Below are 57,671 nucleotides of genomic sequence, written 5' to 3' on the forward strand. Positions count from 1 at the left end.
AGGCGAGCGGCGTCCATGCACCGGCCAGGTTCTGAAGTTGTCCCAATAGTTCCTGCAAGCCGTCAAGCTGGGCTCGGCGCCGGCTCAGGGCAAACGAAATTACTCACTGCAGCAGGACTTCCCCTGCTTCAATTTCGGGACGATCAAACTCGCCAGGAGGATGCCGACGAGTAGGATTCCGGCCAGGTGTTGCCAGTAGGAAAGATGTGCATGTTCGCCATGAGCGCCTTCCAAATCGATCATATGCTGAGCCACAGTCATGTTGAATAATGCCCCGGCCAGCCAGGAGATCGCGAGCAGGCTGAGAAGGTAAATGATCGTCGGTATGCGCCCGAGCATTTTCCAGACGGTGACGATGGTCGCTGTATTGGTGGCTGGTCCGGTAATGAGAAAGACAAGCGCCGCACCCGGTGACAAGCCTGCTGCCATGAGCGCGTAAGCCATGGGAATTGATCCGGTCGCACAAACGTAGAGCGGTAAACTGATGAGCGTGGCCATGAAGAAGGCCATAAAGCCCGAGCTGAGTGAGCCGGTCAGTAAGTCCTGCGGCAGCAGGGTGGTGATAAGCCCCGCGAGAATCAGCCCAAAAATCAATGCGAGGGCAAGGTCCGCCGGTAGGGTGATAAAGCCGTAGCGGATTGCTTCGCGCCAACCACGCTGGGGCGACTTTTTCCCGCAGCACGAAGCATCGGTGGCCGGCGTGGATGTTGGCTTGTCGTCTTTCTCCGGACTGAAGTTCAGGTCAGAGAAGTTCGGGGAGTCGGCTTTCGGCGTTTCCTTGCAGAAAATCTCGATCAGGTAGCCGGCGGTGATGCCGCAGGCAAAAGCGACAAGTACGCGCACTGCTGTAAAAATGCCGCCCAGCAATGCGTATGTGGCGAAAATGCTATCGACTCCGGTCTGTGGTGTCGAACTGAGAAAGGACGCGGTGGCTCCCCGGCTGGCTCCGCTCTTGCGCAACGAAGCGGCAATCGGAATAACCGAGCAGGAGCAAAGGGGCATCGGCACCCCGACGAGGGAGCCTTTGATCACCGCGCTCAGCCCGGGCTTACCCAGGTGTCGCTGTACAAAATCGGCCCGGATTAAAACATGCAAAAGTCCGGCCACGGCAAAACCGAACAACAGGTAGGGCGCCATCTCGGCAGTCAGCTCCCAGCTGTTGTGAAAAAGGTTTGTGATAAACTGGACCATGCGTAGTGCACAGGTTTGTCTCAGCCGGCGATTCTTGCAAACCCGATTTGTTTCCCCCCTCTTCTCCTTCTGGACGACGGGCTAGGTCCCTTTCGGTTCGGTGTCGGCATTCCGGGGTCTCAGTGCTTCCCAATTATCCTTGCTGCCCGCTATGGACTTTGCATGACGGAAGAGAAGAAATGCCCATGAATCTGTTTTTTCCCTAAAAACACCTTGTCACGGGAGCAAAACCCACCTTTTTAGGCCACATGTCGATCGCGGACTATTATCCGATTCTTGTTCAAATCTCCATTGCCAGTGCTATTGGCGCGGTGATTTTGGTGGCGTCCCATATCTTCGGTCAACGTGGCACGACCTCCGCGATCAAGGATTCTCCCTATGAGTGTGGTATGCTGGCCGAAGGATCCGGCCATGCCCGTTTCGCAATCAAGTTCTACATCACGGCGATGCTTTTCATCCTCTTCGATATTGAAGTGGTTTTCCTCATTCCCTGGGTTCTGGTTTTTCGTGAGTTCCTCGCGGCAAACCTTCCTATCCTTTTGCCGGTTTTCTTTTTTCTCGGCGTGCTCGTGCTCGGCCTGGTCTACGAACTGAAAAAGGGTGCGATCGAATGGGAGAAGTAGACTGAGTGTTGTTGGTTGAAAGCTGATAGTTGTTAGTTATGGGAAGAGCTTGCCTTTCCCCGGAGTATTGCTTTGTTAACACTGGTGGTGCGATACGTTGTATTCACTTTAATCCTACGTCATCGCGACTAACAACCAACAACAAGCAACGTTCAACCAACCAAAATGCGCATTGATCGATACATCGCTGTTTCCCGTGTGGTGGATTTGGAGTCCACGGACTTCGAGAGCGCGATTGCGGAATTGCTGGAAGTGTGCGATTTCTCGAAGGAGAAAGGTCTGAGCAAAAAGCGGCTGCTGAACGACTTGCTGGACCGCGAGAAGCAGATGACGACCTACTTGGGGAACGGCGTTTGCCTGCCGCACACCCGTGTGTCGATGAAGCGTCCATATATGATTGCAGTCGGGCGCTGCCCCGGCGGTCTCGACTATGACGGGCAGGCCGAGTACAAGAATATCCGGTACGTCTTCCTGCTGCTGGCGGCGAAAAACGCCCGGAGCTACCTTTACAGTCTCGCTTCGCTGGCGCGGATTTTTCAGGACAAGTCGCACATGGAGCGTCTCAACGCCGCTCACAAGCTCTCGGACTTCCGCAAGGAAGTGAAACTTGTCTTCGGGGGCGAGGGGGACAAGCCCCGGCGCCGGCACAACCGATTTAATAATCTTATCCTCCGTGAGGCCGCCAAGATCGCCAAGGGCGCCAACTGTTCGACGGTGCTGGTCTTCGGCGACACCTTTGGGGGGGGCGTGGAGTTCGGCTCCAAGTTCAAGGGTTTCAAGACCGTCCTTATCGCTCACGGAACCTCGGATGCCGCCACCGAGCGCGAGGAGATCGACGCGGTGCTCCCGATTCGCTCATTCAGCAACGAACGCTTTTCCCAGTTGCGAAGCGCGGTACTCATCGGGCTGACCCGCGGTGTCTTCAAAAGCAACGATCGTCTTTGTTGCGTGGGTGGTCTGCGCCAAAGCAACCAGTTCGACAGCATTACGGTGGTCGATATCGAGCGCGAGTTCCAGACAGTGTTCGCCACGAAAAACGATATGCTTCCCGCCAGCGTGAAGCCCGAGGTGATTGAGCGGGTCCTCGGGATCGCGACCGAGCTCGCCGTGGAAGGGCGGGAGGGGCACCCCGTGGGCTGTCTCTTTACGCTCGGGAATTCGGACAAGATTTCGGAATATTCCAAGCCACTCATCCTGAATCCTTTCTACGGCTACAAGGACGAGGACCGAAATATCCTGAACCCCTTCATGGACGAGACCGTGAAAGAGCTCTCTTCCATTGACGGCGCGTTTATTATTCGTGGAGACGGAGTTTTGGTTTCCGCCGGATCCCTGCTTTACCCGCCCAATTACAACCACGAGTTGCCAGGAGGGCTTGGAAGCCGGCACGCCGCGGCCGCAGCCATCACACAGGCGGTCGATTGTCTCAGCATCGTGGTCTCCGGAAGCACTGGCCAGGTCACACTTTTCCGCAAGGGCAAGATGCTGCCTCTGATTGAGAAGGCGTTGGTGCGAAACGCCTAGGCTGATAGGGTGAAGGGATTTCGTTGTTTCGGCGGACATTCGATGTAGTTGCACGCCGGTTGTCCAATCCCCGGATTCTCTCTTCGAGCTTTTAAGAGTAGGGCGATGAAGGGAACGGAGACGGAGATAGTATACGGAAGCCCGCTTCTTTCTCGATGATCTCCGCAGCTTATTATTTTTGGCTTATATTTTCCAGAGCGTGACGGCCAGTTAAGGTCTAAAAATCAGGGCAGACAAGCGGCGCCCAGGCCGATTTTGGAGTCTGTTGCCAAGCTTTTACCCGGCTTTGCCTTTTTTGGGCGATGGCGGATCTGCCGATTGCTGGAGCAGGTCCCGACAAGATTCCCTTCACGCGTGAGGCGATCCGTTGGTTGCAGGGCAGGGGTCTGGAGTGCATTGTGCGGCTCCCGCGTGAGGAGCAGCTTCGTGGAAAACTGCGACCACTTGAGGCGGCCTATCTGGATGAGGAGGAGAATCTGGACCTGTCGCCCGGGGGGGGCTATAACCTCCCGCTTTGGGAGAATACGCTGGAAAGGTTCAACCGCTGTTTGAACAGCCTTTTCAAAGTGACGCCTCCCGGTGCGATCTTTGTCGACGAGATTACGCCTTACGACGCTTTGCAGCACTACCTCGTACAAAAAACATGCGCAGGATTTAAAGGTGAATTACCTGTCCTCATTTAGGACAGATGAAAAGATCCATTTTACTTGTTTCTTTGAGCAGAAATGAAATTACGTTTCCTACGCTTTTTGGAATGCTCACCCTGCATTGAAGAAAGGCTCGATTATTTTGTTACACCCCATCGCTTCAACAGAGATAAGTTTTACACGGGCGGACCGAGTGTCTCGCCGAACCATTGTCGCTTTGAGCAGACTTATTGGCTGCTCCAACCTATGCGCGCTCGCCTTAAAGTGCTGCATTGGTGACCGCGTCCTTGGGCGACCCTCGATTCCCCATTAATAAATCTACTCTATTCAACACCCTAGTTATATCGTATGAAAGATACCCCAGCGTCTGAACGCTTTGGTGCCTTGGCTCAAACCCATGGTCTGGCATCATTCCTCTCCACCTTGTTAATCGCCCTCGCGCTGTGCGCTCCCAATTTGGCGAGTGCCGATGCACGTAACGGCAACCCGGACCTGACGAACGGCGGGGATCAATACTCAGATCCCAGCAGGCCCGGGGACTATAGACATAATGATGAATGGTCGTGGAATCTCGGTCCGACGGGAATGTCCGGTTGGATGTATCGCGATGACTGGTTTAAAAAATACGAGGGTTGGAACACGGAGTTTGCCCGTCAGATTGAGGTGACGTCAGTGGATGCGGGCTCTCCCGCCGAAGGGATTCTTCAGGTGGGCGATGTGATTCTCGGTGCGGACGGCACGGGAGCCGAGCCGGCCGACTTCACCTACGATGCGCGCAAGGCTTTCGCTGCGGCGATCTCGGAGGCGGAGGCCAGGGATCCGGCAATACTCAAAATGAAGCGCTGGCGGGGTACTGGAGAGACCAGCACGATCCAAGCGGTCGCCGATGTTTCGGGTAGTTTGGACGGCAAGTATTTTACGCTTCATGACGGCTTGGGTACCGTAGCGGTCTGGTTTGACGTCGATAACAGCGGAACCGCTATACCGAGCGGTGCTTCGGCCGCCGACCGTGCCATTGAGATTTCGAGTGTGGTGACCGGCGATGCCGCGACTTCGGTCGCGGCAGCCATCGGGGCCGCCCTGGATTTCGACGCGGGATTTACGGCCAGCGTATCAACGGATACCGTAACGGTGGCCAGCGATACCGGTGGCGACCGTACCGATATATCAGACGGGGATACGGGATTTACTTTTGCCGTGGCCCAGCAGGGCAGTAGCTCCGTCGATACGGTCTCCATTACTCTGGAGACTCTCGGTGCTTACAGTGCGACCGCGCCCTACAACTGCCCGAAGTCGGCGGCGGTTCTTGAAAAAGGTTTGGACGCGATTATGGCGGTAGGCGCAACCGATTCGACCAAGTTTTCTCTAGTCACACTGCTTGCGGGCAATGACCCGACGAACCCGGACAATGCGGCTCGCATGACGCGGGTCCAACAGGAAATCCAGGAGCTGATCCTCACTCCGGAAGAAGTTGAATACTTCATGTCCAACGATTTTTTGATTGATAATATTGGAGGTAAAATCGCTTGGTCGCATGGCTTTAAGCTAATTGCCCTCGCTGAATATTATCTGCAGACCGGTGATTCGGCCGCTTATGATTCGATGCGTGCTTACGCGGTAGCCGCTGCGAATGGGCAAAGTATGTTTGGCACCAGCGGGCACAAGTTTACCCTGCCGGCCGAGGATGGTTCGTTGAACGGTCCTTACGGGATCGGCTATGGTGTCGTCAACAGTGCCAACATGCAGTGCTTCTATGGCCTGCTGTTGGCGCGGGAGGCGGGTGTTACCGATCAAAGGGTGCTGGATGCCATCGAACGGGCCAGCAACTTCTACGGAGCCTATGTCAACCGGGGCAGTATTCCTTATGGGGAGCATAATCCCGGTTACGGCCACGGGGAGAACGGTAAGAACGCGATCGCCGCGCTTTGCTACAAATTACAGGGGGGGCATAATGACTTTGCCAATTACTACTCGATGATGGCGGGTGCCTCGGCAACCAACATCGATTCAGGCCACTCAGGACCCTATCTAAACTATTTGTGGGCTGCTCTGGGAGCGAATGCCGGCGGGGAAGAATCCATGGCAGCCTTTTTCGAAGAACAGCGCTGGTTCTATGACTTGGCACGCAACCACGATGGAACGTTCACCTACAACAGTTACCAAAATGGCGGTCAGTTCGGTTATGGTGGCGATGATTGGAGTGCGCTAAAATTGCAGATGTACACGGCCTGTTTGCTTCCTTATGCCGCGCCCCTGCGCCAGACTTATGTGACCGGGAAAAATACCACGGACGATCCCAGCACATGGCTCACCGCGCAAGAGCTTGCTGATGTGGATAACGCAATCAGCTATGATGCGACGACCCGCACGACCAACGAGCTGCTCGATGACCTGGGTTCCGTGCACCCCTTTACCCGGGGCGATGCGGCAGCCGAGCTGGGGCTCCGTACTTCCGAGCATGCGGCGATCTTGCCCGGCCTGGAAAGCATTGCAGCTGATACGAATGCGTCCCTCCATGACAGAATGGGCGCGTGTGAGGCATTGGGCGCGATTGAGAACCAGGGCTCGCTTTCATTGTTGATCGGCTTGCTTGCTGATTCGGAGGACTTAGTAAAATATGCGGCTGCCAAAGCGATTCAGAAGTTCCCCCCGGAAGCTAAATTACCGGAAGTGGATAGCCTGATGGCGGCTTGTGTTGCGGAGGCCAAACCCCTTATGCCCGTGGATACGGAAGATCCGATCCACCTGACGCATGGGGCGATTGCAGGCATCCTATTTGGCGGTTACGAAGGAGGCATCCTCAGAAACCATGATTTGGTCGGGATTAACCGTGACCTTTTGTATCCGGCAATTCGTTCGGCTGTGAGCAACCCCCAAGGCCGGACTCGCAATTGGACAACGGATATTTATGCCAGTTTGACCAGGGAAGACGTGGAGGCATTGTCCGACGTAATTGTGTCCGGGGCCTGGGACGAAGCTCCTGCGGATCGCATGTTCTCAGGGGCGGTTCAGGTGGATAGCGTCGAAGTTCTCCACAAGTTCGGATATTCCGAGGGTGTTCCCTTGGCGAAGGAAACAATCCGAAAAGAGACACGGGATCACAAATTTATTTATGCGGCGCTTGAACTCTATGGGGCCTCATCCTTGTCGGTCATCCCCGACCCGAAGATCGTTGAGTTTTGTCAATTGAAGGTTGCGAGTGATGATTACGCCACGCAGGCGCAATCCGTGCTGGATGCGATCGCCGCAGACACCAATCCCGATGTGGTCGTTCCCTTGAAAGGCATTCATCTGATGGTGGCCGATGACGCCTCGCTTACCCTGCCTCAGGATCGTACGACCCTGCGTGCCTATGCCTACAACCATGTTGGAGCCGAACTCTCTTATGCCTGGCGCAAGGTACACGGAGCCGGTGAGGTTACCTTTCTCCGAAATGGCACGAACGCAGCCGCGTCGACCGAGGTGGTCTTTGATGGCGTCCCGGGAGAGTACCTCTTCGAGGTGACGATTTCGGATGTCTGGGGATTGACCGAGGTATCGGACACCGTTGCGGTGACTTTGAATGACACGGGCGGCTCCCTGCCCGCCAATGACCCGCCGACGGCCAACAACCAGTCGCTTGCGGTCGACGCCGGAACGCCGACGCAGATCTTGCTTACGGGGGTAGATCCTGAAGGTAATGCCTTGATTTACACGATAACGAGTGGCCCGAGCCAGGGCCGGTTGACCGGCACCGCACCCAACCTTGTCTACACGGCTGACGGTAATTATAGCGGTACTGACAGCATCACCTTTGAAGTGATGGATAGCGAGGGGCAAGTAACCACCGGCACCATCGATATCACGGTCAACACTGCGGCCGGGGTCGGTCTCGCGATTTACGAACCCTTTGATTATGCTGTAGGCACTCTGGATGGGGCGTCTGGCCTCACGGAAGTCGGCTTGGACGGAGCATGGTCGATGAGTCACCCCTACCATTTCATGGAGTCTCCGACGCTGACCTATAGCACGTTGCCCAGCACGGGCCTCAGAACCTACAGCGAGGGTGGTGACAATTTTGGGAAATCAAAAGCGAATGCGTCGCGTCCAATCGGAGCGGAGGCACTGGCCAATCGAGGTCTCATGGATGACGGGGCAACTCTTTGGTTCAGTGCCGTGATGGGCAATATCGACAGTAGCTACCAACAGAGAGTCAATCTGGCTCTTGCAAACGGCAGCTTGGATAAGGACGCGGATTACATTGTGGATGATGGAGTCGATCCGGGCACCGGAATCGGCGTGACCCTGTATGCGAATGAGATTCAGGCCGCGCAGTTTTTCGATGTTAACAATAGTACCGTCTTAAAGGGAAGTTGGGATGGTTCCATCGCCGGCGAGTTCAACAGTAACGAGCAGCGATTGGTGGTCGGTAAGATTACCTGGGGTGCCAGTTCCGACACGGTCGAAATCTATCTTCCCGTATCCGGCATGGTGCTTCCATCCGAGCCGAGCTCCACACTGATCGCAAATGTGGATCAATCCAAATTGGATACGCTGACATTCATGACTTCCTCCACCGGTAACGGCACGACCTATATCGATGAAATTCGCTTCGGCGGGACGCTGCATAGCGTGCTTCAGGGAACGGTCGACATGACGGCGGATACGACCGCACCGACGCCGAATCCGATGACCTTCGACATCGCACCGACGCCGGTCGACAGCCAATCCATCACCATGGTGGCCACACCGGCCTTCGACTTGGCCGAGGTCGAATACTACTTCACCTGCACGGCCGGTGGCGGCACTGACAGCGGTTGGCAGGACAGCAATGTCTACACCGACACCGGTCTCACTCCGGGGACGGAATACAGCTACACGGTCAAGGCCCGCGATAGGTCTCCGGCCCTGAACGAGACGGCTGCGTCCGCAGTGGCCTCTGCGACGATTTCTTTGCAGGGAACGCTTCCCAATGTGGTCGGCGTCGAGCAGTCGGCGGCTGAAAGCCTGATCACAGATTCGGATATGACGGTGGGCACGATCACGACGGCAACTGCCTACAGCCAGACCGTTCCCGCTGGACATGTCCTAACTCAAAGTCCGACCGGTCCGGCTTCGGCGGCCTACGGCACGCCGGTGGATCTGGAGATCTCCATCGGCCAGGATCCGACATTACCCACACTTGCTTCGGTCGATATCGTGGACGACCAGGGCGGGGGACCGGTTCCCTCGACCTCCACCATCATCTATACGCTGACCTTCAGCGAAGACATGGACCTGACTACGATCGAGGCGGCCGATTTCGTAAATCTGGCGGCACTGCCCATCAGTATCGGTGCGATCAGTCAACCTTCACCGGGTGTCGTGACCGTCGAAGTCAGCACCACCAGCACGGTTGACGGGTACCTGGTTTTCTCAGTGGCCAAGGGTGCCGTTATCAAGGATGCGCAGGGGCAGGATCTCAACACGAGTTCGGCCATCTCGGACGATACGAGCATCAATTATTACTACGCCGGTAACTCCGCCCCGGTTGCTAATGATCAGGCGGTCACAACGGACGAAGACGCCCCGGTGGCGGTGACGTTGAGCGTGAGTGACATTGATGGCGACCCGCTCACCTACACGGTTGTGACTGCTCCGGCTAATGGTGTCTTGAGTGGCACGGCTCCCAGTTTGACCTACACGCCGAACACGGACTACAATGGTAGCGACAGCTTCACCTTCAAGGCCAACGACGGCACGGAGGACTCGAATACCGCGACGGTCAGTATTACGGTTAACGCGTTAAACGACGCACCGGTCTTTACGACCGATCCAATTGTGGCTGCGGACGCAATTATGGATCAGACCTATTCGAATACGATTGCTGGCAGTGCGACGGATGCCGAAGGCGATGCGCTGACCTACGCGAAGGAGAGTGGTCCATCCTGGCTCAGTGTCGCGGCCGACGGCGCGCTTTCGGGTACGCCGACCAGTGCCGATGAAGGGCCAAACAGCTTCACGGTCAGCGTGAGTGACGGCATTGCGCCTCTGGTTACGGTGACCTTGAATATTGAAGTGACGGTACCGTACGTGGAAACAACTGTGGTTTACGAATCCTTCGATTACGCAGCTACCGGTGGAACACCTGAGGAAGCGGCCACTTTGGAGGGCAACTCCGGAGGCCTCGGCTTTGGCGGTTCCTGGGTGGTCGACGATGACGGCGGCGTGGCCGGTGTCGATGATCAGTCTTTCGAGGTCCTTGATCCGGGTCTAAGCCTGGGCACTTTGCCTGTGGCAGGTAATAGTGCAGGACGTATCGCTACAAGCTACCGTGGGATTGCTTATCGAGTGCTTTCGGCCGCCTCCCAAAGCGCGCTCTTGGCCGACAACAGCACAACATGGTTCAGCGTCTTGTATCAGGACGCCGGTACCGGCGACGATTTTGCCTTCGTGCTGGGCAACCAGCCGCACAAGGCAACCGGGAGTAATCCAGTATTGGAGCTTGCCGGAGATGCCTTCGGTTTTGCCGCGATCAATAGCGCGATCCATGCGGTTCGGCATGACAACAGTACCAGCCAAACTCTGTCGTCTACTTCGCTGGCCGCGAACGGCGGAACCTATCTTCTGGTGGGCAAGATAAACTGGAAGTCAGTCGGAACGGCCGACGAATTTTATCTGTTCAATGTAACGGATCCGGACGCAGCGGAGCCCGCCGAGGGCACGGCATTTGCCAGCCAGCTAGGCGACTTCGACCAGTCGACCTTCAGCCTGATCACGATGTGGGATCGTCCGAATACGTCCGGTGTCATCGACGAGATTCGTTTCGGCGAGTCCTATGCGAGTGTGGTTGGACAAGGCGGAAGCGGTGGCAACACCGTTCCGATGGCCGACGACCAATCGGTGACAACCGACGAGGGCACCACCGTGGCGGTTACCCTGACGGCTACCGATGCGGACAGTGATCCGCTGACCTACAGTGTCGTCACGGCACCCACCAACGGAACGTTGACCGGCACAGCTCCCGACCTGACTTATACACCGGATGCCGGCCACAACGGTAGCGACAGCTTCACCTTCAAGGCCAACGACGGCACCGTCGACTCGAACACCGCGACCGTCTCGATTACGGTGACCGCAGTGAACGTTGCACCGGTCGCGGATGATCAATCGGTGACAACCGATGTCGATACCGCCGTTGGCGTCACTCTGACCGCCAGTGATACCGACGGTGATGCGTTGACCTATAGTGTCGTCACGGCACCGACCAACGGCACCTTGAGTGGTACGGCACCGCATTTGAACTACACTCCAAATGCGGGTTATAGCGGTTCGGACAGCTTTACCTTCAAGGCCAACGACGGTACCGTCGACTCGAACACCGCGACCGTCTCGATTACGGTTAATCCATCGGCGAACAACGCGCCTGTAGCGGATAGCCAGTCGGTCACCACCGACGAGGATGTCGCCCTTGGCATCACCCTGACGGCCAGCGATGTGGACGGCGATCCGTTGACCTACAGCGTGGTGGCTGCCCCGACAAATGGTGTCTTGAGTGGCACGGCGCCGAGTTTGACCTATACGCCGAACACAGGCTACAACGGCACGGACAGCTTCACCTTCAAGGCCAACGACGGCACGGTGGACTCGAATACCGCGACGGTCAGTATAACTGTCAACTCGGTCAACGATGCGCCGGTGTTCACGGCTGATCCGATCGCCGGTGCCGACGCCACCAAAGACGTCGCTTATAGCGGGACACTCGATGGCAGCGCGACCGACGACGACGGTGATCCGCTGACCTACGCGAAGGTGAGTGGTCCGGCCTGGCTGAGTGTGGCCAGTGATGGCACTCTCTCGGGAACACCCACAAGTTCGGACGTGGGCACGAATGCCTTCATCGTTAGTGTGACGGATAACGTCGTCGCCTCGCCTATCGAAGCAACATTGAACATTACAGTAAACGATTCCCAAGCGACCATTTTCGGTTTTGAGGCAGAAAGTGGATTACTTGGAAGCTATTTTGATCCGGCAGTAACCGTTGCTCCCGACTCAGGCCCCTTGGGAGACAGTTACATCACAACCAACACGGATAACTCGAGCACCACCACCCAGCCCATTGTAGAGGCCGCTACGGTAAGCTACACGGTGAATCTGCCGGCAGGTGATTATGACCTCTATGCACGGATCCAAAAACCAAGCAGCGGTGGTGACGACAGCATGTACACAGCGGTTGCTTTTGGTGATGCGGATCCTGCCGTGGATGCCGATTGGTTGTTGACCAATGGCCATACTGCATTCGCGCCAGGCATGACAGCGGGAGATTGGGGATGGACGATCGTATTGGATACACTCACAAGCCCCGGGGGAACGGTGACCTGGGAAATCGGAGCCCGCGAAGATGGTTTCAATATCGACTCCTTCGCTTTCGTTGCTGCCGGGCAGGACGTTGGACTTACTGCTTCGGGGCAGTCCACCATTTTGGATGATGCCGTCACGGGCGGAAGCCCACCCGTTGTCAATAACGCGCCGACATGGGCGGTGGATCCGGTCAATGAAGTGGATGCTACCGAGGATGCCGCCTATTCCGCAACGCTGGCAGACGATGCCTCCGATGGTGATAGCGACCCGCTGACCTTCGCCAAGGTGAGTGGTCCGGCCTGGCTGAGTGTGGCCGCCAATGGCGACCTCTCGGGCACGCCGACCAACGCGGATGTGGGAGCAAACAGCTTCACAGTGAGTGTGACCGACAACATCATCGCGACTCCGGTAGAGGCGACCCTGAATATCACGGTGCTCAATACCAATGACGCACCTGTGGCAAATGACGACTCGGCGACAACGGATGAAGACAGCTCGGTCGGGATTACGCTGACTGCGTCCGATGCCGATGTGGGTGACACGCTGACTTACACTGTGGTGTCCGGCCCGGCGAATGGTTCTCTGAGCGGTACAGCTCCGAACCTGACCTACACACCGAATGGTGATTACAACGGTTCGGACAGCTTTACCTTCAAGGCCAACGATGGTACGGTCGACTCGAACACCGCAACGGTATCCATCACTGTCAATGCGACCAACGATGCACCGGTAGCCAATGATGATTCGGCGGTCACCAACGAAGATGCCAGTGTCGCGATCACACTGACGGGCTCCGATATCGATACCGGTGATACGCTGACTTACGCAGTCGTGGCGGGGCCGACCAACGGTACGCTCAGCGGCACAGCTCCGAATCTGACCTACACTCCGAATGGAGACTACAACGGTTCCGATAGCTTCACCTTCAAGGCGAACGACGGTACGGTGGACTCAAATATCGCGACGTTGAGCATAACGGTGAACGCCGTGAACGATGCCCCGATTGCGAATAACGACTCGGCGGTGACCAATGAAGATACGGGTGTTGCGATTACATTGACTGGTTCGGATATCGACAGCGGTTCACTAAGCTATGCCGTCGTAACAGGCCCAAGCAATGGTACTTTGAGCGGCACAGCTCCGAACCTGACCTACACGCCGAATGGTGATTACAACGGCTCGGACAGCTTCACCTTCAAGGCCAACGACGGTGCGCTCGATTCGAATACGGCAACTGTCAGTATCACAGTGAATGCTGTGAACGATGCTCCGGTTGTTAATGATAACTCCGCGACAACGGACGAGGATTCGGCCGTGGCGGTTACGCTGACCGCATCCGATGTGGATACAGGTGACACGCTGACTTACGCCGTTGTAACTGGTCCGACCAACGGCACCTTGAGCGGCACGGCTCCGAACCTGACCTATACACCTAATGGTGATTACAACGGTTCGGACAGCTTCACCTTCCAGGCCAACGATGGTACGGCAGATTCGAACACGGCAACCATCAGCGTTACCGTGAACGCGGTGAATGATGCACCGGTTGCCAATGACGATTCAGCCACGACCAATGAGGATGTCGCCGTGGCGATCACCTTGACCGCCTCCGATGTGGATACCGGTGATACGCTGACTTATGCAGTGGTTGCTGGTCCGACGAATGGTACCTTGAGTGGCACAGCTCCAAATCTGACCTTTACGCCGAACACGAATTACAATGGTTCCGACAGTTTTACCTTCCAGGCGAACGACGGAACGGTGGACTCGAACATCGCGACGGTCAGCATCACGGTGAACGGTGTGAACAACGCACCGGTGGCCAACGATGATGCGGTTGCAACCAATGAGGATACCAGTGTTGCGGTCACGCTGACCGCAACGGACGTCGATACGGGTGATACCTTGACCTACGCGGTGGTTGCCGCGCCGACCAACGGTATCCTGACCGGTACGGCTCCGAATCTGACCTACATCCCGAACAGTGATTATGACGGTTCGGATAGCTTCACCTTCAAGGCAAACGATGGCACGGTGGACTCAAACACCGCGGCGGTCTCGCTTACGGTGAACGCGGTGAACGACGCTCCGGTTGCGGATGACCAGCAGGTAGCAACTACGGAGGACACTGCAGTGGCCGTCACTTTGACGGCGAGCGATGTGGAAGGCGACGTCCTGACTTACACCGTTGTGACGGCCCCGACCAACGGCACGCTCAGTGGGACGGCTCCGGACCTGACCTACACACCGACCGCAGGTTACACCGGCAGTGACAGCTTCACCTTCAAGGCCAACGACGGCACGGTGGACTCAAACACGGCAACCGTAAGTATCACGGTGAATGCTACAGGTGTCGCGATCATCCATGAGTCATTCGGCTACGATCCGGCTGTCGGAAACGATCTGTCCGGTGAAGGCCCGGCGACCGGCACCTCCGGAACGTGGGGCGGCGATAGCCGTTTCGATCTCGTTACCGGAAGCCTCTCCTACGGCAACCTCGCAACTTCCGGAAATTCGACGCAATACATCGGATCCGGCGGTGGCGGCGGTAATATCGGCACTGCCATCAGCGGCGATCTTGCAAACGCGGGTCTTCTGAACGACTCGGCCGAGCTCTGGTTCAGTGTAGTCGTCAACTTCGTTGACAACGGCAATGATGAAGCTGCTCTAACGCTTGGCACGGATCAGCCATTCACCACCGATATCAATAATAGTGGTTCAGGCATCGGGTTTTACGCCGACAGTGGCGGTTATGTGCGTGCCGCAATCTACAGTGGCGGCACCCAACCGGGAACCCATGATGCGACGGCTAACTTCAATGGAACGACCCAACTCATCATTGGCAAAGTGACCTGGGGTGCCGATGCCACTACGGCGGATACCGTGACCCTCTACAATCCAGGCACGGATCTCGACCTCACCGGCCATGCTTTCTCCACTGTGTCGGCTGTTATCGACCAATCCGCACTGGACACAATCGGTATATGGATCAGAAACAATGATCTAGCCGGAGATACATTTGACGAAATCCGCTTCGGTGCCACCTATGCCGATGTGGTGCCAACCGGTTCCGGCACGGGTAACACGGCTCCGGTCGCTGACGACCAGTTGGTCACGACGGACGAGGATACCGCAGTGGCCGTCACCCTGACGGGCAGCGATGCCGACGGCGATGCGCTGACCTACTCAGTGGTCACTGCGCCGTCCAACGGTGCGCTCAGCGGTACGGCCCCGGATCTGACCTACACGCCAAACGCAGGCTATAACGGCTCGGACAGCTTCACCTTTGTGGCCAACGACGGCACGGTGGACTCGAATACCGCGACAGTCAGTATCACAGTCAATGCGGTCAATGACGCGCCGGTCGCGGACGACCAGTCGGTCAGCACCAACGAGGATAGCTCGGTGGCCGTCACCCTGACTGCCAGTGATGGGGAAGGTGACCTGCTGACCTACACGGTCGTGACAGTACCAACCAACGGCACCCTGAGCGGCACGGCTCCGGACCTGACCTATACACCGGACGCGAACTACAGTGGCAGCGATAGCTTCACCTTCAAGGCCAACGACGGTTCCGTGGACTCGAACACGGCAACGGTGAGCCTCATGGTCAACGCGGTCAACGACGCACCGGTCGCGGACGACCAGTCGCTCGCGACGGATGAGGACACGGATCTAGCCGTGACCTTGACGGCTAGTGATACGGATGGTGACACGCTCACCTACACGGTGGTTACGGCGCCGAGCAACGGTGTCCTCAGCGGTACGGCTCCGAATCTAACCTACTCGCCAAACAGCAACTACAACGGCAGCGATAGCTTCACCTTCAAGGCGAACGATGGCGCGGTGGATTCCAATACTGCGACGGTCAGCATCACGGTCGTTGCGGTCAATGACGCACCGAGCTTTAGCAGCGACCCCCTCAGCAGGTCGGATGCGACCCAAGGCGAGGCTTACAGCGACACGATTGGCGGCAGTGCCGGCGACGTGGAAGGAGATAGCCTAGCCTACGCGAAGGTGAGCGGTCCTGCTTGGCTGACTGTCGCCGCAGATGGCTTGCTCTCGGGAACACCGAGCAGCACCGATGTGGGTCCGAACAGCTTTACGGTCAGCGTGAGTGATGGAGTTGCTCCAGCAGTCACGGCGACCCTCAATATTGATGTGCTTAGCTTAGTCATTGAGGACTATGCCTATGCGGAGGTGCTTGTTGCCAGTAACAGTGTGAGCGGTGGGATCACAGACACCTTTACTTCGGATAATATCTACGAGTCGATTACTGAAACGGAGATTAACGGCAAACCAACCGACCGCTACAGTTATCTGGAGCACAAGTGGGAGTTCGACGTCGCAGGGGGTAACTCGGTCAGCTTCCACGTTGAGGCGCACCACAGTGCAAACGGTGAGGGCGACAACTTTGTCTTCGCTTACTCGACCACGGGCGAGAACGGTGTCTACAGCGATATGCTGACTGTGATCAAGACCTCGGATGATAATACCGAACAGACCTTCACACTCCCGGTAGGTACAAGCGGTGTTGTCCACGTTCGCGTGCGCGATGCCGATCAAAGTGCAGGCAACCGGACCTTCGATACCCTTAATATCGATCAGATGTATATCCTATCGCAGCCTTGAGTTAATCAAAGCAGCATTGCCGAACCAGTCTGCCCAATTAAATCCGTTGGGCAGACTGTAGATGAAATCATCTCTGGCCTTGTCCTCACTAGACGAGGCTCTGTGGCGGTGCCCTCCGAAGTCAATCTGTCCCAGATGACCATGATCGCCCCGCCTGGGTCGGCGACTCCATTTCCGACGAAATACGCCACCTAAGTGATGAGGCGGAGATTGTTCTTACCATCATCAGCCCATTACCCGAGTCGGAGGAGTGATCCAGTTGTTCTCTGTCGAATTTCCCTGCGCATCGCTTCCATGTCACGTAGCCGAATGGTTTCCGTTCAGAACGACTGGTCATTTATGGGCACAATGGGACAAAAGCTAAAGAGCTTCGGCTAAATTGGTTGTTAGTTTGCGCCTTCAGCGCCTCTTTGCGGCAATAATATTTAAGCAGGGAGATCAGAGGGGAGGGAAGCGTTTATCTCTAGGTCTTCCATTCTCCAGCGCAGCAAGAGGTTGTATTCTTTAAGTTCAAGCATTCCAAGCTCCGGCATGGACAAGTGGAGCCTGATCCTTAATTTAACTGTATGGATAAGAAAATCGGATTTGTCGGAGTCGGCCGAATGGGCGCCAATATGGCGAGACGGCTCAAGGATCGCGGGCATGCGTTGACGGCGCTGCTGGACAGTCGCGAGGCGGCTACCCGCGAATTATCGGAAGAGATCGGCGTGGAGGTCGCGCCGGATTTGTCGGCGGTCACGGCTGCGGCGGACGTCATCTTCACTGTGGTGACGGACGACGAAGCGATGCGTGCCATTTTCACCGAGGACACTTTGCTGAAGGATGCGGAAGGGAAAGTCTTTATCAACTGTGCCACGGTCAGTCCGGAAGTGCACGAGGAAATCGGAATGGCCTGCCGCAAGGTGGGCGCCCACGCTCTGGAGGCTTGCATGGCCTCGAGCATCCCCCAGGCACGGGACGGCTCGCTCTATCTCATGGTCGGGGGTGAAGAGGATATTTTCAAAAAGGTCGAACCGTTGCTGCAGGATCTATCCGCCTCTTTGCGCTACATCGGAGCCACCGGCAAGGCCGCCCAAGTCAAAGCACTGGTCAACATGGTGATGAACATCAACACGGCCGCGCTGGCGGAAGGGCTTGGCCTCGGTCAGGCGCTGGGCCTTGATTTGGAGATGCTTTGTGAGGTTTTTTCTCAGACTGGAGCGAATTCCCGCGTGCTGGAGACCGATGCCGACGACATGCGCGAGCGAGACCACGAGTGCTATTTCTCTTCCGCCCATGCGGCCAAGGACAGCGGCATCGCCAATGATCTGGCCGATTCGGTCGGTGTGAATGTACCCTTGTCGGAAGCAACGGAATCACAATACCGCCGGCTTATTCAACTCGGTCGCGGAGAACTGGATAAATCCGCAGTCGCCGAACTTACATTCCCCGGGAGGCTTTAATCATGTTGAAAGAGCAGACTTTTACCAACCGCCACGGTGAACGCCTCGATGTCAGTTTTCATCCCGGTGACCGGACCGGCTTCCTCGTCATCCTCGGCCATGGCGTGACCGGGGACAAAGATCGTCCTATTGTGGTGGCGGTGGCGGAAGGCTTGGCTGCCAGAGGTTGGCCCTGCCTGCGCGTCTCTTTTGCCGGTAACGGCGGTTCCGGGGGCGACTTTCGCGCCTCTACGATTTCCAAAGAAACCGAGGACCTCCAGGATTTGATCGGGCAGCTCCCCGAAAATATTCGGCTCGCTTACTGTGGTCACAGCATGGGCGGTGCCGTCGGCGTGCTGGCTGCGTCAAAGGACCCGCGAATCGAAGTGGTGGTGAATCTCGCTGGCATGATCCGCACGGCCGACTTCTGTGAACGTGAGTTTGGCGAGGTCACACCCGGAGAGGGGACGATGTGGGATGAACCCGATTGCCCGCTCTCGCAGGAATACGTCGATGACCTCAATTCTATCGGCGACTTGCTCGAAGAGGTCTCGGTGCTGGCCAAGCCGCTCTTGCTTATTCACGGTACTGCCGACGACGTCGTGTTGCCCGAAGACAGCAAAGACGCCTACAAACTCGCGGCAAAACCGAAACAGCTCGTTCTCATCGACGGTGCCGAACATTGCTTCGACGAGGCCTCTTATCCGAAGGTAGTCGACGCTACCGCGAAATGGCTGGAGCAGCACTTGTCAGATTGATTGCTTTTTAAGCGATATCAGCCCGTCGCAATGATGAACGGGGGGCAGGCGATTGACAGACTATGAATGAAGCAGATGTGATCTGGCAGCTACTATGGTGGGTTCTGTGGCTACTTTCGCTTATCCACGTCTATTGGGAGGCGAGCAGACTGAATGAGCCGGCATTTCGCATAAGTCTCATGGTGGCGGTATGCTTCTGGCCCTTGGGTTATCTCTTGTGGGTCATTTATTGGCCCGGCAACCTTCGAAGAAAACTTCAGGGCAAAGGGCGCTTGAAGGCCGTTCCTCCGAAAGCGTCTGTTGTCGTAGACATCCAGCGTTGAGCCGGATGGTTGCCTATGCAGACCGGGGGCCTGTATCCGGGGCTCTAAAACCTGGGGCGAAGCCTAAGCGCCGACTTCTTTGTTTCCGTCGTGAACAGGACGATTCCAAGTTGTGTGGATGGAATGTTCAGCGTTCGACGTAAGCGGGAGGTGTGGCCTTTTCGGTTTCGTAGTGACCCGCCTGCCAGTCGCGTACTTTTCCTGCGAGAAAGTCGATAAAATCTGGTGATTCGTTGAGGCAGGGGATTTGCTCAAAGTCTTCGCCCCCAGCCTCGAGGAAGCTGTCGCGACCCTGCATGGCAATTTCCTCAAGGGTTTCCAGGCAGTCGGCGGTAAAGGCCGGGCACATGACTTTGACCCGCTTGTTGCCCTGTTCCGCCAGCTCTTCGAGAGTCTTGTCGGTGTAGGGCTGTAGCCAGGGCTCGCGGCCGAGCCGGCTCTGGAAAGTAAGCATGTATTTCTCTTTGGGGAGACCTGCGGCGGCCACGAATTTCTCGACGGTCATGGCACACTGATGGCGGTAGCAGGTGGCATGGGCAGGGTGGCAGGTGTTGCAGCAGTCAGGGGTGGTCAAACAGTGGTCGTGGGAAGGGTCGCCTTTCACCAGGTGGCGTTGAGGAATGCCGTGAAAGGAAAAGACGAGTTTATCAAAGTTACCCTCCTTGATCGAGGGGGCGGCTTTTTTAACCAGCGCATCTATGTAGCCGGGATCCTGGTAGAATGGAGGGAGGAGGGTTGTCTTGAGGTCCGGTTTTTGCTCCCGCACCGCTGCCATGAGGTGAACGACGGCCGTCTCGTAGCTGGACATGGCGTAGTGTGGATACATGGGAACGATGAAGAGATCGTCCACGCCCTGATCGAGAAGATTGCGAAGTGCTCCGGCGGTGGACGGGTTGCCGTAGCGCATGCCGAGTTCGACCGGTATGTCCAATTTTTCGGCGAATGCCGCTTGCTGAGCCTGAGAAATGAGAATGAGGGGTGAGCCGTCTTCCCGCCAGATTTCGGAGTAAGCCTCGGCCGATTCACGGGGCCGGGTGGGGAGTATGAGGCAGTTTACGAGGAACCAACGGATCGGAAAAGGCGCATCGAGAACGCGACCGTCCATGAGAAATTCCCGCAGATAGCGACGAACGTCAGCGACATCTGTGGAATCGGGTGAGCCGAGGTTGAGAAGGATTACGCCTTGTTTGGACATGTTCGTAGAGAAGGTGGGCGATGGTGATTTTGTCAAATACTTGGCGGACTATATTTTCCGAGGTCTTGGCTTAAATGCTGCGCAGAGCGGTAAGTCCGAACAAGATAAGCCAGATAAACGCCAGTGAGATGATACGTGTAATCAACGCAAGTTTCACGGCAACGGTCCATCTACCAGTATTGGTTAAGTAACGGATGAGTGAGGCCAGGATGACGAGTCCGGTCAGAGCGCGGATCGGGTTGAGCGGCGAAGCGGCGATAACAGCGTCGAGAACGGCACCAATGATTGCGACAGCCATGCCAAGTGAGATGATTTGAGTCGCGACGACAGGAACGCCGCTGAGCTGAAAGGCGATGACCAATACGGCGCAGGTGGCAAGAAGCTCGATCAAAAAAGCGATGACGATTTCCTGAGCACGGGAGCTGGCGGAAGCCGTTTCCAGCGATTGCGATAAATCCTCCTCTGCGCTGAGCGCCGCCTGAAGGCTATTCAGGGAATTGTTTATCTCATACTCCTCTCCCAAACCCTTCACACTGGCGCCAATCGTCCTGCCCTCGCGTTTCTGGACGATGTCCGCGGCCTTGATCAAGGGGCTCTCCGTCTGAACGCTCTCCATTTTCTGGTCAGAGGAAAGAGAGAGTGACGGTTCATTCCCAAGAGCCTGGTCGGCTTGAGTGAAGGAAAAGACGAGAAGAAATAGGATCAGGATGCGGGGTAACATTCTCTAGCGGTAATTTTGTGAGGCATTATTGTATGATGAGTCCGGTCGACAATTACAATATCCCATCGGGTAGGGTAAGGTCTGTTTCTCTGCGCAGCCAATGGACTAAGTCCAGAATGGAAGCTTCGCATGACTTCCGGTCCTCCGGCGAGAGTGATTCGGGACTGGGTTCGCTCAGAAGGGCGCGAACAGGCTCGCGGAGCGGTGCGGGGACCTCCGGCCACCAGGACTCGCGTACCGGATAGCCTTCGTCTTTCAGCAGTAAAAAGAGGCTTTTGAGATAGACGACAGATGGCTCCAAGTGCTGCGCAAAAGCATCCATACTCCGCTCGGCCAGTTGATAGAGCGCGGGCAGGTCCGCCATATGGCCTCCGTTCAGGATGAGCAGATTGCTCAGGTCCGAAGCGTGGCGCAGGGCGCGGTAATTCTGGCCTATTTCGCTGCGGCGCTGTAGGATTTGGTAATCACTGACAAACTGGGCGGTCCCGTGCTTGGATGTTTCGAGTTGGACCTCGGCGGTATCGAAGAGGTCGGGCGCGGCTTTGGTTGAGCGGTTCTTGGTTGCGACGCGCTTCAGGCAGAGTTGGCAGCCCAGCTCCGGTCCGAGAAGATGGAGTTTGAGAAAGGATTCTCCGGAGGCTTCCTTTCGCAGGACTAGGACTCTATGTGTTTGTGACATTAGTTCCCGCTCCGGCCCCGGGCTTCTTCCGGGTTCTCGATTTTTACAGGTTCCCCCTCGCCGGGCGGCACCACCGCGCCCCCGGAAATAATCAACTTCATGCCGTCGGTGATACTCATCTTCAATCGGGTGACATCCGTATCCGGAAGCATGAGCAGGAAGCCGCTGGTCGGATTTGGGGTCGTGGGCACGAAGACATTGACGATATTGGCCCCCGTAACCTCCTGCGGCTCGCCCTTGGCTTTACTGGTCAGGAAGCCGAGCACGTAGCTGTGGGCGCGGGGGTATTCGATGAGCACGACTTCCTGGAAAACGGCTTTGTTTTGCTGGCTGATGGTATCGACGATCTGCTTTACCGTACGGTATACGGAATTAATAAAAGGAACCTGTCCGAGGAGTTTTTCCATCCAGCGCAACAAAATCCGGCCGATGACGAAACGAGAGCAGTAGCCCAGCAGGGTGATAAGAAGGAAAACCACCAGGATCGAGATGATCTCAAGCGCGAGGGCCACTGCGGGCATATCCCTGAACTGTCGGTCCAGAAACCAGAAAAAGAAGTTGCTCGCAGGCGTGCCCAGCTTTTGCAGGAGAAAGTTGATCACGATAATCGTGACGCCGAGAGGCAGAATGACGACGAGGCCGGTGATGAAGGCGTTGCGAATGGAGCGGAACATAATGCGGTGGTAACGGGTTGCCGTGTAAGATTCCCATGGATGGGCGCCCCGCAACTTTAAAGAAGAGATTCCCATTGCCAATCTTCAGCATGGTCGCTGTATCAGCCGGCATGCAAAACCTCCATCATGATTACGAGGGCCTTATTTTTGACATGGACGGTACTTTGGCCGACACCATGCCGACGCATTTCATTGCCTGGACGAGGTCAATGGACGCGCACGGCATCAAATTTACCGAGGAGCGGTTTTATGCGCTTGGTGGCGTGCCAGCGGTGAATGTCATTACTATGCTGGCGAAAGAGCAGGGGGTGTCCGTCGATGCGGTCAGGCTGGCGGAGCAAAAGGAGGCCTTGTTTCTGGAACTGCTTGAGGAGGTAAAACCGGTGCTGCCGGTGAAATCGATTGCGGAGTTTCACCGTGAGCACATCCCGATGGCGGTGGCGACCGGCAGCGAGAAATGGGTGGCGGAGAAAATTCTCCGGGCGCTGGGAATTTACGAATGGTTTGGTGCCATCGTGGGTGCCGACTGTATTGAAAACCCGAAACCTGCGCCCGATGTCTACCTGCGTGCCGCCGAGCTGATCGGTGTGGATCCCCGGCGTTGCCATGCTTTCGAAGATACCGTACTGGGCATGGAGGCCGCACAACGGGCGGGGATGGAAGTCATCGATATCAACACACTACTGGATTAGCCCGGGGTGCAAGCATCCAAACCGATGCTTTACATGCCTGATCTGAGCCCTAGCTTCTTAAGGTTTTAACCAGAGGTCTGCACCGATCCGGCAGCAGACCCTAAAGAAACTAATTTTTTATGAAACAACGCTCCATCCATCGGGAGGTCTCCATTAAAGGTAAATCCCTGCACACCGGCGAGGAAGTGCATCTGACGCTCAAACCCGCAGCTGAAAACACCGGCATCGTGTTCAAGCGCGTGGATCTATTCGGCAAGCCCGAGCTCAAGCCGCTTGCCGATCACGTGGACGACCTTGTCCGCAGCACAACTATTGCCGATGGCCATGCCAAGGTGCACACGGTTGAGCACGTGCTCAGCGCGCTCAACGGCTGCGGTGTGGACAATGTCATTATCGAGATGGATGCGAGTGAACCGCCGATTCTCGATGGATCGGCCAAACACTTTGTCAATCTGGTGCAGGAAGCTGAACCGGTGGAACAGGAAGCCGAGCGCCAGTATTACACCTTGGAAGAGCCGATTTCCGTGACGCGCGGCGGCAGCTCGCTCATCGCATTGCCGCACGACGGCTTCCGGATTACCTGCACCTCCGCGGATGATCGCGGAATCCACACCCAGCATCTCAGTCTGGATGTCGACCCGGAGACTTACGTGGCCCAAATCGCTCCGGCCCGTACGTTTACGATCTACGAAGACATTGAGGAACTCCTCAAACTGGGTAAGATCAAAGGCGGCAGTCTTGACAGCGCGATTGTGATTAAAGGGGACAAAATTGTTTCCAAGGAACCGCTGCGCTACACGGACGAATTCGTCCGGCATAAGATGCTCGATATTATCGGCGACATCGTTCTGGCCGGTATGCCGATCAAGGCCCACATCGTAGCGGTTCGACCGGGGCATGCGCTCAATGCTGAATTGAGCAAGGAACTGCGGAAGAAGATTCTGGAAAAAGCCAAGGGAAAGAAGAAAAAAGCAGCGGCACCGGCAGCAACTGTCGAGACGGGAGAGGGAACCATGGATATCCGCCGGGTGCTCGACCTCCTGCCGCACCGCTATCCCTTCGTTATGATTGACCGGGTTTTGGAAGTGCCGAACGACGACGAATTGGTGGCCTTGAAGAACGTCACGATCAACGAGCCTTATTTTCAGGGCCACTACCCGGGCCGTCCGGTGATGCCGGGTGTGCTGCAGATTGAAGCGATGGCCCAGGCCGCCGGGATTCTGTTGCTGCGTCGTCTCGACGTGGGGGATAGTACGATCGCGTTTTTCATGAGTGTGGATAAAGTTAAATTCCGCCAGGCAGTCGAGCCGGGAGATGCGCTTTATGTGCATGCGAAAATTACCAAGGTTCGCGGCAACAAATTGGCGACGGCCACCGCCGAATGTAAAGTTGGGGACAAGGTTGTTTCGAATGCCGAGCTTATGTTTATGCTGGTCGAGGCGAGCGATTAAAAGCTTCCTATGGGTATGGCGAGTCAGATACATCCTACCGCGATTATTGAAAAGGGGGCCGAACTTGACGAAGGGGTCATTGTTGGTCCGTACGCCTACATCGGCCCACACGTTACGATCGCTAAAGGCACTGAAGTGATGCACCACGCGACCGTCGATGGCGGAACCACGATGGGGGAAGATAACGAGGTGCACCCTTACGCCTATGTCGGCGGGAAGACTCACGACCTCAAATATAAGGGAGGCGTGCAGGGGCTGAAAATCGGCTCAGGGAACGTCTTTCGGGAATTCACCACCATCCACTGTGCCACCACTGAGGGTCAACTGACCAGGTTGGGGGATAAAAACCTGATTCTGGCTTACAGCCATATCGCCCATGAGTGCCAGGTGGGTAATCACCTAGTCATGAGCAGTCATGCTGCGCTTGGCGGGCACGTCGAGGTTATGGATCATGTCAATATCGGCTGGGGGGCCGGGGTGCATCAGTTTTGCCGTATCGGCGATTTTGCCATGGTGGGGGCGGCATCCAAAGTCGTTCAGGACGTGCCGCCCTACATGATCTCGGATGGCAGCCCGGCTGAAGTGCGAACACCAAACAAAGTGGGTCTCGAGCGGGCCGGCTTCTCCAAAGAGGACATTGCTCTGGTTCGCCGGATCTTCAAAGTTTTCTACAAGGAAGGATTCAATCGCCGGCAGGCTGCCGAGAAGCTTGAGGAGGCCGGGGTGGCCGAGACGGAAATTGTGACACGCTTTTTGGGCTTTTTGAAAACAAGCGAGCGGGGCTTGTCATAGGAGGCGCTTCCTGTAGTTTGCAGTCGCTTTTTGAAAATTGATTTCAAACGATGAAAGAGCAGTTGTTCCTGAAGAGTATTCTATTTGGTCTGACTTGGGCGCTCACAGCCTGCGCAGCGGAGCAGAGTGATTCGCCGGAGACGGATCCGCCGACTTCTGAACCCCGTGTCGCCTCCTTCGATCTCTCGATCGACTCCGAGCCGATCAACCGTGAGGACCCCAGGTATCTTACGAGCTACGCACCCATTCTGAAGCCCGCCAAGGAAGCGGTGGTGGCGGTGCACTCGGCCAGCGTGATGCGCTTCATTCGCCAGCGAGGGATGGATCCGCGTGAAGAATTACTCCGGCGCTTCTTCGGGCTGCCTCCCGGGGCGGGCGGCCAACCGGAGGAGTTTGAACGTCGCTACTCGGAAGGAGTCGGCTCCGGTGTGTTGATCTCCGCCGATGGCTATATCTTGACCAACAATCATGTGGTCACCGCCCGCACAGGTGATCCGGCGGACGAGATTCTGGTGGAGCTGAATGACGGACGGGAATTTCAGGCCGACTTGGTGGGGCGTGATCCCAGCAGTGATTTGGCCGTACTGAAGATTGCGGCCGAGGATTTGCCATTTCTGAAAATGGCGGACAGCGACCTGCTCGAAGTGGGCGATGTTGTCTTTGCGATCGGCAACCCGATGGGAGTGGGATTGACCATCACGCAGGGTATTGTCTCGGCGACAGGCCGGAGTAACCTTTCCATTCTCGGCGAGTCCGGCTACGAGAGCTTTATCCAGACGGACGCGCCCATTAATCCGGGCAACTCCGGTGGTGCGCTGGTTGACGCTTATGGCCGCTTAATCGGCATCAATACGGCGATTCTCTCTCGCAGTGGTGGCAGCATTGGCCTCGGCTTTGCCATCCCCTCGACCTTTGCCCACGACATTACGCTTGATCTCGTTCGTGAAGGTAAGGTGCGCCGCGGACTGTTAGGGGTGAGTATTGAAGATTTGAATCCGGAATATGCGGAAGCCTTCTCAGTGCCGGAGGAGAAGGGTGCATTCATTCAATCGGTGGCCGAGGGCTTGCCGGCAGAAAAAGCGGGTATCCGCGGGGGTGATGTCATTGTGGCTGTTGACGGGGAGTCCGTGGACGGGGCTACAGACCTGCGCCTCAAGGTCGGGAAATTCGCGCCGGGTGAGGAAGTGGCATTGAGTGTCAGGCGGGAAGGGGAGCTGCTGCGCGTCAATGTCGAACTCGCGGATCCGGATAATCCTTTCGGTGCGGGAGCTATGGCCGGTGAATTGCTAACAGGCGTCAATGTTGCTTTGATCGACGCCGGAGTTCGTATGAAGTACGGAATTGAAGACGAGTTGTCCGGTTTGGTGGTGACCTCGGTGACCGAATCTTCGCCATACGCATCCGGTCTTCTGAAGGGGATGCTGATACTGGAGATCAATGGAGTGGTTCCCCGTTCTTTGGATCATGCGCAGTCCCTGATCGCTTCGCGGGAAGTGAGCAGCTTTTTCGTTTATTCCGGCGGGCGTTCCGGCTATTTATCCATCCGTCCAGATTAGAATTCTGATGACTTGACGTAATCGCCCCCGCTAGCGCATTTTAAAGGCTGTCTAAATGCAAGAGCATCGCGCACTCATACTCCGCAGTAATCGATTCCTCGGATCCGCCATGGTGGAACGCGGACTAGTTTCTGTGGACGACCTGGAAGCGGCCAACGAAAAATTCATGGAAGCCATTCAGGCTTCCGAGTTAAAGCGGGCTTCGATACTGAGTACTCTGCTCTACGAAACCAAGGCACTTGAAGAACAAGCGCTTCTCGAACACCTGGTCGAAGAAGAAAGTCTGGGGCTGATCGACCTGGGGCACATCGATTTGCGCTCGCTGCGTCCATACAATGTCGACCTCTCCCTTTGCTGGGCCACTTCAACGATTCCTTTCGACAAGGTGGAAAACACCTACATGTTGGCCACATGTTACTGGCTCAGCGCACCTGTTGTAAAACATTGGGAAGAACTGCTCGATGGCCGGGTGATCTGGTATGGCACCGCGACGAGTTCCATGACCCGCGCACTGGAACAAATCGAAGAAATACATGAAGCGGAAGATGAAGCTGCTGCCGAAGACGAATAAGCGCCAACGACCTCAAAACAAAATTTAGTATATGTCCTACAGTGTTCTCATCCTAGACGACGATGCCGATTTTAATAGTCTCCTGACTGATATTTTCGAGCAGGCCGACTACATCGTTACCTCCATGACCGATCCTCTCGAGGCGGTGGAGGTATTCAAGGAGACGGACTACGATTTGGTGGTGACCGACCATAAGATGCCCGAAATGACGGGTGCCGAGTTCATGAAAAAGATCAAGGAGCTTCGGCCGGAGGTTCCTGTAATTATGGTGTCCGGCTATCTTGAGAATGATACGATTCGCGAGTTGATCAGCGAGGGTGTGGGAGGTGTTTTTCTGAAACCCCTGAATATTTTCTCCCTGCTTGAGCGGACCGGGGAACTCATTGCCGAAGCCAAGAAAGTGGAGAATGCGCCACAGCAGGAAGACAGCTCTGAAGGCGAGGGTGAAGTCGATGCCAAGCTTGGGTTTTCCTTCCGCTCATTTCCTTGTAAGACGGGGGCTTCCACCACCTTCGCAGAACGTCTCTACTCGCTGCGAAACTTCAGGTCAACGCTGACGCTGATCGGCGAGGAAGGGATGCATTATCGGTCAATTTGTGAAGATATTCGCAGGTTTTACGAGAGCGACAAAGAGCAGTTTGTTTACCTCAGTCCGGGGTCATTCGACAGTACTCAGGCGCTTTCACTCATTCAGGAAGCGAAGAAGCAGGGGGCCGAACGTGTCACATGCGTCATTCTTGAGATCGAAAACATGAGTGATGACCAAAAGAAGCTGGCGGCTACTTTACCAAAGGGCGACGGGGATTTTGGTGACTTGGACCTCCCATTGCGTGCGATCTATTGTGTGAGCGGTGACCTCGACTCGCTTTTCGATGAAGGTCTGATCGATGAGAATCTTTACATCCTCATGGGGACAGCCGAGGTGCGTGTGCCGCCACTTCGTGAGTGCAAAGTGGACATCGGAGTGATGGCGCAGCAGTTGGTTGTTGAGATGGCCCGCGAGAAAGGCCTTGCCGCCGTGCCCCGGTTTGAGAAGTCCGCGCGTGACCTTTTCCGTGAGCAGCCCTGGAAAGGTAACTACGAGGAGCTTCGTGGAACGGTCCGCAAGATCATGGATGCGGACCCCGGCGATGTGCTGAGCTTGAACGATGTCAAAGCGGCCATGCTGGTCAGCGAGGGGGCCTCTCCCCGGGCACGATTCGAATCTTATCTTTCGAGCCAACAAACAGAACTTGTGCGCGCAGCGGCGATTCTCTTCGGGGCGGAGCGTGCCAAGGTCGCCAGTTTTTTCGCATCCGATGTCAATGAGGTTGCTGCCAAGATGCAATAAGCTCTTCCAAACTATTAAAACCAGACGAAAATAAAGCTATGGCAGGACGGATATTAGTTCTAGACGACGAAGAAAACTACGCAGAGATGCTGCAGGATCTTCTTCGCGACAACAACTACCGTGTCGATATGGCGACCCGGCCGGAGAGGGCAATCGATCAGTTGGAAGAGATCCCCTACGATCTGGTGATTTCCGACTACAAGATGCCGGTAATGGATGGTGCGGATTTCCTTAAAAAATCACGTGAGCTTTACCCCAACCTCCCTTTTATATTGGTCTCCGGGTTGATGAACACCCCCGAGTTGGTCAAGGTGGCCAACATGAGTGTGACGCTCGTTATGGAAAAGCCTCTGGATACGGAAGCATTTCTGCAGCAGGTGGCACGATTCTCCGAGCCGATGACGGAGGAGGAAAAAAACAGGCAGGCCCAGGAGTCGGAAGAAGCCAGTGCCGAAGTCGGCGAGACCAGCTCGAGTTATCCTGAAGAGCCACGCTTTTTCAGTGCGGTCAGTGCTGCTGCGAAACGCTTCATGCAACACGCTTGGACGGTTGCCAATGCTTCCAAAGAGTTGTTCATCCTGGAGCCGGTGGGTGGTGACGCGGAGTTGGCCGCCAAAGATATTTCCGCATGGCGGGGGAACAGTGACCTGCCGGTCGCAAGTTTTGATTTTCCCGGCTCGAAAGAAGAGGCTATGGTAAGACTCCGAGAAGTCTTTTCGGGTCACGATCAGAGTAACACGGTCTGTATTCGCCTGACATCAAGCGATCAAATTGCGCGGGCGCGCGAGCTGACGGAAGCCGCTGCCGGTGAACTTGATGATGGTAACAACATGTTGCTGGTCTACCACCTGGAGGCGGACAATCCTTCCTCGCATTTGGGAGATACCGGCGACCATGGTGTTGTCCTTCCCTCCCTCAATGAAAGGACACCGGACACGGCATCCTACGCCCGTCGATTCGCGAAAATTGCCAGCGAGCGTTCCGGTATGAAGAACTGCGCTGAGTTTACGCCTGAGGCCGTTTATCTCCTGCTTTCGCATGATTGGCCCCGGGGCTACAAGGAGGTTCAGGAGGTTGTGATGCAGTCGGTTAAATCCAGCGAAAGCGACGAGGCCATTTCTGTCGAACTTCTGCAAAATGCCATGGGACTTGAGGACGTGCAGATCGCCAGTCCGGACACGCGCCTGAACGTGCTGATGAAAAAAGCCCAAAGGCACTATTTTGAAAGAGAGATGCTCGCAGACGGATTGACTGCAGCAGATCTGGCCCGAAAGTTGGAATTTGAAAATTCGATACAAACCCGCGACGATCTCAAGAATATGTCTCTCGTGAAGAGTGAGCTCGCTAAGCTCTAGAATCCTCTAATCCATGGCTCTAGCCCGTATACAGACTGCAATACTTCAGAACCTCCTAAAAGCAGGGCATCTGAGTGATGGTCAGTATCGCAATATTGCCGATACCGAGGAGGAGATGTCGGGGGATGCTATCGAGAAGCTACTCACCGAGGAATACAAAATAAGCCAGCATCAATTGCTCTTCGCCAAGAGCGAAGCTTTCGATTTGACGCCGGTCAACATCCGCCGCTGCAAGGTAAACGAGACGACCTTTTCCAAGCTTGAGAAGGATTTTTGCCAGGAAAACAAAGTCCTGCCTTTGGGTTTTGCCGGTGACTATATCATTGTAGCGCTGAGCAATCCTTTTGACCTGCGCGTCACAGCCAAGGTGCAGGATATGTCCGGAATGAAAGTCTCAATACTTCTCGGACTGGAGTCGGAAATTATCAGCGCGCTGGATGACAAAAACGAGCAGCACCAGGCCGTCGGGTTTGGTGACGTGGTCGAGGCGCTCGGTGCGGACTTTGAGAGCGAAGAGGATATCAGCGAGGATGACTTTTCGGATGAAGAGTCCGCCCCGATCATCAAGTTGGCAAACCGTATTATCGAGGAGGCTTATTTCTCCGGCGGTAGTGATATCCACGTCGAGCCTTTTGAAAAAGAGACCCGTGTTCGGGTGCGGGTTGACGGTGTCTTGCAAAACAAGCTGACGATTCCGCCTTCGGCTTCCGGCGCTTTGCTCGCCCGCCTGAAGGTGATGGCGCAGCTCGATATCGCGGAGAAACGTATGCCTCAGGATGGTCGTATTATCTTCAAGCAGTTCAATAAAAAGGGCATCGATGTGGACTTGCGTGTTTCTACCGCGCCGCTCAATCACGGTGAAGGTGTGGTCATGCGTATTCTGGACAAGCAGAAGAGTACACTGCCCCTGCCGGCGCTTGGTTTTTCCGAAAGAAATCTCGGTATCTATCGTGAGCTGATTCAAAGACCCTACGGAATGATTCTGCATTGCGGCCCGACCGGTTCGGGTAAGTCGATGACGCTTTATTCCGCGCTCAACGAAATCAACACTGCTGATATCTGTATCCGTACGGCCGAGGATCCGATTGAGTATACGCTGAACGGTCTGTTGCAGATGCAAATGCAGCGTAAGATCGGTCTTACTTTTGCCACGGCACTACGCGCCTTTCTTCGGCAAGACCCTGACGTGATTCTGGTCGGCGAGATCCGGGATAAGGAAACTGCCGGTATTGCGGTGGAGGCTGCGCTCACCGGCCACTTGCTATTCAGCACGCTACACACGAACGACGCACCGACTACCATTTCGCGACTGACCGAGATGGGGATCGAGCCGTTCATGATTTCCGCTTCGTTAATCTGTGTTTGCGCGCAGCGGCTCATGCGCCGGGTCTGCAAATCCTGTAAGAAAAACTACATGCAGGAGGGCAACGAGGCTGAAATCATCCGCCGTGCGATCGAGTGGTCCGGTAAAGTACCAGCGCATTCCGAGGACGGCTGCCCCACATGTGGCGGTAACGGTTATAAAGGTCGGGTGGGTATTCACGAGCTGATGGCGACCAGCGAGGAATTGATCAAGGCGATTAACGCAGACGAGGAAGCTGCGGTCATCAAACGCATCGCCATGCGCAACGGGATGATGACACTACACCAGGACAGCATGCTCAAGGTAAAGGAGGGCTTGTCCACGATGGAAGAGGCCCTGGCGACGGTGCCGCCTGACATGGAAGAGTATGCTCACGAACTTGCTATTGCCGCTGAAACCGCCGAATCCGAAATGTCGGACAAAGAAGATAAAGAGTAGCTTGATTCAAGGAGTGCCTGACTCATGTGGTGGCATTCCAAACAGCATTGAATGACGAAGTGATCTACTGGGTGCGTCAACAAGGCTTTATGCTGCTTCTCTGCGCTGCGGTGCTTATGGCTTTTGTCTGGCCGCAGCCGGGGCATGCGAATGCCGTCGGTTATGCGGACTTGGCGGCTGATCTCTCTGTGGCTCTTATTTTTTTTGTGCAGGGACTATCTCTGGCCACAAAAAAGATGCTGGCAGGTAGTCGACCGGTCCGCCTGCATGTTTTTGTTCTCGGTTGGAATTTTATCCTGTTTCCAGCCCTGGCGTCATTGCTCAACGCACCGATGTCTTTTCTATTGGGACAGGAGTTGTGCATGGGCTTTTGGATGTTGGCTATCCTGCCCACAACGATCGCCTCGGCGACTGCACTGACAGCGGCATCGGGCGGTGCGGTGCCGCAGGCGATTTTTGTCAGCATCCTGTCCAATCTGCTCGCGGTCCTACTGGTGCCATTGCTTGCTGTGGCCTACTTGTCCCATGCCAGTGGAGCCGATGTCTCCCTTTTTCCCGTGTTGATCAAGTTGTGCTGGCTTGTGTTGTTGCCACTTGCTCTGGGGCAGTGTTTGCGCCGTAGCTGCCGCGCATGGTCGATCGCTGTCAGCCAAAGGGCACGATGGTTACCACAGGTTGCGATCCTCTATATTGTCTATCTTTCATTTGCCCAAACGGTTTCGTCCGGAGTGTTGACCACACTCTCAATCGGACGGCTCCTAACTGTGCTCTGTGGGGTCCTGCTGCTTTTACTTTTGGTCAGTGGGGCGGTCTGGCGAAGTTCCGGATTGATAAATCTGGGGCCGGGCGAGCGTGTTGCGGCATTTTACGCAGCTAGCCAGAAGTCCATCGCGACGGGTTTGCCACTACTTACCGCTGTTTTCGCGGCAGCATCCCTGCCTTGGGACACCGGTTTAATCCTGGTGCCCCTGATTGTGTATCATCCACTCCAGCTTTTATTGGGCGGAATATTGGTTCCACGCTTCAATGAACGTGCATGAGGCCCATTATGCCTGCCGGCGAACCCATCGTTCAATCGTGAAGTCTTCGTTCTTTTGCAGGACTTCATCGAAATCGAAACGGTCTTCAAACTCAGGAAAGAAAGTGTCGCCTTCGCATTGGCGATGAACCCGCGTGAGGTAGACTTCGTCGCAGTCGTCGAGGGTCTGCCGGTAAATTTCCGCGCCACCAGCAATCCACACTGTTTTATCGGTCTCCAGGTCCTGTAGTGCGGAAATATCGGTGATATTGGTCACTCCCGGTATGTCGAGTTCCCGGCGGCTGAGCACGTAGGTTTCGCGACCGGGGAGTGGTTTGCCGATACTCTCATAAGTCTTACGCCCCATTATCATTATTCCGCCCATGGTCGCTTGCTTAAACCATTTAAAATCTTCCGGCAGGTTCCAGGGCATGTCGCCGTCACTGCCGATCACGCGGTTTTCCGACATGGCGGCGATTGCTTTAAAATGTTTCATACGGGATACAGGATGCGGGACTTGTTCAGTCGGATGTCTGGGTTAAAAGGCTTAGACGGCGATCGGTGCTTTGATCGCGGGGTGTGGATCGTAATTGACAAGCTCGAAGTCCTCGTAGCGAAAACCGTCGATACTGTTTACGGCCGGGTTGATTTTCATCTGGGGTAGCGGGCGGGGCTCCCGGGAGAGTTGCTCTTTCGCCTGATCGACGTGGTTGGAGTAGAGGTGAAGGTCACCGAAAGTGTGGACGAATTCCTTGGGCTTCAGATCGCAGACCTGGGCGACCATCATGGTAAGTAAGGCGTAGGAGGCGATGTTGAACGGCACGCCGAGAAAGATGTCGGCACTGCGTTGGTAGAGCTGACAACTTAACTCCCCGTCGGCGACGTAAAACTGAAAGAGGGCGTGGCAGGGCGGCAGAGCCATGTCTTTGACTTCGCCGGGATTCCATGCGCAGACAATGTGGCGACGGCTGTCAGGATTGTTCTTGATGGTATCGATGACCTCGGCGAGTTGATCGACGCGTTCCCCGTCCGGGGCGATCCAGTCACGCCATTGGGCCCCGTACACGCGCCCGAGGTTGCCGTCCTCGTCGGCCCATTCGTCCCAGATGGTGACCTTGTTCTCTTTCAGGTAGTTGATGTTGGTATTGCCCTGGATGAACCAAAGGAGTTCGTGAATGATGGAACGCAGGTGAAGCTTTTTCGTGGTCAGCAAGGGGAAGTCCGGGCTGAGTGAAAAGCGGGCTTGAGCCCCGAAGATGGAGTAGGTGCCGGTTCCTGTCCGGTCATCCCTGTAAGTTCCGGTTTCAAGAACGGAACGGAGTAGGTCGTGGTAGGTCTTCATGCGCTTTCTTTAGGCTTCGTGGAAGTGGCCGGTTGTCAACGCTAGGTCGTTGACTGCAAATCAAAATGACTTTTGAACTTTTGTGATTCCTGCGGGACAAAGGGGCTTTTGTATCAACTCGCTTGCATAGATGTTGCCCTGCGTTACCGATAAGCTATCTTAATTTTATGGTCAGCCGTATAAACCAATCCTTATTAGCCCTCGTTCTGGCAATGCCTGCAGGCGGGTTGTCGTCGCAGTCGGAGCCGGCGAATGTTGGGACTGGGGAGGTAAAAAGCGAGGTGCTGACGCTGGATAAGGTCATCGGCCGGGCATTGGAGCACAACTTGGGCCTGGCGACCGAAAGATACCGGGTAGCGAATGCGGAGGATGATGTTGTCATTGAAGAGGCGGCTTTTGATGTGGAGCTATTTGGCTCGACCGGCCTCTCGGAAAGCCTTTCGCCGGCCAGAACCAGCGCCTTGGATAATGCGAATACCCCGGAGAGTGAATCCCGCAGGGCGGCGGTCGGGGCGGATAAACTTTTAAGCACGGGCGCGACAGTGTCAGTGGATTCAGGCATCCGCCGCCGCTCTTCAAATAACAATGCGGCCCGCAATCCCGATTATTCGGCCGACATCGGGATCTCCATTCGTCAGCCTCTGCTGCAGGGTGCATGGCGCCGGGTCAACCTCGCGCCTTTAGCGCGGGCTAAGATCGGGGCTGAAATTTCTTTGTTTGAACTTCGGTCGGAGGTCCTCGACCTGCTCCAGAATACTGAATCAGCTTATTGGGACTTGGCCTACGCTAAAGCGGACCGGCGTTTGATCGCTTCCAGCATAGAATTGGCGGAAAACCTTCTGGAGGAGAACAAGGAGCGGGAACGACTCGGACTGGCTACGCCGCTGGAGGTTCTCCAGGCCGAGACGGAGTTGAATGATCGCGAGGAAGATTTGATTCAGGCGGAGCGGGTCATCGCGGAGGCTGAAGACCGTCTGCGCCGCTTGATGGGGGACACCTCTTTTACAGCACCAGTGGAGGGTAATTTGCAGGTGAATCCATTGCCTCAAGATTTGCCGGGACTTCGGCCCATGCCGGCCGTGGTTCGTGATACGGTTGAGAGCGATGTCGAAGCCGACGCACAGGAGCTGGGTGTCGAGGTCCAGCGGATCAATCGCATCCTCGCCAGGGACGACATCAAGCCGGACTTGTCGTTGGTCGCCGGCGTGACCTATTTGGGGCGGGATTCCGACGGGGAAACGTCCTACCGGGGAGCCTACCAACGGAATGGCCGGGACTGGAATGTTGGCCTGGAACTACGGATCCCCTGGGGCACACGAGCTGCCGAGGCCCGGCTGCGGCAAACGGAACGAAATCTGGAGCGTGAAAAGCTCCTGCTCTACGATCTTAAACAACAGAAAGCGTTGGCCGCCCGTAGCGTTTGGCGGGCTGTGCAGGCGGGGCTTCGTCGCATTGAAGTGACTCGTAAGGCGCTCGAACTCAATCGAGAAGCCTTTAAACAACAGCGCGCCCGCTACAGCTCCGGCGTCGTGGCCTACCGGAATGTTCTGGAAGCGCAGCGCGACTTTGATGCCGCCCGGCGCAATCAATTGTCTGCTCTTATCGAGACCTTGCAGGCACAGGTGGAATTGAGCCGTATCGACAGCACCATTCTACAGCGCAACGGATTCACCTGGGAACAAGTGGACCGCTTGTCCACACCGCCGGACCTTAAAACGCATCCACTCAGCGATGCCACAGAAACGGATACATGAAACGCTTACTCATTATACTACTGGTACTGGCACTCTTCGGAGGTGGCGGGTACTTCGTTTATCAGAAGATTAAAGAGGTCCAACCGGAAAGTGGACCCCCTATCCGCACGGATACGGCTGAACGCCGTGATCTTGAATCCGTTGTTACCGCGACCGGGGAAGTGATGCCCCTGCTCAGTAGTATCGTGAAGTCTGAAATCAGTGGTCGTATTAAGCGTATCTCGGTAGAGGAGGGCGACGAAGTGGTGCGTGGGCAAACGCTGCTGGAGCTTGATCCCACCAGCCTGCAAACGCAGGTGAATGAAGCTGAGCGTAGTCTGGAGGCGGAGCAGCTCCGACTGGACAAGTCGAAGCGGAACTATGAACGGCTCAAGGAGCTCTACGAAAAGAAGTTCGTCGGCGAGCAGGATTTTCTGGATGCGGAAACGGACTACGATCTGGCAAAGCTCAATCTGGAAATCGCACAGTCCCGACTTGAAGACGCTCAGGAAGATTTGTCCAAAACCGTGATCGTTGCCCCGCATGACGGGGTTCTGACTTTGCTCGATGTGGTGGAGGGCGAAGTGATCTCCGGGGCGACCTCGGTTTCAAACGGCACGGAATTGATGACGATCGCCCAGCTTCGTGAACTTTACATGGAAGCGAATATCAACGAAGTGGATGTCGAGCGACTGAGCGTGGGGCAAACCGCCCGCCTGACTTTCGACGCGATTCCGGACTATGAAATTGAAGGGCAGATCGGAGATATTGCCCTGTCCGCCCGTCGGGATGGAGATGTGAGGGTCTTTCCTATCGAGGTGTTGTTTTCCGCGAAAGACAACCGGGTACGTCCCGGGATCAGTGCGACAGTCGACATTCCCATCAAGTCGGTCGAGGGTGCGGTCTCGGTCTTGCTTTCCGCAGTGTTCTTCACCGAAGACGACAGCAACACGCTTGTTTATGTTAAGGAAAACGAGTCTTGGCGGCCCCGCGATGTCAGCGTCGGGATTAACAATCTGCAGCATGCCGAAATTAAGTCCGGCTTGGAAATCGGAGACGAAGTCGCCCTGAGTCGTCCCAGCGAGTACCGTGATGGAGATGAGTGATCCGGAGCCCATCTTTGAGCTGACGAATATTCGCCGCACCTACAGGGTGGGTGACGAGCCCGTGCATGCCCTCGATGGAGTCGACCTGACGATCCGCGCCAGCGAGTTTATTGCCGTGATCGGCACATCCGGTTCGGGAAAGTCAACCCTCATGCACGTGCTGGGCTTTATGGATAAACCGACCTCCGGAAGCATGTATTTTGAGCACCAGGATGTTTCCAGCATTGATGGTGGTGAGCGTGCCCGTTTGCGCTCAAGCCGGATCGGCTTTGTTTTTCAGTCATTCAATCTTTTGCCTCGTCTATCGGTGTTGGCCAATGTCCAGCTTCCGCTTACGTATAATCGTGAGCGGTTTGACGATCCCAAAGAGCTCGCCTTGAGTGCGCTGCAGCGTGTGGGAATGGACCACCGTGCCGATCATACGCCCAACCAGTTGTCCGGAGGGGAGCGACAGCGAGTTGCAATTGCCAGAGCTTTGATTAATCAGCCACGTCTAATTCTTGCCGACGAGCCGACGGGCAATCTGGACACGAAGAACCGCGGACGCATCATGGAGCTGTTTGCCTCCTTGCTCGACGAGGGCATCACGCTGGCACTGGTCACACACGATGATGAAGTGGCACGTTATGCCAAAAGGAGGATTCGTATGCAGGATGGACGTATCGTGGAGGATACAAGCCGATGAATCCGGTTGCCGACATTGCATCAGGTGCCCGCAACGGGTTTCTTGAAATTTGGGCCAACAAGGTACGCTCCATGCTTTCCATGAGCGGTATTGTCCTGGGGGTTGCGGCGCTGGTGGCGATGGTCGGGATCGTTCAGGGGATGCTCGATAATATGCGGTCGTCTTTTGAACGCAGCGGCGGGATACTGAAAATCGAGGTGCACCCGAGGACCCCGCCCGAATCACAAAAACACATCGCCGGAATTTCGCCCGGCATGACCTGGCGGGATTACTCCGCGATACAACGCGCCACGCCGCTGGCTGAGTTTATTACCCCCGTTGTCGATATGCGCTGGGAACGGTTCGTCGGCAAAGGTCGACGCGCGGGTGCTTTGTTGCAGGGAGTGACTCCCGACTATGTTTCGATTCAGAATCGTGAACTGGCCTACGGGCGTTTCATTTCCGAGACCGACATCAAGTTGAAAAGTCCTGTGATTGTGCTGGGGGACCATGTGGTGGCAGATCTTTTTCGTGATTACGACAATGCGATCGGGCAACAGCTCAAGGTCGATGGCGACGTTTACACCGTCGTCGGTCAGCTTGCGCCGGTTGAGAGTAGCGGGCTATCCGGCAACGGGGGTTGGAATTGGGAGTCCCGGCTCAATTTCATCCCGGCCACCACGGCTATGTCGCGCTACCGGGGAAGTAACGAAGTCGATCGCATGGAAATTCTCGCATCCAACGTGCGGGAGCTGCCCGACCTGATGGAGCAGGTGGAAAATACCCTGACACAAACCCACCGGGGCATTCGCGATTTTGAAATCCGCACTCAAGAGGAGCAGCTAATGGAACTGAAGAAGCTGGAGAACTCCTTTCTCTACTCTTTAGGGGGTATTGCGGGGATCTCTCTCTTGGTGGGCGGAATCGGTATTATGAATGTCATGTTGGCTTCGGTTAGCGAGCGGATCCGTGAGATCGGTGTGCGAAAGGCGATCGGTGCGAGGAGTCACGACATTTTTATTCAGTTTCTCGCCGAAGCGGTCGTCATCAGTTTGCTCGGTGGTTTGCTTGGGTTGGTTGCCAGTGTCGGCCTGCTATCAGTGGCCCGGGATATCATTCCGCAGGGGGAAGGTATTCAAACCGTTCCCGTGATAGCGATGCTCTACGGCTTTCTCTTCAGTTCGGGAATCGGGCTTTTGTCGGGGATCTACCCCGCACTACGTGCCTCTCGGCTCGATCCGATCGATGCGCTGAGGTATGAATAAAGCCGCCCGAAAGTGAAAATGCGGCAGGCTTAGCTGCGTATCCGCAGTTCCCGGATGTTGCCGCAGTGTTCCAGCTTTTGTATCCTGTTCAGTATGGCCCGCTTTTGAAATTGAAGTTCGGAACGCAGCGTTTGGTTCGTCACGGAGATGATCAGGGTCTGGCCATCCTTGATTCTTACCGGATTGCAACGGCCGGCCAGGCTGGAGCCGAAAACGTTTTCCCAATTCTCGACCAGGCTTCTTTCGGGGCTGGGCGTTTCGAGCTTATACTGTTCTTTAAGAACAACGAGGAGGTTCTCAATCGAAGTCGGTGGTTTGCGGGAGGAGGGTGTGACCGTTCTCGGTAAGCCTCTGAAATCGGCGATTATATCCTCTGTGCTCTTCGTGAACTTCATTTTGAGCAAAAGTATTCAGTTTATGAGCAAGCTCGGCTAGAAAAATCATCGATCGGAACTGTCGCTGACTAATTTTGCGCAGGGCAATAAATTGGCACGGCTTCTGTTGTATGTTCCATATACTTTCTCCCACATGGGAGTTGGGGTAATAAGACAAAGCAGAAAACACAGTGGCGCGGGGCTTAGGGGTAGGCTTCGCGCCACACTGTTTAAGAGTTTCCTTATTAGGCGAACTAATTCTAACTATAAGTTTTAGAAGAAAGTGAAAAAAAATGAAATCAGCGCTTGCAGAAAGTATTTTTTGATTCATCTCTACACACATCAACAATTTCTCCCGCAAGGGAGTTTGGGGTAACAAATAAAGTAGACAATGGTTGGCGCGTTCCTTAGGGGTAGGGAACGCGCCATTTTTGTATCAGCCATCTTAAGTGCCAATTCTCACAGTGGATATTATGTTACATGGCGCAGGATAAGTTTCTCAGCCTGACTTACCGTTTTTCTTTTCCGGACGGCTCGGAAAAGAAGTTTGTCATTAAACTCAATCGTGAGAGCGGAAAATTGGTCCAGCGCGAGCGCGACAGTTATCCGGAGTGGACAAGGCTAAGCTACAAGCAATGTCAGCATTGCCCGTTAAAGATAGAAGATCAGCCGCGTTGCCCGGTAGCGGTCAGTCTGATTGATGTTGTCGAATTTTTTCAGGACTCGATTTCAACCAAACAAGCTGTTGTCACGGTCGAGAGTGGTCAGCGCATTACCAAGCGCACGCGCACCAATCTGTCCTCATCCATCAGTTCGATTATAGGCATTTACATGGCGACGAGCGGTTGCCCGATTATGGATAAACTTCGCCCGATGGCCCGTTTTCACCTGCCTTTTGCGGATACTGAGGAGACGGTGTACCGGGCGTTGTCGATGTATGCCTTGGCGCAGTATTTTCGACATCAAAAGGGCCTGGAGGCGGACTGGGATTTTCAGGCTCTGAAGCAGATCTATTCGGAAGTGAATCAGTTGAACATCGATTTCGCCAGGCGGCTTCGCAATGACAGCATCAGCGAAGCAACAACGAACGCGATCACCAGCCTCGACTGCTTTGCTCAGGAAATCGATTTTTCGATTTCCGAAGAGATGCTGGAAGAGATTGAGACTTTATTCGAGGGTTACGCCTGATGGGATATCGATTGGTATTATTTCTCTGTGCGTGTGGGTTGTCGCTGTCGGTCCATGGGGTGGACTACGCCACAGAGCTGAATCTACGCTACGCGCCCTATGCGGATTGGGAGCAGCATTTAACGCTCGAGCAAATAAAAGCGGCCGAGCCGGAGATCTGGTGGCGAAGTCCAGAGGCAATTCGTGCCAGCCGAAGCGATTCCGGGGAGGCGTTGAGTGGTGTGCATCTCGCCATCGACCCGGGGCATATCGGAGGTGAATGGGCGGCGACTGAGGGACGAGATTTTGTGATCGGTCCGGAGGACTTTCGCGTCCGTGAAGGAGAGCTGGTTTTAGAGGTGGCTCGCCTGGTACAGGCTGAACTGGTTGAGATGGGGGCCGAGGTGACATTGCTTCGCAACAGTGCAACACCGCTCAACCCCAAACTACCCGAAGCCTACTTAACTGCGGCGACCGAGCGCATCGAGCGACCCAATGAGGTAAGCTGGGCTTCACTGTTGGATTATGCTTATGCCCTCAAGCAGGCGATGAATCGGATGTATGCCGTTGCCGGTGAATTGGAGGAGCGCGCCCGCTTGGTGAACGAGGAGATTAAGCCGGATGCTTTGTTGTCGCTTCACATCAACGCAGCGCCGTGGCCGCTCGATCGGGACGGAGCCGTCAAATATTCGCTGGTTGATTCCAACCATACTCATGTTCTGATTTTCGGCTGCCTCAGTGATGCCGAGCTTTCTTCTCCCCGTCAGAAGGAGCAGCTGGCTGTGAAAATAGCCAATGGTTCTGCAACAATTGAACGTGAGTTGGGGCAGGCCCTTGGTCTCTCGTTGGGAAAGGCGACTGCCTTGCCGGCTTCAAAATACAACGGGAAGAACGCGGTACAACTGGCTGGCCACACGCCATACCTCTGGACGAGAAATTTGATGCTGCTCCGGTATGTGGAGTGCCCGGTCGTCTTACTCGAGCCCTACATCGCCAACAGTAAAGAGAGCTATCCGAGGATCCAGGAAGCCTTGGAGCGCAGGCATTCGGGAAGGCCGCTGGCTGAGGGCGATATACTTGTGGAATATGCACAGGGCGTAGTGGCAGGTGTGCTTGACGTCTACGGCCCGGGTGCCGGTCATTAGTTGTTACCCAGATGTTCGTCGTCCAGTCCGCCCTTGAGCATGCGGTCGAGTTTGAGTTGCTCGATTTGTGAGCCAAGATAGCGCTCGAACTGATCAAACCGTTCGAGAATCCCGCGTGTTTCAAGAAGTTGCTGTTTTAGCTTGCTGGATGAACAGAGCGTGTAGATCGCAAGATCCAAAACGTTTTCCGGTTCCTTTACATTGCTGAGGAATTGAAGGACTTCCTTGGGGATCGGTGCTCCCAGTCGCATTTGCGTCTGTACGAGACTGATCAAAGTCGGCTGGATGGCCGAAAGTGACTGCACGGAACCGTCGGATTTGCTCAGAATCTGACTGATGCGTGCGCGGCGGTAGGGCTCTTCCGCGACAATTTCTTCAAAATGGACCCGGGCCAAGCCCTGCAAAATGAGATTTGAGGTGCCATCGGGGTTTTGTTTGCAAGCGCGCACAACACCGACACCGGCAATGGAGTGGGGTGTTTCCAGTACTTCCGCTTCTTCCTGCCGGGTGTCCACGGCAGCAACCGCAAAAATACGCGCTGCACTTAATACATCCGCGAGCATTTGCCGGTAGCGAGGTTCGAAGATGTACAGAGGCATCATGGCCTGTGGAAACAGGACGGTTTCGTTTAAAGTCATCACCGGAACTTCGGCCGGTATTTCAATTTCACTGCTCATCGCTATGTCCATTGATCCGGATGCAACATGCGGGGTTCCGGATCATCTGTTTCAGCATAATATACTGCCATGCGAAAATAGCGAATTCGATCCTCGGGAATTGAGGGGTTTTTTGAGCGGGCTTCCTCGAAAAGCACTTCCGGAGCGCGCCCTTGAAGTTCAAAAGTATCGCGAATGCCGATATCGATCAGGTTACGCGCCGAAGCCACATCCATGCGCGGAATCCGCATCAGGGCAGAGTTCAAGGCCTCGTAGTCGACTTTCTTTTTCTTCTTTTCTGCAAACACGGCTTCTATTCATCGATTTCCATTGGGCTTTGAAACAAAGAAATGCCCCATCCCTCAAAATAGGTGTGACAGCGACGCCACCGTGATGTCCCTAGGTGTGACACGCTGTGTGACGTTGTGTCGCTTTTTCCTGTTGTAGAAGATGCGATTCAAGTCTCGTAAATATTTTTAAGTAATTACAGTACAGGCGTTTATGCTAAATTTTTCCGTTACGGCATCCGCTTTGCTACATACATGGCATGGGTAAAATAATTGGAATCGACCTCGGTACAACAAACTCCTGCATGGCCGTCATGGAAGGCGGGGAGCCTGTTGTGATCCCTAATTCGGAAGGTGCACGCACCACGCCGTCAATCGTTGCATTCTCCAAGAATGGAGAACGCCTGGTTGGCCAAGCGGCGAAGCGTCAGGCAGTCACCAACCCGAATAACACCATCTTTTCAGCCAAACGCTTTATCGGCCGCAAGTACGATGAAGTGCAGGAAGAAGCCAAGAGCCTTCCTTACAAGGTTGTCGAAGGTAAAAACGGCGACGCTTACATCGAGTGTGATGTGGAAGGCAAGACCGAGAAGTTCGCTCCCGAGCAAATTTCCGCCATGGTTTTACAGAAGCTTAAGGCCGACGCCGAATCCTATCTCGGTGAGAAGGTGACTGAAGCGGTCATTACCGTGCCGGCTTACTTTAACGATGCCCAGCGGCAGGCGACGAAGGATGCCGGTCAGATTGCCGGTCTCGAAGTGAAACGTATTATCAACGAGCCGACCGCAGCGGCATTGGCTTACGGCCTGGATAAAGGCCAGGACGAGACGATTGCTGTTTATGACCTCGGTGGGGGGACCTTCGATATCTCGATTCTTGAAATCGGTGACGGTGTCTTCGAAGTCAAGGCGACCAACGGTGACACCCACCTCGGTGGCGACAACTGGGACAGCGCACTGATCGATTTCCTGATCGAAGAATTTAAGAAGGAACAGGGGATTGACCTTCGTTCTGACAAGATGGCTCTCCAGCGTCTCAAGGAAGAGGCAGAGAAAGCCAAGATTGCACTGTCCTCCACTCAGAGCACTGACATCAACCTGCCGTTCATCACCGCGGATTCTTCCGGCCCGAAGCACCTGAACGTCTCGCTCAGCCGCTCAAAGCTGGAGCAGATTTGTGATGGCCTCTACCAGCGCACAGTGGATCCGTTCAAGGCTTGCCTGAAGGACTCCGGTCACAGCGCATCCGACATCGGCGAGCTGGTCCTTGTTGGTGGTATGACCCGCGCACCCAAGGTCGTGGAAATCGCCAAAGACCTGACCGGGAAAGACCCACACAAGGGCGTCAATCCGGACGAGGTGGTTGCGATTGGTGCTGCGATCCAAGGCGGTGTGCTTCAAGGCGACGTACGCGACGTGCTGCTCCTTGACGTGACCCCGCTGACACTGGCAATCGAAACTGCCGGTGGCGTGGCCACACCCATGATCGAGCGGAACACCACGATCCCGACCAAAAAGAGTCAGACTTTTTCAACCTACGCGGACAATCAAACCGCAGTCGACATTCAGGTTCTGCAGGGTGAGCGCCCCATGGCCAAGGATAACAAGGTACTGGGGAACTTCCGTCTCGACGGTATACCGACCGCCCCGCGTGGTACACCGCAAATCGAAGTGACCTTCGATATTGATGCCAACGGTATCCTTAACGTCAGTGCGAAGGATCAGGGCACAGGTAAAGAACAACACATTACCATTACCGGTTCTTCCGGTCTCGACAAGGACGAGGTTGAAAATCTCAAGCGCGAGGCTGAAGCGCACGCTGCCGAAGACGAAGCTCTCAAGGCACGTGTCGAAGCCCGCAACGAACTCGATAACATCGTTTATCAGGCCGAGAAGCAAATCGAGGAGCTGGGTGAAAAAATCCCGGCAGACAAGAAGACCGAACTCGAGACAGCGATCGCTGACGGTAAGAAGGTGCTTGAAGATCAGGAAGCAGACGCCGAGGCCCTCAAGGCTCCGAAGGAGAAGATCCTCGAGGTTATGCAGTCCTTTGCTCAGGACCTCTACAGTCAGTCCGGTGGTGCCGAAGGTGCAGGCCCTGATGCGGGGGCCGCTGCCGGAAGTGATGCCGGAGCGACTGAAGAGAAGAAAGCCGACGGTGATACCGTCGATGCCGACTTCGAAGTCGTTGACGACGATAAGAAATAATCTCTATGGCCGCAGTCCGGAGCATCTGTTTCCTGGCTGCGGTTTTTCACAAAACAACATCTCCAACTAAACCATACATCAAACTATGAAAATAAAACCACTCGGTGCACGCGTTGTCGTAAAGCGCATTGAAGAAGACGAACAAGTCCGTGGCGGGATCATTATTCCCGACTCCGCCAAGGAAAAGTCCCAGGAGGCAGAAGTGATCGCCCTGGGCACGGGCAAGGAGGACGACAAGCCGTTCTTCGTAAAGAAGGGCGACAAAGTCCTGATGCCTCAATTCGGTGGCACCCAAGTCAAAATCGACGGTGCTGAATACACCATCATCGAGGAAGAGAGCCTCCTCGGTATCGTTGGTTAATCAATCTGTAACACAAAAATATAACGAAATATGGCTAAGCAAATTCTATTCGACGAATCAGCCCGCAAAAAGCTCCTGCACGGTGTAGAAACACTTTCCAACGCCGTCAAGGTGACGCTTGGACCCAAGGGCCGCAACGTGCTGCTCGACAAAAAGTTCGGTGCGCCGACAGTAACCAAGGACGGCGTGACCGTTGCCAAGGAAATCGAGCTTTCCGATCCCTACGAAAACATGGGCGCACAAATGGTGCGTGAAGTCGCCTCCAAGACGGCTGACTCCGCAGGTGATGGCACAACAACTGCCACCGTGATTGCTGAAGCAGTGTATCGTGAAGGTATTAAGAACGTTGCCGCTGGCGCCAATCCGATCTACCTCAAGCGAGGTATTGACAAGGCTGTCGCAGCAGCGACCGAGTCTTTTGCGAAACAAAGCAAAAAAGTGAAGGACCGTGAGGAAATTCGCCAAGTAGCGACTGTATCCGCAAACTGGGACCAGGAAATCGGCGAAATCATCGCCGATGCAATGGACCGTGTCGGCAAGGATGGCACGATCACAGTTGAAGAAGCCAAAGGTATCGAAACTTCCCTCGATGTAGTCGAAGGCATGCAGTTCGACAAAGGCTATCTCAGCCCGTACTTCTGCACCGACGCGGAAACTCAGGAAGTTAACTTGGAAGACGCTTACATTCTCATCCACGAGAAGAAGATTTCCAATCTGAACGAAATCCTTCCGCTGCTTCAAACAGTTGCCAAGAGCAACAAGCCGTTCCTCATCATTGCTGAAGACATCGAAGGCGAGGCACTGGCTGCTCTCGTCGTCAATAAGCTGCGTGGCACACTCAATGTTGCTGCGGTTAAGGCTCCCGGATTCGGTGACCGTCGCAAGGCAATGCTTGAAGACATCGCAGTTCTTACCGGTGGTCGCTGCATCACTGAAGATCTCGGCATCAAGCTTGAGAATGTCCAGCTCAGCGACCTCGGCCGCGCCAAACGTGTCAATATCACGAAGGAGGACACCATCATTGTCGAAGGTGCCGGCAAGAGCTCTGACATTCAGGGTCGCGTCAAGCAGATCCGTCGCCAGATCGAAGAAACCTCATCCGACTACGATCGTGAGAAGCTCCAGGAGCGTCTTGCCAAGATCGCCGGTGGTGTTGCCGTCATCAACGTCGGCGCGCAAACCGAGCCGGAAATGAAGGAGAAGAAGGACCGCGTCGACGATGCATTGCACGCAACTCGTGCTGCTGTCGAAGAAGGTATTCTTCCCGGTGGTGGCGTGGCGCTGCTACGTGCCGCCAAGTCCATCGAAAAGGCTGCTGAAGGTCTTGAGGGTGATGAAAGACTCGGCGCACAAATCGTACGCCGTGCCATTGAATCGCCTCTCCGCCAGCTTTGCGAAAACGCAGGTGTCGAAGGGTCGCTGGTCGTCGCCGAGGTCCTCAAGGCCAAGGGCGGCAAGGGTTACAACGTAGCCACAGGCGAATATGTCGACCTGATCGCCGAAGGTGTGGTCGACCCTGCTAAGGTAACCCGCACCGCGCTGCAAAACGCTGGTTCCGTTGCCGGCCTTCTCCTCACCACCGAAGCCATCATCACGGATGAACCGGAAGAGGACAAGGGCCACAGCCATGGCGCTGACATGGGCGGCATGGGTGGTATGGGCGGCATGGGCGGCATGATGTAGCCTCCCGGTTGACCAACCGTACACTTATTCTAAACAAAGCCCCCGGTTCGCCGGGGGCTTTTTTTACGTTTGAGGTAGGGAGGCATGCCCTCATGCCTCCGCGATGCTTGCGCGCGGGCTGGGAATACGAACCAATCTCGCGACAGTCTAACACGTATAAAGATCACACATGTGACCTTTGTCTTAGCGAGCTTGATCGAATGGATGAGTCGTGAGGCCCCTTGCCGATCGCGGATGTCTGGGGGCAGACCTCCCTACCTTAAACCACCCAGACTAAATCCCCGCTGTCGACGATGTTGAAAAGCTCAATGACTTCGTCGTTGAGCATTTCCACGCAACCACCGCTGAAGGGTTGGCCGATACGGTCTTCGTGGTTGGTGCCGTGAATATAGATATAGCGATCATAACTGTCGCGGCCCGGTCCGGCGTTGTGGCCCGGTTCCAGTCCGCGAAGTCGAAGAATACGGCTGGTGATGAGGTTGCGGTCTCCTTCTTGACCGGTGTAATTGCTGAAGTGTTTGCCTGTGGGCACGCGCCCTTTAAAAACCATACCCTCCGGTTGTCCGTTGCCGATTTTATCGGCGACTTTGTGTAAACCGGTGGGTGTGCCGTTGGAATCTTCAATGCAGGAAGGAGGCTTCCGCGAGGTGGACACGGTGTACATTTTAGCGATATCGTTACCTTGTATCAGGGCCATACGCTGGTCTTTGATCGAAACGATAAGGCGGCAATCCGTGGGGATTGTTGACAATACCGCGCAGCGCTCATTTAGTTTTTCGATTCCCTCTAGAAAATCATATGGCATATAAAATTGGTATCCTCGGAGCGACTGGCGCTGTCGGTCAAGAACTCATTCGGCTTCTGCATGAGCGTAATTTCCCCATCTCGGAGCTACGCCTGCTGGCCTCGGCCCGCTCGGCTGGCAAGACCCAGACCTATCAGGACAAGTCCTGGACCATCCAGGAAGCGACGCCGGACAGTTTTGACGGTCTGGACGCATGTATTTTCAGTGCCGGTGCTTCCCAGTCCAAGGCGTTTGCCGAAGAGGCGGCGAAGCGCGGTTGTATTGTAATTGATAACAGCTCTGCCTTTCGCATGGACGAGGGGGTGCCGCTGGTTGTGCCGGAGATCAATCCCGATGCCGCGTTTGAGCACAAGGGGATCATTGCGAATCCGAACTGCTCGACCATAATTACCCTGATGGGACTTTACCCGCTGCATCAGGCTTTCGGCCTGAAGTCGGTGATTGCTTCGACCTATCAAGCCGTGTCCGGAAGCGGTACAGGAGGTATCGTCGAACTGGAGCAGCAAACACGTGCCTGGGCCGAAGGTGGGGAGATGAAGAAAGAGGTCTATCCCCACCAGATCGCTTTTAATTTACTCCCACACGTCGATGTCTTTTTCGACGATGGTTACACCAAGGAGGAGATGAAGATGCTGAACGAGGGTCGCAAGATCATGAGCCTTCCGGAACTGAAGGTGACCTGCACTTGCGTGCGCGTACCGGTATTCCGTGCCCATTGTATTTCAGTCAGTGCCGAGTTCGAGCGTCCGGTTTCGATTGAAGCAGCCCGCGAGGCAGTGGCCGGGTTTGAAGGCTCCGAACTCGTGGATGACCCGGCCAACGCGAAGTATCCCATGCCACTGGACTATTCTGAAGTAGTTAATTGTGGGGTCGGGCGTATTCGTAAAGATCAGGTCTTCGAAAACGGTCTGGCCCTGTGGGTCACCGGTGACCAAGTCTGGAAAGGTGCCGCGCTCAATGCGATCCAAATTGCAGAGCTCTTGCATGACAAGGGCAAGCTGAAGGGGTAATCCGGCAAGTGTATCGGCTGGAGGAACGCTGATTGCAACACAGTCTTTCGTAAGCTTCGTCGATTGCGCTCGCTCCCATAAGCATGCAGTAATTTGCTTTACCAGACCATCTAGGGGGTAAAACATATTTGTCATGGACCTGAACGAGTTGAGGATGCTGCTGGACTTTGGTATGGTCGTGATCCTATGGCTGGTGCAACTGGTGATCTATCCGAGTTTTCTGACCTGTGACCTGACCAAATTGGTGGAATGGCATCGTGCCTACACCCGTCGGGTGGCATGGGTGATCATCCCCGTCATGTTCACACAGTTGCCCTTGGTCGGCTGGTTGACGCGCGAGGAACCCACCAGGTTGAATCTGGCGGCATTTGTTTGTATCCTGATTGCCTGGCTGCTGACCTTCACGGTGTCGGTGCCTTTGCACCGCAAAATTGACAGCGGAGATACCAGTAGCGAAACCATGCAACGGCTGATCAAGACAAACTGGCCCCGCACGGTCCTCTGGACCGCAGCCTTTGTACTCGGGATGGGATAAGGCCGGGATAAGCGCCACCAAATTCTCAGCTGCAGGAGTTGGTTGAAGCGTCTTATTTCTTATGCTGCATTTGCCCGACTGCCGCGATCAATATCTCGACAACTTGCTCATCACTGCAGTGGTCGGTATTGATGGTGAGGTCGTAAAGTAGGGGGTCGTCGATTTTACAATTGAAGTGCTGCTTCATGTATCGGCTGCGAGCGGCATCTTCTTTCTTAATATAATCCGCAGCCTCTTTGCGCGAGACGTGCTTTAGCGCAACGATTTGTTGGATCCGCTTTTCCAGGCTGCCAACGAGGCGTACCTGCAGAACATTGGAAAAGCCCTGTGTGATCTTATTGCCTCCGCGTCCCACAATGATACAATTCCCCATTCGGCTGAGACGGACAATAGTGCCCACCGTTTTATCAAAGAGAGTCCACATGGAGGGGTGCCGTCCAAGGATCTCATTGATAGAACTTTCGACTTCGCTGACGGCATCGTCCGGCATAAACTTTTCAAGATCCGAGGGGAGTTGATTGTCTTCCAGAACTTTTAGGACGAGATTATCGTCAAATAGTGTCCAGGGGACTTTTGCTTTCGGATTCAGTGAGCGTAATGTTTCCTGCAGCTTGAGTCCGATTGATCGTCCACGTGCTCCCGTTTGGCGTGATATTGTGACGGCCGGGGCGCGCACGCTTTTGGCCGTCGGTTTGTGGTGCATGTTCGCAGCAACGTAGCTGCGGCACTCTGTAAAACTGGGGTGGATAGCCATAACGAAGAAGCCTTTCTATGGGGTGGATGATGGGGGCTGTGAAACGTCCTTCCTAACTGAGGAACGGTTTGAGAATAACTCCCGGAGGCGCAGTTGGCAAGTTGGATATTTCCAGCAAAATGCTGTCTTTTCTGCTGTAACCTGAGCATATGCCGCAAGGCTTCTGTGCTTGGAGATCAAGGACGCAAGCGGATCACCTGGCGCCACAGGCTGGCTTCATTGGAATGCCCAAATTTTTCCAGGAGTTTACGAATGTCCTGATGTGTCGGTTCCGGAAGCGGATCATGCGGATCGCCCTTCAGGTCTGGCCTGGCCTGACACACGAGAGCCCAAGTGGCCCATGCGCGGGCCCGGCGGAGTTCCTTCCGTGGCCCCCGCAGGCGGGTGGCCTGATGCTGGAAGCTCACGCGCGGGTTGCCGGGGAAGTCATCACTCCGATGGTTTTCGAAGATCCACAGCAGCGCCGCGTAGGGTAGGGGCCACTCGCTTAGTATTGGATCCTCTTCGGAAATGTCAGCGTAGAGTGCCCGGGTGATGGCCAACACTGCGCGGCCGGCGTGGCCTTGCTGCCAAAGGAAGTGTCCGTATTTCAGTGCGTTATAGTAGAACGCCGGCGTATGCTTCGCTTGCCCGGTCAGGCAAGTATGGTTCATGGATGAACGCACTTGCGGCAGGTGTGGGCAGTGCAATGGCTCATGCGGGGACATGATGACAAACTGCCGGTGAAGCGCTCCCGCTCCAAGCACTTTTGAAGGTTGAAACATACGGCCTCTCGATCTCCATTGTTCCGATGAATGACTCGCCCGGTATTCTTTTTCTTTGCACGGCCAACTACTACCGCAGCCGATTTGCTGAATTGTATTTCAACCATCTGGCGGATTTGGAAGGTCTGGCCGTTCGTGCGGATTCGGCCGGTTTGGAAATGGCGAAGTGGCGCAGCTATAATCCCGGAGACCTATCCGTGCATACGGTGACGGCTCTGGCTGAGCTTGGTGTTGCCCTTGATGAGCCATACCGGGCACCGCGTCAGTTCGATCCTGATCGTTCCAGGGGTCAGCGATTGATTGCCCTCAGCCAGTCGGAACACCGGCCGATGGTACAGAGGCTTTTCCCGGATGTCCTCGACCAGGTCGAGTTCTGGGGGGTGGAGGATGTGGAGTTCGAGCACCCGGAAACCGCGGTAAAATTGATGAAAGAGTCTATCGAACGCTGTATCGAAGATTATAAATAGTCATGGCTGGAAAAATAATACGATTCACGCATTGCCTTTAAGGCGTGATCGGGCCTTTTGGCTCTCGTGCAATCCCAGGCAGATACAAAACCAGCTCAGGGCTCGCGGATCTGGCACCCGGATTTTCCGGTGCGTCCTGCGTGTTTTCCCTTTTTTTACGGATGGGTGCTGGCATTTTTCGCCACCCTTGGTGTCTGTGCGAGTATGCCCGGTCAGACGATTGGTGTCGGTGTCTTCAAAACCCGCTTGATGGAGGTGCTCGGGCTGACCTCCATGCAACTGAGTGTGAGTTATATGATCGGTACCTTCCTCAGCGCTCTCTTTCTCGGGGCCGGTGGCAAGTTTTTTGACCGTGTGGGCGGGCGTAAAGCTCTGGTTTACTCCGTGGCGGCGCTCGGCTTCGTGCTTCTGGGAATGAGTTTTGTGGATCGGATCAGTTTGCTGGCGGCTTACATCCCCGTGGTCAATTTCAGGATCTGGTTACCCGGTTTCATCTGCCTGGCGCTTGGCTTTGCCTTGTTGCGCTTTACCGGTCAGGGGATGGTGACGCTCGCTTCCCGAGCCATCCTGGGGAAGTGGTTTGACCGGAAGCGTGGCCTGATCATCGCAGTCAGCGGGGCGGTGGTTTCGCTGACCTTCTCCATGGCACCTCTCAGCTTTGAGTATTTGATCCGGGACGTAGGTTGGCAGGGTGCCTGGCAGGTTATGGCAGCTGTTCTGTTGCTGGTGATGACGGCATTGTTTTGGGTTTTTATTCGGGATAATCCGGAGGAGTGTGGTCTGGAAATGGACGGTGGTGCCAGCAGCAAACCGCGAAAAATGAATCCGGATGCCATGGTGCACCGGGACTTTACCCGCCCGGAAGCGGCAAGAACCTTTGCCTTCTGGGCCTTTACGCTGATGTTTGCGCTTTCCGGTCTCGTTATCACGGCCTTCACCTTTCACATTCTCGCCATCGGCGAAGAGATTGGTGTGAGTGATGATTTCATTCTCAAGCTGTTCGTTCCGGGCGCAGCGGTATCGATTGTTTCAGGGATCGCGATTTCCTGGGTGACTGACCTCTCCTTCATACGAATCAAATACTTGCTTTGTATCATGGGTATCTCCGGAGCCTTGGCTTACGGTTGTGTCGGATTTGGCACTTACCCGGAAATTTCCTGGTTGCACGTGCTTGGTTTCGGCGTTTCAGGCGGCTGTTTTTCGGGCTTATCCATTATCATTTGGCCGCGATTTTTCGGCCGCCAACACCTCGGGGCCATTTCCGGATTATTCATGACGACGATTGTCATCGCCAGTGCCGTAGGGCCATTCCTGTTCAGTATGGCGGATTCATTCCTGGGGAATTACCGCATCGCATTCATCGTGTCCGCTTTTTTTGCTGCCGCTTTGGCAGTGGCTGCGCTGTGGGCGGATAATCCACAGAGGAAATTGGTTCAAGGCTAGGGTGACTAAGGAGTTTGTTGAGGACTGCGGTTCGGAAACAGTATACCAGAAATTGGTCATAACTCTGAATGGGAATGGCAGGCGTATTTATCCCCATAAGCTTTACGCGAAGCTGGTAACGTTAGCGCGCTAATTCTCCAAACCCGGGTGCGGGAGGGGACTTGAGAACTTCGATCGTGTTGAGTTCCTCCACTGCAGCGCTATCGAGCAGCCAGAGAAAGGCCATAATCTGGTGTTCTGTAGGTGGGACTTGGTGTCGGCCCTCAAAGGCAATAATGCGGACTTCGATATTGTTTTTAGTACTATGTCGAGATCCCGCTTGCGCAGATAGTGATTGGCAGCGCGGTCATTGTTTCCATAAACCACGATGACTTTCATCGGGCGGAATCTTAATATTGTGCGCTCGACCCCCTGGTCCCATTATGAGTGTTTTATTGCATCATCATGCTGTCGAAAGTTCTCCTGAGCTTCAGGCCGTGTGCTTTCGAACATTATATATGAAACGTCATAGATTTACCTTCGTCCTTGTTTTTGCTATCTTGATAACGTTTTTCTCCGGTTGTGGTAAGAAAGATGACCGCGAAGGAGATGTTCCGCCTCAGCCTGTACCTTCTCAGTCTGAAGCAGCTGTTGAGTCAGAATCCGCCGCGGCTGAAGAACCAGAACCTGCACCGGTTCCAGAGCCTTACCTGGAGTTTGAATATGCGCTTCACGATGTCAGATTAGCTGCTCTTGAGCGTGAGAAGATCTCTTCGGAACGAATGGAAGTGATCGGCGATTTACGTTTGGAGCAGAATGCTGTTGCGGATACGCTGCAGGCCTACGAGAGAGGACCTGCTGATGAGAAACTTCTGAATATAGCTTTGAGGAGTTTACAGTCTTACAAGGAATCTGCTGCAGCCCACGAAGCGGCTGGTGATCTTGAAGCTGCCAGGCGTGCCCATTGGAAAGTTAAGAATCAGGAAATGAGGCTGAAAATGTACCGTATGAAGGATCCGGCAGAGCGGTCGGGTTTCAAGGAAGAGCTGGAATTGCGTGATAAGGATCTGAACAAGCAGATCAAGAAGCTGTCGGGCCCATTCAACCGGCAATTCCGGGCGGTTATTCAAGAATATGAACAGCTGTCCAATTTTCCCAGCTATCTTAAGGATTTTATCCATAACCCCGCCAAGATGGAGATGCCAGTAAGACTCAATCGAATTAACTATAGTGGCGTTAACCCGTTTGCCAGCGTGACATGGGAGGGGCCGGATGGAATTCGTGCTTTTTATGCCACATTCGAATTTCTACCCAAGGAAGCGGATCCAAAGGTTGAGGGGCTTTTTCTGGGGAAGTATCCTTACACGAAATGGACTGACTATGGAATGAGTGTCTATGTCGGAGAGATGGCAATTCACTACAGCACGAAACTGGAGCGCTACAAAAGCAAGGAAGGTTTGGGAGAGGCGCTTCCTTTATTATTCGATCTCGAGGGGCTTGCTAATCTGAAGCCCAAGGCCCGTCCGGAGTCGCCCGCCGAATGAGGACGTATATCGCTCTCTTTTATCGGGTCCCGGAATCTTTACATTTGGCCTTTGATCCGAATGTTGCTAACTTTAGGCCTCCGTGCCGCTAATGCGATTCGCCATCGTAGGGCAGTCTGCTCTCCAGCGTAGGTAGTCTAAACGAAGCCCCTTCAGACGGCTGCCCGCTAGAGCAAACGATAAAGCTGACATGATTGATCGTACGGCTAAAGCGGTGCGACTTCGCTGGACGATCTTAAGTTCGTGCCATCCGCTGTTGCCCCTTTTTGTGCATCCGGAGGTTCCGCTGGTTGGCGCATCAAAAAAGGCCGCTTCAATTGAAGCGGCCTTTGTGTAAAAAGATATTAACGGTTACATCCGTTACTCTTCAGTCGATTCCTCTGCGGTTTCGCCTTCATCCTCGGCCTCATTTTCCTCCGAGGAGTCTTCTTCTGAAGCGATGACTTTGGAGATGCCGATGAGCTCGTCCTTATCGCCCAGATTGACGAGTTTGACCCCGGCGGCCGCGCGTCCGGTGATGCGGACATCCTTGATCGGTGAGCGGACGGCCTGGCCCTTGAGCGTGAACATCATGATCTCGTCCTCGTCGGTGACGGAGAGGGCACCGGCCACCTTGTCGGACTTGATGGCGATGATGCCCGAGCCGCCGCGTGACTGGGTGCGGTATTCGCTGAACTCGGAACGTTTGCCGAGGCCGTTGGCGCCGGCGATGAGGAGTTTGGCCTCGGGATCGACGATTTCCATGGCGACCACCTTGTCGTCTTCGCTCTTCAGCTTGATGCCGCGGACGCCGCGGGTGGCGCGTCCCTGATCACGGAGATCAGTTTCGGCGAACCGGATGGACTGCGCGTTCGAGGTGACGAGGCAGATTTCATCTTCACCGCCGGTTAGGCGGGCTCCGACAAGATTGTCGCCCTCGTCGATCTTGATCCCGATGATCCCGCCCTTACGGTAGTTCTTGAAGTCGGCCAGTTTGGTCTTTTTGACCACGCCTTTTTCGGTGGCGAGGACAATGGACTCATCACCTTCCTCGAAGTCTTTCACGCAAATGGTGGTGGCCACGCGCTCTCCCTCCTGTAATTCAAGCACGTTGGCGATCGCCCGGCCTTTGGCGGTTCGGGAGCCTTCCGGTATGTGGTAGACTTTCTCCACGTAAACCCGGCCACTGTTCATGAAGCACATGATGTAGTCGTGGGTGGAAGCCGTGAAGAGGCGTTCGACAAAGTCATCTTCATACTGCCCGGAGCCGATGACGCCCTTGCCGCCGCGTTTCTGCGAGCGGTATTCGTCCAGGGAGGTGCGCTTGATGAAGCCCTTGTGGGTAAAGGTAATCATGCAGCCTTCGTTCGGCACGAGGTCCTCCATGGATAGATCGCCGTCGACGGCCAGCACCTGTGAGCGGCGCGGGTTGCCGTATTTCTCCTTCATGTCGCCGAGCTCGTCCTTAATCACACCGAGCAGCTTTTGCTCGTTTTCGAGGATGGAGCGCAACTCTTCGATCAGGGCCATAAGAGCGAGGTACTCTTCCTCGATCTTGCCGCGCTCCATGCCGGTGAGCTGGTAGAGGCGCAGTTCGAGAATCGCATTGGTCTGGATCTCACTGAGCGGGTACTTCGCCATGAGGGCCTGTTTGGCCTCATCGCGGTTCTTCGAAGCGCGGATGATCTTGACGAAGTCGTCCAGGTTATCGAGGGCCAGTTTATAGCCTTCCAGAATGTGGGCACGGGCCTCGGCCTTGCGAAGGCGGAAAGCGGTGCGGCGGAAGATGACCTCGCGGCGGTGGTCGATGTAGCAGTTGAGCATCTCCTTGATGTTCATCTGCTTGGGCCGCTTGTTATCCAGGGCCAGAAGGATGACGCCGAAAGAGCTTTCCAGTGGAGTCATCTTGTAAAGCTGATTGATAATCACCCGTGGGATGGCACCGCGCTTGAGATCGATGACGATTCGCGTCTCTTCGGTGGACTCGTCGCGCAGGTCGGCAATGCCGTCTATCGCTTTATCTTTGATCAACTCGGCGATGCGGATAACCAGTGAGGAGCGGTTTACATTGTATGGAATCGCCGAAATAATGATCTGCTCCTTGCCTCCGGATTCGACCGCCTCGGCAATACCACGTGTGCGAACAATGCCACGTCCGGTCTTGAGGTAGCTCTCGATTCCGGACTTACCGTGGATGAAACCGCCACCCGGGAAGTCGGGCCCCGGGATGAGTTGGATCAATTCGTCGAGCTCGATTTTCGGGTCGTCGATGATCGCGCAGGTCGCCTCGATGATTTCGTTGAGATTGTGCGGCGGGATATTCGTCGTCATGCCGACGGCGATACCGGTGGAGCCGTTCATCAGGAGATTGGGCAGGGCGGACGGGAGGACTGACGGCTCGGTTGAGCTCTCCTTGTAGTTGGGCACGAAATCGACCGTATCTTCATCGATATCGCGCAGAATATCTTCCGCGATATTCTCGAGTTTACATTCCGTATAACGGTAGGCGGCCGGGGAGTCGCCGTCGATCGAGCCGAAGTTGCCCTGCGGAATGATCAGGGGGTGGCGCATCACCCAATTTTGGGCGAGACGGACGAGGGTGTCGTAAACCGAGCTGTCGCCGTGCGGGTGATAATTTTTCAGCACTTCCCCAACCACACCGGCACATTTGTCGAACGGGCGATTATGAAGGAGGCCCTCGCGGAGCATCGCGTAAAGAATACGCCGCTGGACCGGCTTGAGGCCGTCACGCACGTCGGGTAGGGCGCGGCTGACGATGACGGACATCGAATAATCGATGTAGGCCGTTTGCATGATGTCGGTAATCGACGTCGGCTCGGCGCGTTGAATGCTAGGATCGATGGGAGGTTTTTCGGACATTTCTTACGAGGTGGGAAAGTGGGAAGGTTTGAAGGTGGGAAGGACTTTGGGTGGGAAGGTTTGAAAGACGGAAGGTTGTTTCTTTTACCTTCACACTTTCGCACCTTTGCACATTAAAACCCTCAGCGTGTTCAATCTAGACGTCCAGGTTGGACACGTTGAGCGCATTATCTTCGATGAAGGCTCGACGGCTGGGGACATCTTCGCCCATCAGCATGGTGAAGATGCCGTCGGCCAGCGCGGCGTCG

Annotated in this window: 46 protein-coding genes (2 of these 46 running past the window's edge); 30 read left to right on the forward strand and 16 right to left on the reverse strand. The window is 55.1% G+C overall.

Annotation, left to right across the window (positions count from 1 at the left end; translation table 11 throughout):
* Together DDZ13_RS04050 and DDZ13_RS04055 are read right to left on the reverse strand one after the other, a co-directional pair.
* Nucleotides 1-58, reverse strand: the beginning of a protein-coding gene (locus DDZ13_RS04050; protein WP_233246069.1) for a sodium:calcium symporter. 941 nt of this gene lie to the left of the window's left edge; 58 of the gene's 999 nt are visible here — the first part of the coding sequence; it begins with the start codon at nt 56-58; the stop codon falls past the left edge of the window.
* A 41-nt stretch (nt 59-99) separates the two neighbouring features.
* Nucleotides 100-1,191, reverse strand: a complete 1,092-nt coding sequence (locus tag DDZ13_RS04055; RefSeq protein ID WP_110130142.1) for an SO_0444 family Cu/Zn efflux transporter — start codon at nt 1,189-1,191, stop codon at nt 100-102.
* Between the two features lie 248 nt (nt 1,192-1,439).
* Between DDZ13_RS04055 and DDZ13_RS04060 the strand changes: the two genes are divergently transcribed.
* From DDZ13_RS04060 to DDZ13_RS04085, 6 genes are all read left to right on the forward strand, one after another.
* Nucleotides 1,440-1,814, forward strand: coding sequence for an NADH-quinone oxidoreductase subunit A (locus DDZ13_RS04060; protein WP_110130143.1), 375 nt, complete (start codon nt 1,440-1,442; stop codon nt 1,812-1,814).
* Nucleotides 1,815-1,979: 165 nt separating this feature from the next.
* Nucleotides 1,980-3,338, forward strand: coding sequence for a diadenylate cyclase (locus tag DDZ13_RS04065; RefSeq protein WP_110130144.1), 1,359 nt, complete (start codon nt 1,980-1,982; stop codon nt 3,336-3,338).
* Between the two features lie 302 nt (nt 3,339-3,640).
* A complete protein-coding gene (locus DDZ13_RS04070; protein WP_110130145.1) occupies nt 3,641-4,021 on the forward strand; it encodes a hypothetical protein in 381 nt (126 codons plus the stop codon).
* Nucleotides 4,022-4,333: 312 nt separating this feature from the next.
* On the forward strand, nt 4,334-16,936 hold the full coding sequence (locus DDZ13_RS04075; RefSeq protein WP_110130146.1) for an Ig-like domain-containing protein: 12,603 nt from the start codon (nt 4,334-4,336) through the stop codon (nt 16,934-16,936).
* A 566-nt stretch (nt 16,937-17,502) separates the two neighbouring features.
* Nucleotides 17,503-18,378: an NAD(P)-dependent oxidoreductase gene (locus tag DDZ13_RS04080; RefSeq protein ID WP_110130147.1), complete on the forward strand. Its 876-nt coding sequence runs from the start codon at nt 17,503-17,505 to the stop codon at nt 18,376-18,378.
* Nucleotides 18,379-18,380: 2 nt separating this feature from the next.
* Nucleotides 18,381-19,115 (forward strand): alpha/beta hydrolase, encoded by a 735-nt coding sequence (locus tag DDZ13_RS04085; protein ID WP_110130148.1) that lies wholly within the window; start codon nt 18,381-18,383, stop codon nt 19,113-19,115.
* 450 nt (nt 19,116-19,565) lie between these two features.
* Here the strand turns inward: DDZ13_RS04085 and hemH are convergent, their stop codons facing one another.
* The 4 genes from hemH to DDZ13_RS04110 all read right to left on the reverse strand — a co-directional run bounded on the left by hemH (nt 19,566) and on the right by DDZ13_RS04110 (nt 22,707).
* Nucleotides 19,566-20,633 (reverse strand): ferrochelatase, encoded by a 1,068-nt coding sequence (hemH, locus tag DDZ13_RS04095; protein WP_110130150.1) that lies wholly within the window; start codon nt 20,631-20,633, stop codon nt 19,566-19,568.
* A gap of 70 nt (nt 20,634-20,703) precedes the next feature.
* A complete protein-coding gene (locus DDZ13_RS04100; RefSeq protein WP_110130151.1) occupies nt 20,704-21,354 on the reverse strand; it encodes a hypothetical protein in 651 nt (216 codons plus the stop codon).
* 52 nt (nt 21,355-21,406) lie between these two features.
* Nucleotides 21,407-22,033 (reverse strand): hypothetical protein, encoded by a 627-nt coding sequence (locus DDZ13_RS04105; protein WP_110130152.1) that lies wholly within the window; start codon nt 22,031-22,033, stop codon nt 21,407-21,409.
* Nucleotides 22,033-22,707, reverse strand: coding sequence for a DUF502 domain-containing protein (locus DDZ13_RS04110; protein ID WP_110130153.1), 675 nt, complete (start codon nt 22,705-22,707; stop codon nt 22,033-22,035). Before DDZ13_RS04110 ends, DDZ13_RS04105 begins: the two co-directional genes overlap by 1 nt.
* Before the next feature lie 110 nt (nt 22,708-22,817).
* Between DDZ13_RS04110 and DDZ13_RS04115 the strand changes: the two genes are divergently transcribed.
* The 9 genes from DDZ13_RS04115 to DDZ13_RS04155 all read left to right on the forward strand — a co-directional run bounded on the left by DDZ13_RS04115 (nt 22,818) and on the right by DDZ13_RS04155 (nt 33,295).
* Nucleotides 22,818-23,399 (forward strand): HAD family hydrolase, encoded by a 582-nt coding sequence (locus DDZ13_RS04115; protein WP_158279782.1) that lies wholly within the window; start codon nt 22,818-22,820, stop codon nt 23,397-23,399.
* Nucleotides 23,400-23,518: 119 nt separating this feature from the next.
* Entirely contained in the window at nt 23,519-24,850 is a 1,332-nt protein-coding gene (locus DDZ13_RS04120; protein ID WP_110130155.1) for a bifunctional UDP-3-O-[3-hydroxymyristoyl] N-acetylglucosamine deacetylase/3-hydroxyacyl-ACP dehydratase, read from the forward strand.
* 15 nt (nt 24,851-24,865) lie between these two features.
* Entirely contained in the window at nt 24,866-25,642 is a 777-nt protein-coding gene (gene lpxA / locus DDZ13_RS04125; RefSeq protein WP_110130280.1) for an acyl-ACP--UDP-N-acetylglucosamine O-acyltransferase, read from the forward strand.
* 50 nt (nt 25,643-25,692) lie between these two features.
* Nucleotides 25,693-27,198, forward strand: a complete 1,506-nt coding sequence (locus tag DDZ13_RS04130) for a trypsin-like peptidase domain-containing protein (protein ID WP_110130156.1) — start codon at nt 25,693-25,695, stop codon at nt 27,196-27,198.
* 55 nt (nt 27,199-27,253) lie between these two features.
* Nucleotides 27,254-27,769 (forward strand): hypothetical protein, encoded by a 516-nt coding sequence (locus DDZ13_RS04135; RefSeq protein ID WP_110130157.1) that lies wholly within the window; start codon nt 27,254-27,256, stop codon nt 27,767-27,769.
* A 31-nt stretch (nt 27,770-27,800) separates the two neighbouring features.
* Nucleotides 27,801-29,099 carry a sigma-54-dependent transcriptional regulator gene (locus DDZ13_RS04140; protein ID WP_110130158.1) on the forward strand — a complete coding sequence of 433 codons (1,299 nt, stop codon included), beginning with the start codon at nt 27,801-27,803 and terminating at the stop codon, nt 29,097-29,099.
* 38 nt (nt 29,100-29,137) lie between these two features.
* Entirely contained in the window at nt 29,138-30,454 is a 1,317-nt protein-coding gene (locus tag DDZ13_RS04145; protein ID WP_110130159.1) for a response regulator, read from the forward strand.
* Between the two features lie 13 nt (nt 30,455-30,467).
* Complete coding sequence (locus DDZ13_RS04150; protein WP_110130160.1) at nt 30,468-32,255, forward strand: GspE/PulE family protein; 1,788 nt, start codon at nt 30,468-30,470, stop codon at nt 32,253-32,255.
* 29 nt (nt 32,256-32,284) lie between these two features.
* Nucleotides 32,285-33,295, forward strand: coding sequence for a bile acid:sodium symporter (locus DDZ13_RS04155; protein WP_146209229.1), 1,011 nt, complete (start codon nt 32,285-32,287; stop codon nt 33,293-33,295).
* Nucleotides 33,296-33,301: 6 nt separating this feature from the next.
* Here DDZ13_RS04155 and DDZ13_RS04160 read toward each other — a convergent pair whose 3' ends face one another.
* Both DDZ13_RS04160 and DDZ13_RS04165 read right to left on the reverse strand, forming a co-directional pair.
* On the reverse strand, nt 33,302-33,769 hold the full coding sequence (locus DDZ13_RS04160; protein ID WP_110130162.1) for a dihydrofolate reductase: 468 nt from the start codon (nt 33,767-33,769) through the stop codon (nt 33,302-33,304).
* A gap of 51 nt (nt 33,770-33,820) precedes the next feature.
* Nucleotides 33,821-34,615: a thymidylate synthase gene (locus DDZ13_RS04165; RefSeq protein WP_110130163.1), complete on the reverse strand. Its 795-nt coding sequence runs from the start codon at nt 34,613-34,615 to the stop codon at nt 33,821-33,823.
* Nucleotides 34,616-34,782: 167 nt separating this feature from the next.
* On the opposite strand from DDZ13_RS04165, the gene DDZ13_RS04170 reads away from it, so the two are divergent.
* Genes DDZ13_RS04170 through DDZ13_RS04185 form a run of 4 tightly spaced genes read left to right on the forward strand, consistent with a single transcriptional unit; the run spans nt 34,783 to nt 39,383 of the window.
* Nucleotides 34,783-36,369: a TolC family protein gene (locus tag DDZ13_RS04170; protein WP_110130164.1), complete on the forward strand. Its 1,587-nt coding sequence runs from the start codon at nt 34,783-34,785 to the stop codon at nt 36,367-36,369.
* Nucleotides 36,366-37,454 (forward strand): efflux RND transporter periplasmic adaptor subunit, encoded by a 1,089-nt coding sequence (locus DDZ13_RS04175; RefSeq protein WP_110130165.1) that lies wholly within the window; start codon nt 36,366-36,368, stop codon nt 37,452-37,454. The genes DDZ13_RS04170 and DDZ13_RS04175 overlap by 4 nt, the downstream gene beginning before the upstream one ends.
* Nucleotides 37,447-38,139: an ABC transporter ATP-binding protein gene (locus DDZ13_RS04180; protein WP_199221046.1), complete on the forward strand. Its 693-nt coding sequence runs from the start codon at nt 37,447-37,449 to the stop codon at nt 38,137-38,139. Before DDZ13_RS04175 ends, DDZ13_RS04180 begins: the two co-directional genes overlap by 8 nt.
* Nucleotides 38,136-39,383: an ABC transporter permease gene (locus tag DDZ13_RS04185; RefSeq protein ID WP_110130166.1), complete on the forward strand. Its 1,248-nt coding sequence runs from the start codon at nt 38,136-38,138 to the stop codon at nt 39,381-39,383. The genes DDZ13_RS04180 and DDZ13_RS04185 overlap by 4 nt, the downstream gene beginning before the upstream one ends.
* A 29-nt stretch (nt 39,384-39,412) precedes the next feature.
* Here the strand turns inward: DDZ13_RS04185 and DDZ13_RS04190 are convergent, their stop codons facing one another.
* A complete protein-coding gene (locus tag DDZ13_RS04190) occupies nt 39,413-39,778 on the reverse strand; it encodes a DciA family protein (protein ID WP_110130167.1) in 366 nt (121 codons plus the stop codon).
* A 459-nt stretch (nt 39,779-40,237) separates the two neighbouring features.
* Here DDZ13_RS04190 and DDZ13_RS04195 point away from each other — a divergent pair, with 459 nt between their 5' ends.
* Nucleotides 40,238-40,945: a DUF6901 family protein gene (locus DDZ13_RS04195; protein ID WP_110130168.1), complete on the forward strand. Its 708-nt coding sequence runs from the start codon at nt 40,238-40,240 to the stop codon at nt 40,943-40,945.
* Nucleotides 40,946-41,004: 59 nt separating this feature from the next.
* Complete coding sequence (locus DDZ13_RS04200) at nt 41,005-42,069, forward strand: N-acetylmuramoyl-L-alanine amidase family protein (RefSeq protein WP_158279783.1); 1,065 nt, start codon at nt 41,005-41,007, stop codon at nt 42,067-42,069.
* Here the strand turns inward: DDZ13_RS04200 and DDZ13_RS04205 are convergent.
* The gene (locus DDZ13_RS04205) at nt 42,066-42,746 is read right to left on the reverse strand and encodes an LON peptidase substrate-binding domain-containing protein (protein WP_158279784.1); all 681 of its coding nucleotides are present in this window, start codon (nt 42,744-42,746) and stop codon (nt 42,066-42,068) included. The two genes, DDZ13_RS04200 and DDZ13_RS04205, sit on opposite strands and share 4 nt — an antisense overlap.
* Nucleotides 42,747-42,748: 2 nt before the next feature.
* Entirely contained in the window at nt 42,749-43,033 is a 285-nt protein-coding gene (locus tag DDZ13_RS04210) for a helix-hairpin-helix domain-containing protein (protein WP_110130171.1), read from the reverse strand.
* Nucleotides 43,034-43,272: 239 nt separating this feature from the next.
* Between DDZ13_RS04210 and dnaK the strand changes: the two genes are divergently transcribed.
* The 3 genes from dnaK to groL all read left to right on the forward strand — a co-directional run bounded on the left by dnaK (nt 43,273) and on the right by groL (nt 47,263).
* Nucleotides 43,273-45,219: a molecular chaperone DnaK gene (gene dnaK / locus DDZ13_RS04215; protein WP_110130172.1), complete on the forward strand. Its 1,947-nt coding sequence runs from the start codon at nt 43,273-43,275 to the stop codon at nt 45,217-45,219.
* Nucleotides 45,220-45,304: 85 nt separating this feature from the next.
* A complete protein-coding gene (locus DDZ13_RS04220) occupies nt 45,305-45,580 on the forward strand; it encodes a co-chaperone GroES (RefSeq protein WP_110130173.1) in 276 nt (91 codons plus the stop codon).
* A gap of 30 nt (nt 45,581-45,610) precedes the next feature.
* Entirely contained in the window at nt 45,611-47,263 is a 1,653-nt protein-coding gene (groL, locus tag DDZ13_RS04225) for a chaperonin GroEL (RefSeq protein WP_110130174.1), read from the forward strand.
* Nucleotides 47,264-47,522: 259 nt separating this feature from the next.
* Here the strand turns inward: groL and DDZ13_RS04230 are convergent, their stop codons facing one another.
* Complete coding sequence (locus DDZ13_RS04230; protein WP_233246070.1) at nt 47,523-48,014, reverse strand: L,D-transpeptidase; 492 nt, start codon at nt 48,012-48,014, stop codon at nt 47,523-47,525.
* A gap of 47 nt (nt 48,015-48,061) precedes the next feature.
* Between DDZ13_RS04230 and DDZ13_RS04235 the strand changes: the two genes are divergently transcribed.
* Together DDZ13_RS04235 and DDZ13_RS04240 are read left to right on the forward strand one after the other, a co-directional pair.
* A complete protein-coding gene (locus DDZ13_RS04235) occupies nt 48,062-49,078 on the forward strand; it encodes an aspartate-semialdehyde dehydrogenase (protein WP_110130176.1) in 1,017 nt (338 codons plus the stop codon).
* A gap of 133 nt (nt 49,079-49,211) precedes the next feature.
* Complete coding sequence (locus tag DDZ13_RS04240) at nt 49,212-49,613, forward strand: DUF1772 domain-containing protein (protein WP_110130177.1); 402 nt, start codon at nt 49,212-49,214, stop codon at nt 49,611-49,613.
* A 52-nt stretch (nt 49,614-49,665) separates the two neighbouring features.
* On the opposite strand, the gene DDZ13_RS04245 is transcribed toward DDZ13_RS04240, so the two are convergent.
* Both DDZ13_RS04245 and DDZ13_RS04250 read right to left on the reverse strand, forming a co-directional pair.
* Nucleotides 49,666-50,367: a cytidylate kinase-like family protein gene (locus DDZ13_RS04245; RefSeq protein ID WP_110130178.1), complete on the reverse strand. Its 702-nt coding sequence runs from the start codon at nt 50,365-50,367 to the stop codon at nt 49,666-49,668.
* A 176-nt stretch (nt 50,368-50,543) separates the two neighbouring features.
* Entirely contained in the window at nt 50,544-51,020 is a 477-nt protein-coding gene (locus DDZ13_RS04250; protein WP_110130179.1) for a hypothetical protein, read from the reverse strand.
* Nucleotides 51,021-51,115: 95 nt separating this feature from the next.
* Here DDZ13_RS04250 and DDZ13_RS04255 point away from each other — a divergent pair, with 95 nt between their 5' ends.
* From DDZ13_RS04255 to DDZ13_RS15440, 4 genes are all read left to right on the forward strand, one after another.
* Entirely contained in the window at nt 51,116-51,598 is a 483-nt protein-coding gene (locus DDZ13_RS04255) for an arsenate reductase/protein-tyrosine-phosphatase family protein (RefSeq protein WP_110130180.1), read from the forward strand.
* 66 nt (nt 51,599-51,664) lie between these two features.
* Entirely contained in the window at nt 51,665-53,041 is a 1,377-nt protein-coding gene (locus DDZ13_RS04260; RefSeq protein WP_158279785.1) for an MFS transporter, read from the forward strand.
* 497 nt (nt 53,042-53,538) lie between these two features.
* Nucleotides 53,539-54,564: a hypothetical protein gene (locus DDZ13_RS04265; protein ID WP_146209230.1), complete on the forward strand. Its 1,026-nt coding sequence runs from the start codon at nt 53,539-53,541 to the stop codon at nt 54,562-54,564.
* Nucleotides 54,565-54,754: 190 nt separating this feature from the next.
* Entirely contained in the window at nt 54,755-54,901 is a 147-nt protein-coding gene (locus DDZ13_RS15440) for a hypothetical protein (RefSeq protein ID WP_158279787.1), read from the forward strand.
* A gap of 23 nt (nt 54,902-54,924) precedes the next feature.
* Here DDZ13_RS15440 and gyrA read toward each other — a convergent pair whose 3' ends face one another.
* Nucleotides 54,925-57,423 carry a DNA gyrase subunit A gene (gene gyrA / locus DDZ13_RS04270; protein ID WP_110130183.1) on the reverse strand — a complete coding sequence of 833 codons (2,499 nt, stop codon included), beginning with the start codon at nt 57,421-57,423 and terminating at the stop codon, nt 54,925-54,927.
* Between the two features lie 136 nt (nt 57,424-57,559).
* Nucleotides 57,560-57,671, reverse strand: the 3' end of a protein-coding gene (gyrB, locus tag DDZ13_RS04275; RefSeq protein WP_110130184.1) for a DNA topoisomerase (ATP-hydrolyzing) subunit B. It continues 2,429 nt past the right edge of the window; the window shows 112 of its 2,541 coding nt (coding positions 2,430-2,541); the start codon falls outside the window, past its right edge; it ends in the stop codon at nt 57,560-57,562.

Origin of the sequence: Coraliomargarita sinensis, from assembly GCF_003185655.1 — a bacterium.
Lineage (GTDB): Bacteria > Verrucomicrobiota > Verrucomicrobiia > Opitutales > Coraliomargaritaceae > Coraliomargarita_B > Coraliomargarita_B sinensis.

Coding starts and splice junctions, on each gene's coding strand:
- lpxA (WP_110130280.1), top strand. CDS start 24,866: ATGGCGAGTCAGATACATCCTACCGCGATTATTGAAAAGGGGGCCGAA.
- DDZ13_RS04055 (WP_110130142.1), bottom strand. CDS start 1,191: ATGGTCCAGTTTATCACAAACCTTTTTCACAACAGCTGGGAGCTGACT.
- DDZ13_RS04085 (WP_110130148.1), top strand. CDS start 18,381: ATGTTGAAAGAGCAGACTTTTACCAACCGCCACGGTGAACGCCTCGAT.
- DDZ13_RS04190 (WP_110130167.1), bottom strand. CDS start 39,778: ATGAAGTTCACGAAGAGCACAGAGGATATAATCGCCGATTTCAGAGGC.
- DDZ13_RS15440 (WP_158279787.1), top strand. CDS start 54,755: ATGATTGATCGTACGGCTAAAGCGGTGCGACTTCGCTGGACGATCTTA.
- DDZ13_RS04060 (WP_110130143.1), top strand. CDS start 1,440: ATGTCGATCGCGGACTATTATCCGATTCTTGTTCAAATCTCCATTGCC.
- DDZ13_RS04185 (WP_110130166.1), top strand. CDS start 38,136: ATGAATCCGGTTGCCGACATTGCATCAGGTGCCCGCAACGGGTTTCTT.
- DDZ13_RS04170 (WP_110130164.1), top strand. CDS start 34,783: ATGGTCAGCCGTATAAACCAATCCTTATTAGCCCTCGTTCTGGCAATG.
- DDZ13_RS04070 (WP_110130145.1), top strand. CDS start 3,641: ATGGCGGATCTGCCGATTGCTGGAGCAGGTCCCGACAAGATTCCCTTC.
- DDZ13_RS04145 (WP_110130159.1), top strand. CDS start 29,138: ATGGCAGGACGGATATTAGTTCTAGACGACGAAGAAAACTACGCAGAG.
- DDZ13_RS04150 (WP_110130160.1), top strand. CDS start 30,468: ATGGCTCTAGCCCGTATACAGACTGCAATACTTCAGAACCTCCTAAAA.
- DDZ13_RS04135 (WP_110130157.1), top strand. CDS start 27,254: ATGCAAGAGCATCGCGCACTCATACTCCGCAGTAATCGATTCCTCGGA.
- DDZ13_RS04250 (WP_110130179.1), bottom strand. CDS start 51,020: ATGAACCATACTTGCCTGACCGGGCAAGCGAAGCATACGCCGGCGTTC.
- DDZ13_RS04165 (WP_110130163.1), bottom strand. CDS start 34,615: ATGAAGACCTACCACGACCTACTCCGTTCCGTTCTTGAAACCGGAACT.
- DDZ13_RS04195 (WP_110130168.1), top strand. CDS start 40,238: ATGGCGCAGGATAAGTTTCTCAGCCTGACTTACCGTTTTTCTTTTCCG.
- DDZ13_RS04120 (WP_110130155.1), top strand. CDS start 23,519: ATGAAACAACGCTCCATCCATCGGGAGGTCTCCATTAAAGGTAAATCC.
- DDZ13_RS04160 (WP_110130162.1), bottom strand. CDS start 33,769: ATGAAACATTTTAAAGCAATCGCCGCCATGTCGGAAAACCGCGTGATC.
- DDZ13_RS04130 (WP_110130156.1), top strand. CDS start 25,693: ATGAAAGAGCAGTTGTTCCTGAAGAGTATTCTATTTGGTCTGACTTGG.
- gyrA (WP_110130183.1), bottom strand. CDS start 57,423: ATGTCCGAAAAACCTCCCATCGATCCTAGCATTCAACGCGCCGAGCCG.
- DDZ13_RS04100 (WP_110130151.1), bottom strand. CDS start 21,354: ATGTTACCCCGCATCCTGATCCTATTTCTTCTCGTCTTTTCCTTCACT.
- DDZ13_RS04065 (WP_110130144.1), top strand. CDS start 1,980: ATGCGCATTGATCGATACATCGCTGTTTCCCGTGTGGTGGATTTGGAG.
- DDZ13_RS04080 (WP_110130147.1), top strand. CDS start 17,503: ATGGATAAGAAAATCGGATTTGTCGGAGTCGGCCGAATGGGCGCCAAT.
- DDZ13_RS04240 (WP_110130177.1), top strand. CDS start 49,212: ATGGACCTGAACGAGTTGAGGATGCTGCTGGACTTTGGTATGGTCGTG.
- DDZ13_RS04265 (WP_146209230.1), top strand. CDS start 53,539: ATGAAACGTCATAGATTTACCTTCGTCCTTGTTTTTGCTATCTTGATA.
- DDZ13_RS04140 (WP_110130158.1), top strand. CDS start 27,801: ATGTCCTACAGTGTTCTCATCCTAGACGACGATGCCGATTTTAATAGT.
- groL (WP_110130174.1), top strand. CDS start 45,611: ATGGCTAAGCAAATTCTATTCGACGAATCAGCCCGCAAAAAGCTCCTG.
- DDZ13_RS04075 (WP_110130146.1), top strand. CDS start 4,334: ATGAAAGATACCCCAGCGTCTGAACGCTTTGGTGCCTTGGCTCAAACC.
- DDZ13_RS04175 (WP_110130165.1), top strand. CDS start 36,366: ATGAAACGCTTACTCATTATACTACTGGTACTGGCACTCTTCGGAGGT.
- DDZ13_RS04235 (WP_110130176.1), top strand. CDS start 48,062: ATGGCATATAAAATTGGTATCCTCGGAGCGACTGGCGCTGTCGGTCAA.
- DDZ13_RS04205 (WP_158279784.1), bottom strand. CDS start 42,746: ATGAGCAGTGAAATTGAAATACCGGCCGAAGTTCCGGTGATGACTTTA.
- DDZ13_RS04105 (WP_110130152.1), bottom strand. CDS start 22,033: ATGTCACAAACACATAGAGTCCTAGTCCTGCGAAAGGAAGCCTCCGGA.
- DDZ13_RS04110 (WP_110130153.1), bottom strand. CDS start 22,707: ATGTTCCGCTCCATTCGCAACGCCTTCATCACCGGCCTCGTCGTCATT.
- DDZ13_RS04115 (WP_158279782.1), top strand. CDS start 22,818: ATGCAAAACCTCCATCATGATTACGAGGGCCTTATTTTTGACATGGAC.
- hemH (WP_110130150.1), bottom strand. CDS start 20,633: ATGTCCAAACAAGGCGTAATCCTTCTCAACCTCGGCTCACCCGATTCC.
- dnaK (WP_110130172.1), top strand. CDS start 43,273: ATGGGTAAAATAATTGGAATCGACCTCGGTACAACAAACTCCTGCATG.
- DDZ13_RS04220 (WP_110130173.1), top strand. CDS start 45,305: ATGAAAATAAAACCACTCGGTGCACGCGTTGTCGTAAAGCGCATTGAA.
- DDZ13_RS04245 (WP_110130178.1), bottom strand. CDS start 50,367: ATGGCTATCCACCCCAGTTTTACAGAGTGCCGCAGCTACGTTGCTGCG.
- DDZ13_RS04180 (WP_199221046.1), top strand. CDS start 37,447: ATGAGTGATCCGGAGCCCATCTTTGAGCTGACGAATATTCGCCGCACC.